45 protein-coding genes and 2 pseudogenes (2 of these 47 cut by a window edge) are annotated in these 57,671 nt (G+C 48.4%); 40 read left to right on the forward strand and 7 right to left on the reverse strand.

Annotated elements, in window-relative coordinates; all coding sequences use genetic code 11:
• Positions 1-449: the 5' end (the start) of an alpha-mannosidase gene (locus tag BMW94_RS24715; RefSeq protein ID WP_091001456.1), read on the reverse strand. 2,725 nt of this gene lie to the left of the window's left edge; the window shows 449 of its 3,174 coding nt (coding positions 1-449); its start codon is at positions 447-449; its stop codon lies off the left edge, out of view.
• 199 nt (positions 450-648) lie between these two features.
• Here BMW94_RS24715 and BMW94_RS24720 point away from each other — a divergent pair, with 199 nt between their 5' ends.
• Positions 649-1,572: an AraC family transcriptional regulator gene (locus tag BMW94_RS24720; protein ID WP_091001457.1), complete on the forward strand. Its 924-nt coding sequence runs from the start codon at positions 649-651 to the stop codon at positions 1,570-1,572.
• Between the two features lie 283 nt (positions 1,573-1,855).
• Here BMW94_RS24720 and pdxA read toward each other — a convergent pair.
• Together pdxA and BMW94_RS24730 are read right to left on the reverse strand one after the other, a co-directional pair.
• A pseudogene (pdxA, locus tag BMW94_RS24725) lies at positions 1,856-2,856 on the reverse strand (4-hydroxythreonine-4-phosphate dehydrogenase PdxA).
• Entirely contained in the window at positions 2,853-4,103 is a 1,251-nt protein-coding gene (locus BMW94_RS24730; RefSeq protein WP_091001458.1) for a four-carbon acid sugar kinase family protein, read from the reverse strand. Before BMW94_RS24730 ends, pdxA begins: the two are co-directional and overlap by 4 nt.
• 366 nt (positions 4,104-4,469) lie before the next feature.
• Here BMW94_RS24730 and BMW94_RS24735 point away from each other — a divergent pair, with 366 nt between their 5' ends.
• From BMW94_RS24735 to BMW94_RS24845, 24 genes are all read left to right on the forward strand, one after another.
• On the forward strand, positions 4,470-5,174 hold the full coding sequence (locus BMW94_RS24735) for a PspA/IM30 family protein (protein ID WP_091001459.1): 705 nt from the start codon (positions 4,470-4,472) through the stop codon (positions 5,172-5,174).
• Between the two features lie 36 nt (positions 5,175-5,210).
• The gene (locus BMW94_RS24740) at positions 5,211-6,242 is read left to right on the forward strand and encodes a TFIIB-type zinc ribbon-containing protein (protein WP_047841485.1); all 1,032 of its coding nucleotides are present in this window, start codon (positions 5,211-5,213) and stop codon (positions 6,240-6,242) included.
• Positions 6,239-7,039 (forward strand): TPM domain-containing protein, encoded by an 801-nt coding sequence (locus BMW94_RS24745; protein WP_091001460.1) that lies wholly within the window; start codon positions 6,239-6,241, stop codon positions 7,037-7,039. The genes BMW94_RS24740 and BMW94_RS24745 overlap by 4 nt, the downstream gene beginning before the upstream one ends.
• 46 nt (positions 7,040-7,085) lie before the next feature.
• Entirely contained in the window at positions 7,086-8,102 is a 1,017-nt protein-coding gene (locus tag BMW94_RS24750) for an SPFH domain-containing protein (RefSeq protein WP_091001461.1), read from the forward strand.
• A gap of 203 nt (positions 8,103-8,305) precedes the next feature.
• The gene (locus BMW94_RS24755) at positions 8,306-8,533 is read left to right on the forward strand and encodes a DUF896 domain-containing protein (protein ID WP_091001502.1); all 228 of its coding nucleotides are present in this window, start codon (positions 8,306-8,308) and stop codon (positions 8,531-8,533) included.
• 68 nt (positions 8,534-8,601) lie between these two features.
• The gene (locus tag BMW94_RS24760) at positions 8,602-9,564 is read left to right on the forward strand and encodes a ring-cleaving dioxygenase (protein WP_091001462.1); all 963 of its coding nucleotides are present in this window, start codon (positions 8,602-8,604) and stop codon (positions 9,562-9,564) included.
• Positions 9,565-9,623: 59 nt separating this feature from the next.
• A complete protein-coding gene (locus BMW94_RS24765; protein WP_091001463.1) occupies positions 9,624-10,712 on the forward strand; it encodes a low temperature requirement protein A in 1,089 nt (362 codons plus the stop codon).
• A 224-nt stretch (positions 10,713-10,936) separates the two neighbouring features.
• On the forward strand, positions 10,937-13,723 hold the full coding sequence (locus BMW94_RS24770) for a glycoside hydrolase family 3 C-terminal domain-containing protein (protein WP_091001464.1): 2,787 nt from the start codon (positions 10,937-10,939) through the stop codon (positions 13,721-13,723).
• A gap of 101 nt (positions 13,724-13,824) precedes the next feature.
• On the forward strand, positions 13,825-14,013 hold the full coding sequence (locus BMW94_RS24775; protein WP_024629467.1) for a hypothetical protein: 189 nt from the start codon (positions 13,825-13,827) through the stop codon (positions 14,011-14,013).
• 186 nt (positions 14,014-14,199) lie between these two features.
• Positions 14,200-14,370 carry a hypothetical protein gene (locus BMW94_RS30675; protein WP_175480847.1) on the forward strand — a complete coding sequence of 57 codons (171 nt, stop codon included), beginning with the start codon at positions 14,200-14,202 and terminating at the stop codon, positions 14,368-14,370.
• A gap of 170 nt (positions 14,371-14,540) precedes the next feature.
• Positions 14,541-15,929, forward strand: coding sequence for an alpha-L-fucosidase (locus tag BMW94_RS24780; protein ID WP_091001503.1), 1,389 nt, complete (start codon positions 14,541-14,543; stop codon positions 15,927-15,929).
• Between the two features lie 142 nt (positions 15,930-16,071).
• A complete protein-coding gene (locus BMW94_RS24785; RefSeq protein WP_091001465.1) occupies positions 16,072-16,938 on the forward strand; it encodes a sugar phosphate isomerase/epimerase family protein in 867 nt (288 codons plus the stop codon).
• Between the two features lie 260 nt (positions 16,939-17,198).
• The gene (locus BMW94_RS24790) at positions 17,199-18,257 is read left to right on the forward strand and encodes a Gfo/Idh/MocA family protein (RefSeq protein WP_063566462.1); all 1,059 of its coding nucleotides are present in this window, start codon (positions 17,199-17,201) and stop codon (positions 18,255-18,257) included.
• 460 nt (positions 18,258-18,717) lie between these two features.
• Positions 18,718-20,130: an alpha-L-fucosidase gene (locus tag BMW94_RS24795; protein ID WP_091001466.1), complete on the forward strand. Its 1,413-nt coding sequence runs from the start codon at positions 18,718-18,720 to the stop codon at positions 20,128-20,130.
• 313 nt (positions 20,131-20,443) lie between these two features.
• Positions 20,444-21,424 (forward strand): ABC transporter permease, encoded by a 981-nt coding sequence (locus BMW94_RS24800; RefSeq protein ID WP_090811484.1) that lies wholly within the window; start codon positions 20,444-20,446, stop codon positions 21,422-21,424.
• 15 nt (positions 21,425-21,439) lie between these two features.
• Complete coding sequence (locus tag BMW94_RS24805; protein ID WP_231952803.1) at positions 21,440-22,348, forward strand: carbohydrate ABC transporter permease; 909 nt, start codon at positions 21,440-21,442, stop codon at positions 22,346-22,348.
• 128 nt (positions 22,349-22,476) lie between these two features.
• The gene (locus BMW94_RS24810) at positions 22,477-24,114 is read left to right on the forward strand and encodes a type 2 periplasmic-binding domain-containing protein (RefSeq protein ID WP_091001467.1); all 1,638 of its coding nucleotides are present in this window, start codon (positions 22,477-22,479) and stop codon (positions 24,112-24,114) included.
• A 198-nt stretch (positions 24,115-24,312) separates the two neighbouring features.
• Positions 24,313-26,535 (forward strand): helix-turn-helix domain-containing protein, encoded by a 2,223-nt coding sequence (locus tag BMW94_RS24815; protein ID WP_091001468.1) that lies wholly within the window; start codon positions 24,313-24,315, stop codon positions 26,533-26,535.
• 44 nt (positions 26,536-26,579) lie between these two features.
• A complete protein-coding gene (locus BMW94_RS24820) occupies positions 26,580-28,892 on the forward strand; it encodes a glycoside hydrolase family 3 N-terminal domain-containing protein (RefSeq protein ID WP_091001469.1) in 2,313 nt (770 codons plus the stop codon).
• Positions 28,889-31,990, forward strand: coding sequence for an alpha-mannosidase (locus tag BMW94_RS24825; protein ID WP_091001470.1), 3,102 nt, complete (start codon positions 28,889-28,891; stop codon positions 31,988-31,990). The genes BMW94_RS24820 and BMW94_RS24825 overlap by 4 nt, the downstream gene beginning before the upstream one ends.
• A gap of 139 nt (positions 31,991-32,129) precedes the next feature.
• The gene (locus BMW94_RS24830) at positions 32,130-33,005 is read left to right on the forward strand and encodes a sugar phosphate isomerase/epimerase family protein (RefSeq protein ID WP_091001471.1); all 876 of its coding nucleotides are present in this window, start codon (positions 32,130-32,132) and stop codon (positions 33,003-33,005) included.
• A 12-nt stretch (positions 33,006-33,017) separates the two neighbouring features.
• Complete coding sequence (locus BMW94_RS24835; RefSeq protein ID WP_091001472.1) at positions 33,018-33,890, forward strand: sugar phosphate isomerase/epimerase family protein; 873 nt, start codon at positions 33,018-33,020, stop codon at positions 33,888-33,890.
• A gap of 292 nt (positions 33,891-34,182) precedes the next feature.
• The gene (locus BMW94_RS24840; protein WP_053782996.1) at positions 34,183-34,410 is read left to right on the forward strand and encodes a hypothetical protein; all 228 of its coding nucleotides are present in this window, start codon (positions 34,183-34,185) and stop codon (positions 34,408-34,410) included.
• Positions 34,411-34,681: 271 nt separating this feature from the next.
• On the forward strand, positions 34,682-35,113 hold the full coding sequence (locus BMW94_RS24845) for a VOC family protein (RefSeq protein ID WP_064641272.1): 432 nt from the start codon (positions 34,682-34,684) through the stop codon (positions 35,111-35,113).
• A gap of 125 nt (positions 35,114-35,238) precedes the next feature.
• Here the strand turns inward: BMW94_RS24845 and BMW94_RS24850 are convergent, their stop codons facing one another.
• Positions 35,239-36,117 carry a hypothetical protein gene (locus BMW94_RS24850; protein WP_091001473.1) on the reverse strand — a complete coding sequence of 293 codons (879 nt, stop codon included), beginning with the start codon at positions 36,115-36,117 and terminating at the stop codon, positions 35,239-35,241.
• A gap of 372 nt (positions 36,118-36,489) precedes the next feature.
• On the opposite strand from BMW94_RS24850, the gene ytxJ reads away from it, so the two are divergent.
• The 10 genes and pseudogenes from ytxJ to BMW94_RS24900 all read left to right on the forward strand — a co-directional run bounded on the left by ytxJ (position 36,490) and on the right by BMW94_RS24900 (position 48,340).
• On the forward strand, positions 36,490-37,029 hold the full coding sequence (ytxJ, locus tag BMW94_RS24855) for a bacillithiol system redox-active protein YtxJ (protein ID WP_254790354.1): 540 nt from the start codon (positions 36,490-36,492) through the stop codon (positions 37,027-37,029).
• A gap of 44 nt (positions 37,030-37,073) precedes the next feature.
• Positions 37,074-37,310 (forward strand): annotated as a pseudogene (locus tag BMW94_RS24860) (hypothetical protein); the annotation flags it as partial.
• A 31-nt stretch (positions 37,311-37,341) separates the two neighbouring features.
• Positions 37,342-38,538: a spr1629 family repressor/antitoxin gene (locus BMW94_RS24865; RefSeq protein ID WP_091001474.1), complete on the forward strand. Its 1,197-nt coding sequence runs from the start codon at positions 37,342-37,344 to the stop codon at positions 38,536-38,538.
• Positions 38,539-38,969: 431 nt separating this feature from the next.
• Entirely contained in the window at positions 38,970-39,032 is a 63-nt protein-coding gene (locus BMW94_RS24870) for a potassium-transporting ATPase subunit F (RefSeq protein WP_231952816.1), read from the forward strand.
• A 63-nt stretch (positions 39,033-39,095) separates the two neighbouring features.
• The gene (gene kdpA, locus BMW94_RS24875; protein WP_091001475.1) at positions 39,096-40,775 is read left to right on the forward strand and encodes a potassium-transporting ATPase subunit KdpA; all 1,680 of its coding nucleotides are present in this window, start codon (positions 39,096-39,098) and stop codon (positions 40,773-40,775) included.
• Between the two features lie 67 nt (positions 40,776-40,842).
• The gene (gene kdpB / locus BMW94_RS24880) at positions 40,843-42,987 is read left to right on the forward strand and encodes a potassium-transporting ATPase subunit KdpB (RefSeq protein WP_254790355.1); all 2,145 of its coding nucleotides are present in this window, start codon (positions 40,843-40,845) and stop codon (positions 42,985-42,987) included.
• Between the two features lie 35 nt (positions 42,988-43,022).
• Complete coding sequence (kdpC, locus tag BMW94_RS24885; RefSeq protein ID WP_091001476.1) at positions 43,023-43,583, forward strand: potassium-transporting ATPase subunit KdpC; 561 nt, start codon at positions 43,023-43,025, stop codon at positions 43,581-43,583.
• Positions 43,584-43,711: 128 nt separating this feature from the next.
• The gene (locus BMW94_RS24890; protein WP_091001477.1) at positions 43,712-46,051 is read left to right on the forward strand and encodes a histidine kinase; all 2,340 of its coding nucleotides are present in this window, start codon (positions 43,712-43,714) and stop codon (positions 46,049-46,051) included.
• Positions 46,052-46,059: 8 nt separating this feature from the next.
• A complete protein-coding gene (locus BMW94_RS24895) occupies positions 46,060-47,640 on the forward strand; it encodes an ATP-binding protein (protein ID WP_091001478.1) in 1,581 nt (526 codons plus the stop codon).
• Position 47,641: 1 nt separating this feature from the next.
• A complete protein-coding gene (locus BMW94_RS24900) occupies positions 47,642-48,340 on the forward strand; it encodes a response regulator (protein WP_091001479.1) in 699 nt (232 codons plus the stop codon).
• An 89-nt stretch (positions 48,341-48,429) separates the two neighbouring features.
• On the opposite strand, the gene BMW94_RS24905 is transcribed toward BMW94_RS24900, so the two are convergent.
• Positions 48,430-49,731 (reverse strand): alpha-glucosidase/alpha-galactosidase, encoded by a 1,302-nt coding sequence (locus tag BMW94_RS24905; RefSeq protein ID WP_064641282.1) that lies wholly within the window; start codon positions 49,729-49,731, stop codon positions 48,430-48,432.
• A gap of 194 nt (positions 49,732-49,925) precedes the next feature.
• Here BMW94_RS24905 and BMW94_RS24910 point away from each other — a divergent pair, with 194 nt between their 5' ends.
• Entirely contained in the window at positions 49,926-50,765 is an 840-nt protein-coding gene (locus BMW94_RS24910) for an AraC family transcriptional regulator (protein WP_254790356.1), read from the forward strand.
• 330 nt (positions 50,766-51,095) lie between these two features.
• Here BMW94_RS24910 and udk read toward each other — a convergent pair whose 3' ends face one another.
• Positions 51,096-51,728: a uridine kinase gene (gene udk, locus BMW94_RS24915; RefSeq protein WP_063566443.1), complete on the reverse strand. Its 633-nt coding sequence runs from the start codon at positions 51,726-51,728 to the stop codon at positions 51,096-51,098.
• Between the two features lie 322 nt (positions 51,729-52,050).
• Between udk and BMW94_RS24920 the strand changes: the two genes are divergently transcribed.
• The 4 genes from BMW94_RS24920 (at position 52,051) to BMW94_RS24935 (ending at position 57,437) form a co-directional block, all read left to right on the forward strand.
• Entirely contained in the window at positions 52,051-52,875 is an 825-nt protein-coding gene (locus tag BMW94_RS24920) for a PRD domain-containing protein (RefSeq protein ID WP_091001480.1), read from the forward strand.
• 137 nt (positions 52,876-53,012) lie between these two features.
• Entirely contained in the window at positions 53,013-54,947 is a 1,935-nt protein-coding gene (locus BMW94_RS24925; RefSeq protein ID WP_091001481.1) for a beta-glucoside-specific PTS transporter subunit IIABC, read from the forward strand.
• A 75-nt stretch (positions 54,948-55,022) separates the two neighbouring features.
• Positions 55,023-56,480: a glycoside hydrolase family 1 protein gene (locus BMW94_RS24930; RefSeq protein ID WP_091001482.1), complete on the forward strand. Its 1,458-nt coding sequence runs from the start codon at positions 55,023-55,025 to the stop codon at positions 56,478-56,480.
• 6 nt (positions 56,481-56,486) lie between these two features.
• Positions 56,487-57,437 (forward strand): 2-keto-3-deoxygluconate permease, encoded by a 951-nt coding sequence (locus tag BMW94_RS24935; RefSeq protein WP_091001483.1) that lies wholly within the window; start codon positions 56,487-56,489, stop codon positions 57,435-57,437.
• 63 nt (positions 57,438-57,500) lie between these two features.
• On the opposite strand, the gene BMW94_RS24940 is transcribed toward BMW94_RS24935, so the two are convergent.
• Positions 57,501-57,671: the 3' end of a helix-turn-helix transcriptional regulator gene (locus tag BMW94_RS24940; RefSeq protein WP_091001484.1), read on the reverse strand. 762 nt of this gene lie beyond the right edge of the window; the window shows 171 of its 933 coding nt (coding positions 763-933); its start codon lies off the right edge, out of view; the stop codon is at positions 57,501-57,503.

Raw genomic sequence — 57,671 nt, forward strand, 5'->3', positions numbered from 1 at the left:
AAAACATCCGCGGCAGACGTACTGCAATACGCATATAATGCCAGCTCAAACTCTTCGCCCTTCACCGCGGATGAGGTCAAGTCGATTTCCGTATGGTTAACATCCAGACCGCAGATCAATTCCCCATTGAGGAATGCCAGAAATTGCGGATTATCGTAGTTCCAGATGTCATCAGCACCGGTGACGATGGCACAAACGACTTTTTTTCCTTCCATATGATCCGGAATTTGAATGCGGGTTTTGAAGCAGCTGTGTACATCTTTGCCACCCCAGCCATCACCCTTACGGAATAAGTTCCATGAGGAAGGGTCCTCATGCACCAGTTCCCAGGAGTGGTAACCACTTTCTTTATGATAAAGCTCAGAGATATATGTCTTTGAGGTCAGTCGTGCACGTTCCAAGTGTTTCACAATGGTATGGATTCGAGTATATAAGGAATTCATTTTCATGTTGGTTTCCCACCTTGGTTTGTAGTAAGTACAGGCTGTAATCGATGTTGGAGCGAGAACTCTGCAAGCGCTAACATATTAACTCTATCATAACAAAAGAGAAATGGGCGAAACTACGTATTGTATGCTGAAAATAACGTCTTTTTATTGCATTTCATGCTAAAATAAACTCATTAAAATCAGGATAGGGGGCATGTCCATGACACCATCGGTTTTGGCATACGAGCAGGGATATGCGATCCATGTGAACCAGCCTGGAGATTCACTCTTTTATCATCTGGATTATGACGAGCGTTCCCATGAACTGAATATGGAGTTTCAGCATTTCCATGATTTCTATGAAATCTGTATTCTTCTGGATCGAACAGCTGCGCACATCATTGAAGGCAGTTTATATGAGATCCAGCCGCTGGATATCGTTCTGCTGCAGCCTTCTTTGCTGCATAAGACGCAGTATCCGAAAGGGGCACCGCCGAAACGATTGATGATCACCTTTGCCATGCCACGTAATACACCTGGTCTTGAGAACGGTTACACAGAACTGTTCTCAATCTTTGATAAACCGATCCCGATATTCCGATTTACAGAAGAACGGCGCCAGGCGGTATTGAATCCTTTAAATGATATCTTTGCTCTATCACAAGATCCCTCTGCACTTCATTCAGTCGCGATCCATAGCAAGTTTGTTGAGTTTCTGTGTGTGATTCATCGATACTCGGCTGAGAATAGCTACGTTCGTGAAGAGACAGGCTCGTCTATGTCGCAGCGGATGTACGCCATTGCATCGTATATTCACAGTCATTATCAGAATGAACTGTCGCTCGAAGAGATCTCCAAACGGTTTTTCGTGAGTGCTCATCATCTATCCCGTCAGTTTAACAAAGTCACAGGTTTTACGTTTACCGAGTATATTCAGATGACCCGAATACGTAACGCTCAACAAATGCTCCTGAACTCTAACCAAAAAATCACCGAAGTTGCAGCACAGTGCGGCTTCGCCAGCTTCTCTCAATTCAATCGCATCTTCAATAAACTGAATGGCATGTCACCGAGTGCATATCGCCGTAGCAGACATTCACAGAGCGAGCGTGAACTGATATCCATGGGTAGTCCTGAGCGCTGATTGAAGACAGAGATAATCTGGGGATGTCAGTGGAGATGTGTTGCATAAATCGCGACAGCCAAGAATGTATAGAGGACAAATAAAAAATGCGTCCTTGTCTTGTTCATGGTATACAACAAAAATACCCCATAGAGAGACTTTTTTAAAGTGTCTACTCTATAGGGTACAGTTTAAAGTTACAAAGGGATTGCCTTTTTCCTTCTATATAAAGATACGTCCACCTGGAGATGGTCCTCCTGATCAGACTCACTCTCTCACTCATTTCCCCGTATGACGGCTACTCTTAAACTTGATCTTTCGGCGCCAGCTCGATAGCAGAGCGGATGGCAGCCAGCATGCTTTTATCATCAGCGATATTTTTGCCGGCGATATCGAAGGCTGTACCGTGGTCAACGGATGTACGGATGATACCACCTTTCAGACCAACGGTGATGTTTACACCTTCCTCAATGCCCATCACTTTGATCGGCGCATGGCCTTGGTCGTGGTAGCAGGCTACAACGATATCGAAGTCACCGCGACCAGCGCGGAAGAAGAGTGTGTCCGCCGGGAGTGGACCAACGACGTTAATGCCTTCCTGTTGCGCACGTTCGATACCGGGTTGAAGCTTCTCTTCTTCTTCCCCGTTGCCGAACAGTCCGTTCTCTCCGGCATGAGGATTGATTCCGCATACGGCAACGCGCGGATTCTCAAAGCCTGCTTTTTTCAACGTATCATGAGCAAGCTTCACAACCGTGTAGGTTCTTTCCGGATTAATACTCGCAATGGCATCGATCAGACCCATGTGTGTTGTCAGGTGAATAACGCGCAGATTCGGCGTGGTCAACATCATCGAGAAATCCTGTGTATCCGTCAGGTCCGCCAGAATCTCGGTGTGCCCCGGATACAGGTGCCCCCCTGATGCAGAGCTTCTTTGTTCAAAGGTGCGGTGCAGATGGAGTGAATCTGCTGTTTTTTGGCAAGATCAATGGCTTTGGCGAGAAACTGGAATGCTGCATCTCCAGCCACGGCAGATACTTTACCATATTCCAGATCCGCAGGAACGAGGTCCAGATCAATCACATCCACAGTACCGAATTCATACTTGGCTTCGGAAGGCTCTTGAATCGCATTAACGTTCAGACTTGAGCCGATGACAGGCAACACACGCTCCAGAATCTTCGCATCACCGATAACGAGTGGATTGCACTGATTGTACATCTTTTGATGACCCAGTGCTTTCATAATAATCTCCGGTCCAATACCTGCTGCATCACCCATCGTAATTCCAATTGTAGGTTTCATACGAGAATACCCCCTTTTAATTTTTGAATCGCATGGATAAAGACATCCGGTTTACCGAATCCGCCTGCTTTGGTAATCACATGCAGATCATCAATTCCTATAAACTTGGAGATCGGAACGCCGATTTCAAGCTCATCCAGCAGCTCGAAGCCGCTAATATTCCATTTCAGACAGATTTGTTTTGCCGTATCGCCGCCGGTCATGGATACCCCTTTGAAAAGTCCCTCTTCCAGCAATCTGGCACAGATCTCACCCATCGCGAGTACAATTTGGTTGCTGACGTCTGTGTGATTGAGACCACGAATTTCGCCCGTTGCCCGTGCCAGTTCAATATCCACCTGTTCAGCGGTGGAGTAGAGGACAACATCTTGTCCTTCCAGCGCTTTGTCTCGGACCTCGTTATAGACACGTTCCATCTCTTCCGCGCGGTCTGCGGCTGCGGATACCGCTTTGAAAGAATGGAAGGAGACTGAAGCTACGCGGGAATTGCGCATCAAGCGATGCAGTTGCTCGCGGGAGTTTTTGTTCACGCTGCCTACCACTGTTAGGATTGGACCGGAATTCTCCGGGATATCAAGTGAAGCAGCCCTGGATTCCAACTCGTAATGCGCAGGGAGGTAATTAGCAATGCCCGCCGAGCCTGCCCAAGTAAAGGTATAATCCAACTCACGAGTCATCTGCAGAATCAGTTCCAGATGTCTTTCTTCGGTGGAGTCCACCATTACGTACGGGATGTTATTTGTTTTCAACCGCTCTAGCTTGGTGCGAATATGATTCTGCCCGGCTTCCAGATCGGCGACGGTGATCTCGCCAACTTCGTACTTGGTCTGTTGTTTCAACAAGTCCGGAAGGTAGGAAATCGTTACAGGTGTCTTCGGATCATGGGCAATTTCAGTATCTGCCAGCGGAACGCCGTTCAGGTAATGAATTCCTTCCAATATCGTCCGGTTATTTTTTGGATAACCCGGGGCAATCATCATAAAGTCCGGCTTTACGACATCATATACAGCATCAATCTCGGTGCCGATATTGCCGCGCATGGTGGAGTCCATTTTTTTGAAAATCGTCTCAAATCCGTTGTTCGTCAGCAATTCAGCTGCCCGATATACACGGTCATACGCTTCCTGTGGGGATATGGAACGACTATCTGTATCAAAGACGACGGCATCGTAACGTGTAAGAGGGCCTTCATCTATATTAAAAAGAACACTGGTCTTGATGTGCCGATGTATTTTTTCATATCTAATGGAGAAGAGTTACCCGTTGAGAATTGGAAAAAGTACCTAATAACTTATATCGAGTCTGTGAAGATGGGACAATATCAGATTTTAGATGGCGGTCATTACATACATAATACGGATCCAGATCGGATTGCAGAGGAAAGTGTGCTGTTCATTAAAGGACTGTGAACTAGGAAGAAAGATACTGAGAATTAGGAGAGGATTTTTGGATTATAAGACGACACTATAAGTGCTCGTCTTTTCTTATATTACGTTTTTATAGTACGGATTTGGATCGTAGTAACTCCACTTGCAATCGTGAAATGTGAAACGTATGTGGGCGTATTCATGTATTATAGTATACATATGAACTTTTCGGAGGAGGAACAAGTAATGGGAATCTTATCGAGGTTTAGAGACGTGATGAAGGCCAATGTGAACCACATGTTGTCTCGGGCGGAAGACCCGGAGAAAAGTGTGAATGAATATATGCGCAGCCTGAGCAGTGATCTGGGTCAGGTGAAGGCTGAAACGGCAGCGGTGCTGTCGGATGAGAGCCGGGCGAAGCGAGCATTGGATGAGTGCAGCGCCGAGGTCAACAAGTTACAGCGGTATGCGGAAAAATCGGCGGAGTCGGGAGACGAAGATAAGGCACGCGGTTTTCTGGAGAAGAAAGTGAAGCTAGCTGACAAATTGAACGAATTACAGGTTGCCTATGAACGTGCTTCTGCCAAAGCGAAGATGATGAAGCATATGAATGATAAACTCGTTGCAGATCTGGGGAAATTGGAGGCGCGGCATGCAGAACTGAAAGGTCGCATCGCAGATGCAAAGGCGCAGCAACAGGCCAACGAACGGAATGCATCTGCGGGCAGAGCTGATGCTACATTGAAGGCCATGGAAGACAAAGCGAACCAGGCGCTGAACGAAGCAGAGGCTTTGGCAGAACTTCGTGCTGGGGGACAGGAAGATGATTTGGACGAATTAATTGCCCAGTTGGAGAGGGACATGAACGCAGATGCGGGTAATAATGAGAGTGCGTCGCCAAGTGCGGATGAAGAACTCGCAGCGATTCAGGAGAAGCTGAATAATAAATAATACGTTACACCATTTCGTTAACATTGAGGTGAGCAGATGCCGGTTATTGAATATAAATGTCCAAACTGCGGCAGTGGTATGATCTTTGACAGTGTGTCAGGTGCATTATCCTGTCCCAGCTGCGGCCGCCAGGACAACATAGAGCAGATCCCCGATCCCTTGAAAAGACAAGTATTCACCGAAAACGAGGTCAAGGAATACCACTGTAACAGCTGCGGAGCTGACATTGTGACGGAGCCGGAGACCAGTGCGACGACCTGCAGTTTCTGCGGTGCAGCGGTTGTACTCAGTGATCGGCTGACGGGCAATCTGGCCCCCGCGATGGTGATTCCCTTTTCGATCAACAAGGATCAAGCCAAGCAGGCTTTCAAAAAGTGGTGCAAAAACGGCCTCTTAACGCCAAGTGGCTTCATGTCCGCCGATCGGATTCAGAGTATTACTGGCATGTACGTGCCGTTCTGGTTGTATGAGTTACATAACAAAATCGAAGTGCATGGTCGTGGCACCAAGGTCAGATCCTACACCCAGGGCGACTACCATTACACGGAAACACAGCATTTTGACATATATCGCCGGATTCGGCTGAATTACGTGAATCTGCCCATTGATGCATCGGAGAAAATGAAGGATGAACTGATGGATAAGCTTGAGCCTTTTCCATATAATCAACTGAAATTGTTCAAGACCCCGTATCTGGCGGGGTACATTGCGGAAAAATACAGTTATACGGACGAGGAACTTTTTCCACGGGCCAAGGATAAAACGAGATCTTATATTGATTCTTATATTGCTTCAACCGTATCCGGTTATAGCAGCGTGAGCTACACGGACAAACAGATTGATACTACGCTCAAAAACGCGGACTATGTGCTACTCCCGGTGTGGATGGTCAACTATGACTACAATCGGGCACAGTATACCTTTGCCATGAATGGTCAGACAGGTAAAGTGGTCGGTAAACCACCGATCAGCAAAGCTAAAGTGGCAGGATGGTTCGCAGGGGTATCAGCGGTCTCGTTGTTGTCACTGAAGCTGGTTTCCTGGATGATGGGAGGTGGATTCTTATGAGAAAAAGAACCCCTCTAGCCGTGATGGCTACGCTCATTTTACTTATGATCACGCTTATCGCTCCGTTGATTCCCATGTCATCGGCATCCGCAGCGGAGAGCAAAAATCTCATCTACGATGAGGCCAACCTGCTGAGTGAGCAGGAGATAAGTGAACTGAATCTACTTGCGAATCAGTATGGCGCGGAACGGCAGACGGACTTTGTAATTTTGACAACAAATAATGTTGAGAATCAGGATGTTATGCTCTTAACGGAAGATTTTTATGATGAGCAGGGGTTAGGGTACGATAAGAAATTTGGTAATGCTGTCATATTGACGATGGATATGAATAATCGCGAAGTGTATCTGGCTGGATTTTATAAGGCAAAAGAATATCTGAGCGATCAGCGGCTTGATGCTATCCGTACCCGAATTACCTCTGAATTGTCCAGTGGGGATTATAAACTCGCATTTGAGAAATATATTGAGCTCTCTTACAAATATATGGGGTATGAACCCGGTGTGAATCCGAACAATATTTTGTTTAACGGCTGGTTTCAGTTGGGAGTGTCTGTGGTTCTTGGCGGTATTGTTGTTGGTATTATGACCTATCGTTCCGGAGGACGTGTCACAGTCAATCGTGCGACTTATGAGGATTCAAGCAATTCCAGTGTAATTGATCGTCAGGATCGATATATCCGCACAACCGTAACCAAGCGCAAAATTGAGAAGAACAATAACAACGGTGGAGGCGGCGGCGGTGGAGGAACCTCCCGAGGCGGTCACTCACACAGTGGAAGTAGAGGGTCGTTTTAGTAACGGAGTTTGCGAATTATGTTAAATAGAAGGGATGGGAACGAGTATGGGATTTTTCAAAAACCAATTTTCAAATGTAGTGGAATGGGAAGAGTTCAGAGATGATATGATTTTCTGGAAGTGGAGTAACCGTGAGATCAAGAAGGGAAGTAAATTGATTATCCGTTCGGGACAGGATGCGATCTTCCTGAATAACGGCAAGGTGGAAGGGATTTTTGAGGATGAAGGGTCGTTTAATATCGATTCCGAGATCATTCCGTTTCTGTCTACCTTAAAAGGCTTCAAATTCGGATTCAACAGCGGCATGCGGGTCGAAGTGCTGTTTGTGAATACCAAGGAGTTTACGGTTCGGTGGGGCACGCAAAATCCGGTATTGATTCCGACTCCTCAACTTCCAGGCGGGATGCCGATTCGTGCGAATGGTACGTTTAATTTTAAAGTGAGTGACTATGTGACATTGATCGATAAAATCGCGGGTATCAAGCAGAGTTATCTGGTCGAGGATGTCAAAATCCGGATTACGTCTGTGCTGGATCAGTTGCTAATGAAATGGATCAGCCGTGAGGGTAAGGACATGTTCAACCTGCAGGCGAATGCCTCGGATATTGCCAAAGGTATTCAGGAAGATCTGGATATGCAAATGATGGACATCGGGATCGGGATCACAGGCTTCCAGGTGATGAGCTTCAACTATCCGCAGGAGATCCAGGATATGATTACGAAGACGGCTTCACATGAAATGATCGGCAATTTGCAAAAATATCAGCAGGTCAGCATGACGGATGGCATCTCATCCGGTAAAGTTAAGGGTGGCGGCGCTGCTTCGGATATGGCGGGCATGATGATGGGCATGAACATGGCGAATGAAATGATGAAGAACATGAATCAGAACCAGAATAACCAGAATCAGAATTCGGATCAAAAGCCTGCGGGTAATCCGAACAGCGATGCAGGTGCATCTTCTTCGTCTGGAGACCATAAAAAGCCGAACTTCTGTCCAAACTGTGGCGCCAAGAATGAAGGGGCAAATTTTTGTCCAAACTGTGGTCAGAAGTTGGGTTAACCTATATCTAAATATTAGAAGGGCTTACTCTAAGGTCAAACGTTGGAGTAGGCTCTTTTTTTCATTCAATTTTAAATGGGAGAAAACGGTTGACAACGGATCACAAATCATTTATCTTTAAATTAAGATATTTAATTTGAATATAAATTACACCAAGAAAAGCAAATATCTTAATTTCGATTTACGAGGAGAGATCCAAGATGATGATTCCAACATTGACCAGAATAAATGAACTTTCAAGAAAAGCCAAAGCCGCAGGGTTGACGGAGATGGAGAAAGCGGAACAAATTCGTCTGCGCCAGGAATACCTGCTAACCTTTCGCGGTTCGATCAATGATATTCTGTTGAATGTAACCATCTATGATCCGAACGGCGACGACGTCACTCCAGATCGATTGAAACAGGAACAGGCCCAACAAAATAATAACTGACTCAGTTCGGTTTAATATCTTAATATTAAGATAATATAAATGATCTATAAACCTAGGAGGAAATGATGATGACTATTCAAACGGCAGGTATTCACCATATTACAGCTTTTGCGGGAGATCCGCAGGCCAATGTCGACTTTTATGCTGGGGTTCTGGGACTTCGTCTTGTGAAAAAAACGATCAACTTCGATGCACCTGATGTGTACCATCTGTATTTTGGAGATGAGAATGGAAGTCCGGGCACGATTATTACATTCTTCCCATCAGCCGGATCACCGCGAGGCAAAATTGGCGGCGGTCAGGTCGGCATCACCTCATATGTGATTCCACCTGGGACTATTGGCTTCTGGCAGGATCGGCTGGAGCAGTATAACATTGAGGTAAGCAAAACAAGTCGCTTTAACGAAGAGCTGCTGCAATTCGAGGACAGTGAGGGCTTGCGTCTGGAGTTGGTTGAACGTGAAGAGGGTGCAGCCAGCACCTGGGTGCATGAAGGCATTCCCGCGGACAAAGCCATCAAAGGATTTGGTGGTGCCGTGCTGTTCAGCGTCAATCCGCAGAGAACGATGGATGCGCTGGACAAAATACTCGGATTCACCAAAGTAGATGAAGATGAGGAGTATGTACGATTCCGGTCCATCGGAGATATCGGTAATGTCGTGGATGTTCCTGTCACCCGGATGGCTTTGGGGGCAGGCGGAGCAGGGACGGTCCACCATATCGCGTGGCGTGCCAAAGATTTTGCAGAGCACGAGCAGTGGAGAGAAGCTGTACAACAGTACGGCTATCAGCCAACCCCAGTTCGGGACCGTCAATATTTTAACGCAATCTATTTCAGAGAAGCGGGCGGAATCCTGTTCGAAATTGCTACCGATCCTCCTGGATTCGCGAAAGATGAGCCAGCGGAGTCGCTCGGACAGAAACTCATGCTGCCAGAGTGGTTTGAGCCATATCGCGCCCAAATTGAAGGCAATTTGCAGCCGATCCAGGTCAGAACGTTAGAGCCTTCGCATTCTATGGGGGCACGTTAAACAAGAGGCAAGAATAAGTAATCTTTTTGATATGAGTTCAACTAAAGGAGCATTGAAGGATGATGGAAAAAAAGGTTACCTGGCTGGAGCTGTTTTATGATTTGCTCTTTGTAGCGGCAGTCTCCAAAGCGGGGCATGTCCTGCTGCATGCCGAACACGGCGTGATCTCGTTTGAATATCTGATGAAATTTGTTTTGATTTTCATTCCTGTCTGGTGGGCATGGGTCGGTCAGACCCTATTTATTAACCGTTATGGTCAGGATATCTTCATCCATCGAGTCTTTCTTATCCTTCAACTCCTGTCCGTTCTGGTGATGACGGCGAGCCTCTCGGTTGATTTTGATCAATACTATCTTCCCTTCTTTGCAGGTTATATCGGTTCCAGGACACTTACAGCCATTCAATATTTGATGATTCATAATTCCAAAAGCGAACATCAACAAAAAGCCGCTCGTTATCTGGGTGTATGCTTCATCATCGGCATATTGATCTCAACAGGTTCCCTGTTCTTTGATTCGTGGCTGCGCTATGCCATTTTGTACGTGGGAATTGCCGTGGATATCATTCTCCCGCTCATCGGACGCAAAAATCTGGTGAAGGTGCCGATACACACGCATCATTTATTGGAACGTTTCGCTCTGTTTACGCTTATCCTGCTTGGTGAGTCGGTTGTCAGTATCATTGCTGTGCTGCAAATGGATCACTGGGATGTACGATCTGTTCTGTTCGCGGCGTTTACATCCATATTCGTGATTGCGATGTGGTGGCAGTATTTTGATAATGTTGAGAAAAAGGTAAGCAAAGAGATCCAGACAGCCGGGCAAGCGATCATATACGGCCATCTGTTCATCTATATATCCATGAGCATGATTGCCGCTTCCATTCAACTGTTATACCTGGATGAACTCCATTATGGTTTCATGTTGGCCTTTGTATTTGGTTCAGTTCTGCTGTATTTTCTGTCCACCTCGCTGGTGTTCCACCGATACAGGCATGCTCATCTGCGGTTACGTCCGCGTCACTTGGTGTTTATGCTGGGGATCATGGCCGCGTTTATCGTTGTGGATCTGATCTATCGGGTGCCTAATTATGCAATCGTGGGAGAGAACATGGTGTTCTTCCTTGTCTACGCCAAATTAACGACCTAATGCATAGGTCACACAAGAATAAAAAGTCACGGACGAATGACGTTCGTGGCTTTTGAAGTTGGATAATTGTAAATATCATGTCGACTATATGAAAAAACGTTTAACCTGATTTATTTTCTACTATAGAATCTGTTAATATGAGACTAGATACAAGTGAATCTACCAGAATAACGAATATACATAGTGATTCGTGGGTATGGAGATGACAATCAGGAGGGAAATCATTGAGCACACATCAAATCGGAGTTCCATTGGAAGGGTTTGCAGAGTTTAGCCGCACGGTTGCTGCTGAAGGCGCAGTGCTTTTGAAGAACGAAGGACAGGCTCTTCCGATTCGAAAAGACGAAAACATTTCATTATTTGGACGGATTCAAGTCAACTATTATCGCAGTGGTACAGGCTCTGGCGGCAGCGTTCATGTGGCGTACACAACCAATTTGCTGGATGGTCTGCGCAGCAAAAAGGGACTTACGGTCAATGAAGAATTAGCAGCTGTCTATGAAAAATGGATTGAGGAAAACCCGTTTGATGACGGTGGAAAAGTATGGGCGGCAGAGCCTTGGAATCAGAAAGAAATGCCTTTAACGGATGAAGTGGTATCCCAAGCCAGAAGTAAATCCAGCAAAGCAATCGTGGTGATTGGACGTACAGCAGGCGAAGATCAGGATAATGTGGATGCACCAGGCAGCTACCGGTTGACGGAAGATGAGAAAGCGATGCTGAAGCAGGTCACGAACCATTTTGAACAAACAATCGTCGTGTTGAATGTATCGAACATCATGGACATGAGCTGGTTGAATGATGAAAGTTACGTTCATCCGATCCAAAGTGTCATTTACTCGTGGCATGGCGGTATGGAGGGGGGTAATGCGATCGCCGATGTACTGGCCGGAGACGTTACACCAAGTGGTAAATTGACCGATACGATTGCGTATTCCATTGAAGATTATCCTTCGACAAGCAATTACGGGAATGAGTTCAAGAACCTTTATCAAGAAGATATCTACGTTGGCTACCGTTTTTTCGAAACGTTTCGACCTGAAAAAGTACAATTTGAATTTGGATACGGCTTGTCCTATACCACATTCACAACCAAGGCAGAGGACGCAAAATGGATCTCCCAAGACGGAGAAAATATCATTAAGGTGAATGTAACCGTAACCAATACAGGCACAACCTATGCCGGTAAAGAAGTAGTGCAGATCTATTATGAAGCCCCACAAGGTCAATTAGGGAAACCTGCAAAAGCCCTGGTGGCATTCGGCAAAACGAATCTGCTTCAGCCGGGTGAGTCTCAGCGCCTGACCGTGAGCTTCCCTGTCGATTCCATGGCTTCCTATGATGATGCTGGCGTAACAGGACATGCATCGGCATATGTACTTGAGCCAGGAACATATCGTTTGTACGTGGGAACCAGTGTCAAAAATGTGGAGCATGTCAGCATTGATGGCCAAGATGGCTACGTCGTAGAAACGATTCAACTCGTGGAACAGCTCCAGGAGGCAATGGCACCGACTGAAAGCTTCACGAGAATGAAGCCGGGAGCGCGCAAAGATGATGGTTCTTACGAGCTGATCTTTGCAGATGTACCGACACGCCAAGTATCCATGGCTGAACGAATTGAACAAAGCTTGCCGCAAACGCTGGAGCAAACCGGCAATCAAGGTTACAAGCTGAGAGATGTGAAGGATGGCAAAGTCAGCCTGGAAGCATTTATCGCTCAATTGAGTGATCAGGATCTGGCAGCGATCGTAAGAGGCGAAGGCATGAGCAGCCCACTCGTTACATCGGGTACAGCTTCCGCATTTGGCGGCGTGAGTGACAGTCTGTTCAATTACGGAATCCCTGTTGCATGTACTGCAGATGGCCCATCCGGTATTCGTATGGATAGCGGGGAGAAGGCTACACAAGTTTCTATTGGAACTTTGCTGGCGGCAACATGGAATGCAGAACTCGTCGAAGAGCTGTATGTGATGGAAGGCCAGGAATTGCTTAGAAACCAGGTGGATGCACTGCTCGGGCCTGGATTGAATATTCGCCGGAGTCCGATGAACGGACGTAACTTTGAGTATTTCTCGGAAGATCCGCTGATTTCCGGTGTATTTGCTGCTGCATGTACAAAAGGAATCATGAAGGGTGGCTCTAATGCTACGCTGAAGCATTTCGCCTGCAACAATCAGGAGAAACATCGCAGTAAAGTGGATGCTGTTGTATCTGAACGTGCCTTGCGTGAAATCTATCTGAAAGGGTTCGAGATTGCCGTGAAAGAAGGCGGTGCGAACTCGATCATGACTTCCTACAATCCGATTAATGGACATTGGGCAGCTTCGAACTATGATCTGAACACGACCATTCTTCGTGGAGAGTGGGGCTTCCAAGGTATCGTGATGACCGACTGGTGGGCTATTATGAACGATGGCGTTGAAGGTGGACCAGCAGATCGGAAAAACACCAACTGGATGGTTCGCGCTCAAAACGACCTGTACATGGTTGTACCTAACTATGGTGCAGAAATCAACGGCTGGGATGACAACACGATCGAATCTCTGGAAAATGGGACGTTGACACGTGGCGAGCTTCAGCGCTCGGCCATGAACATTTGTGAGTTCATCATGAATGCACCTGTCTTCTCCAGAAAACATGAGATTGTCGAAAATGTCGCTTCATTCCAAGCGAATGCTTCACTTTCCTCAGAGCATGCACAAGTGCTGGCTAATAATGCACAGGTTAAACCTGTTGTGGGCGAACCTGTCTACATGAAAGTGGATGATGCAGGCCAATATCGGATTATTGTACAGATCATGTCTCCTGAGCCGGAACTGGCTCAAAGTGCATGTAATGTGATTCTCAATGATCAATTGATGACAACCATTCAAACCAATGGTACTGAAGGTAAGTGGATCAGACAGAAACTTGTCAAAGTGGAGCTGGAAGCAGGCTTGTACGAATTGAAGCTGGACTTCACCAAACCGGGTCTGCAGATCGACTGGATCGAATTCAAACAAGTGTAACGCAGGATCGTCTGATCTGTTGTAACTGAACATGACGACTGTTATGATTGTGTTATGAGATCCGGAATTTCTGAACAATCTGGTCAGGAGTGTTGCGAAGGATGAGAAGGTATAATTTTTGGAGCCCCATTCTGCTAATTGCGGTTGCGCTGATTGTCAGAGGCCTGGTTACCAATCTGGGCGTTCTGTTCGGCATGTCGCATGATGCAGCAAGTAATATCGCAATTGTTGCCATGTTGATTGCTGCACTGATCATGTTTAATCGAATGACAAAGGCAAAGCGAAAATGAACTTATAATATTCGATATTAATCAAGAGAGAGGCACCCTTAGGGGTGTCTTTTTTGTGTATTGACGTTTCATTCATAACGTCTTAGACTGTTTATGAATAAAACAATAACATTTTTATGATAACGAAAATAACAAATGTGATTACTCCAATGGCTAACCCATCATTTTCCGAAAGGAGACCCATTCATGAAGATTATGGCGGCATGGTTTGCAGGCAAGCATGAAAAGGCAATGGATGTGGTGAGCAGGATGTGGGGACAGCAGGAGGGTTCGTGGATCGTTCCGCCGAGATTGGTAGAGTCTTCGTGGAACAGGGATCGAATGGCATTCAGGAAGCTGACTTTCAACGACAGATGAACATAATGAAGGACCGCTGGAGATGCTGTGCTCTGTCGGTCCTTTATGGCATTTGACGGAAAGCGGACAGAGAACCGGCATGAGAGGAGAGGAATCCAGTAAATACAACCGATTGGGTGAAGGCAGCAGCACAGGTCGTGCCATCACAACGTCAGCTGAAATGGCAGGAGATGGGGTTCTATGCATTTATTCATTTTACCATGAATACGTTTACAGATCAGGAGTGGGGAACGGGAAATGAAGATCCCGATATCTTTAACCCTTCTCATCTGAGTGCCCGGCAATGGGTTCAGGCGTGCAAATCTGCCGGTATGACCGGATTAATTCTCACATGCAAGCATCACGACGGGTTTTGTTTATGGCCAAGCCAGTACACGAAACATACGGTAGCCGCCAGCCCTTGGCGAAATGGTGCGGGTGATCTGGTGAAAGAAGTTGCCGATGCCTGCCGTGAAGGCGGGTTGAAGTTCGGTATCTATCTGTCTCCTTGGGACCGTCATGAAGCATCCTACGGAGATTCAGAGCGATACAATACGTTTTTCAAAAATCAGTTACGTGAGCTGTTAACCCAATATGGTGAAATTTTCTGCGTGTGGTTCGACGGAGCTTGCGGAGAGGGGCCGAATGGGAAAAGGCAGGTCTACGATTGGGATTCCTATTATGCGCTGATCCGGGAGCTGCAGCCAGAGGCTGTAATCTCGGTATGTGGACCGGATGTTCGCTGGTGCGGCAACGAGGCAGGTCATACCCGGACTTCAGAATGGAGCGTCGTACCTGCTTATTTACAGGATAACGAGAAGATCCAGGAGCAATCCCAGCAGGTGGATGATGGCGAGTTTGCCAGCAGAATTAATACGCAGGATGCAGATTTGGGGAGTCGGGAGGTGATCCGGCAGCATGAGGGCAAGCTCATCTGGTATCCCGCGGAAGTGAATACGTCCATTCGTCCGGGGTGGTTCTATCATGCAAGCGAGGACGATCAAGTCAAGTCGCTGGAGGAACTGCTTGGCATCTATGACGGAGCGGTTGGAGGCAATGCTAATTTTCTACTGAACCTTCCACCAGATCGACGCGGTCTTATTCACGAACAGGATGTTGAGCGGCTGCAGCAGCTCGGGAACTTTTTGCGCAGTACATATCGGCAAAGTCTGGCTGTTGGAGCGAGGATTCAGGCATCGGACACCATGGATGAAGAACATGCCGCTACCCAGGTATTGTGTGAGGAATCGAGTATGTTCTGGTGCCCATCTGAAGGAACTGAACTGGCTTGGTTGGAGGTGGAGCTGCCGGAGGAAAAGCGGTTCGACCGAGTCGTTCTCATGGAGCATATCCGTTCAGGTCAACGAATTGAACGTTTTACGCTGGAGGCAAAGGGAGAGAGTGGTGCTTGGCAGGAGCTGTATCGCGGCACGATTGTTGGTCACAAACGAATCTGTAGTTTCGAACCTTTTACCGCCAGAACCATTCGTCTGACCATTCATGAATCCAGATGGTATCCAACGTTATCCTGGCTGGGGGTATATCTGAGCAAACAAGAGGTGCATGAAGCTGGCGATTGAGCAGTAACATTTGTAGATAAGCCGATTTTGGAATCAACCCATGGAAAATAGAGTAGCAAACGATTATTGGTAATTGTATGATCTTATGGAAAAAGGTATATGTAAGGTAGAGCCACACACCAGCAGGAGAGGATGAGAGGATATGAAAGTAGGACTCAGCACATACAGTCTGCAACAGGCACTGGATGCCAAAGAATTGACTGTACCCGACGCCATCCGTTACATCGCCGAGCAGGGCGGAGAACATGTGGAGATTGTTCCGATCGGGTACAGCCTGATCGACCAGCCAGAATTAATTGACCAGATTCGCGAGGCTGCCCAAGACGTGGGAATTGATATCTCCAATTACGCAATAGGTGCCAACTTCGTTACAGGAGAAGGCCCGGATGCACTTGAAAATGAGATTGCTGCTGTCATGAAGCATGTAGATGTCGCTGCCGCACTTGGCGTTACGAGAATGCGCCATGATGTTGCATTTCGTCCTGCACAGGAAGGCGCTGTTGCCCAGTTTGAAGCGGACCTGCCTGTTCTGGTGAAGGCCTGTCAGCGAATTGCCGATTACGCTGCGAGTCACGGCATTACCACAAGTGTGGAGAATCATGGTTACTATGTGCAGTCCAGTGAGCGAGTCCGACGGTTGGTGCATGAGACGGCACGAGAAAACTTCAAGACAACGCTGGATATCGGTAATTTCCTTTGTGTAGATGAAGACCCGGTTAGCGCTGTGAAAAACAATATTCCTTATGCATCCATGGTGCACGCCAAAGATTTCTATCGGAGACCTTCCTACCGTAATCCCGGAGAGGGCTGGTTCCAGACGGCACATGGCAATTACCTGCGCGGAGCGATTGTGGGTCACGGAGATATCGACATGCCTGAAGTATTCCGTGTGTTGAAGCAATCCGGTTATGACGGATATATCTCTGTCGAATTCGAAGGTATGGAAAATTGCAAAACAGCATCCCGAATCGCGATGGATAACGTCCGCCGCTTCTGGGAGGAAGCATAAGCAGCGACTGTACTACTATATAAGTGGAATCAATTTTTATATGTAAGGCTGAAGTAACAGAGGTGAAGTTTGGAACTGTAGGATCGGTAGCGTCCGCCTTTGTCTGCGGATTTCAACTGCTGAGAGCAGTTGATACAAGAAATCTGTAGACAACAGCGGCCGAAAGTCCAAACATTCACCGTAGTTACGTTAAGCCGATTCTCATATGTTTTGATTCAACTGATATGACCATCATTCAACAGATTATGGAGGGAAAATCCATGTCCAAACTTAAAATTGCCGTGATCGGTGCAGGATCCATTTCCGATTTTCATTTACAAGCGTATGACAGTAATCCCGAAGTTGAAATATACGCCATATGCGACCTGAATGAGGCACGAGCCCAGGAAGCGGCGAAAAAATATAACGCTACCCATGTATTCACCGATTATAAGGAACTCCTGGCACTACCTGAAATCCATTCGGTCAGCATCTGTACCTGGAATGATACACATGCCGAGATCAGCATTGCAGCTCTGGATGCGGGGAAAAACGTACTTTGCGAGAAGCCGCTCTGTCAGACGGTAGAAGATGCGTTAGAGGTAGAGAAGGCTGTTCACCGCAGTGGAAAGCTGCTTCAAGTTGGCTTTGTACGCCGCTATAGCGACAATGCGCAGATCCTGAAGAAGTTCATTGATGAAGGCGAGCTGGGAGAGATCTATTATGCCAAGGCATCCTGTCTGCGGCGTTTGGGCAATCCGGGCGGATGGTTTGCAGATGTGGAGCGTTCTGGCGGCGGCCCATTGATCGATATTGGCGTGCATATTATTGATATCTCCTGGTATCTGATGGGCAAACCGAAGGTGAAAACCGTATCCGCGAATGTCTCCAATCGATTGGGTAACCGTGCCAATATCCGTAATCTGTCGTTCTACCAGGCAGCGGACTATGATGCGAACAAAAACACCGTAGAGGATATGGCGAATGCGTTGATTCGTTTCGAGAACGGGGCCAGCCTGCTGGTGGATGTAAGCTTCACACTGCACGCAAAGCAGGATGAAACCTCGGTCAGACTCTACGGCGATAAAGGTGGAGCCGAACTGGAACCGGAAATTTCACTGATCGGTGAGAAATTCGATACCATTTTGAACATGACGCCGCAGGTGGATTTCAAATCCCTTGATTTCGCAGGTTCTTTCCGTAATGAAGTCAATCATTTTATCGACAGTACCCAAGGGCGCAAAGAGACGTTAAGCCCCGTTGAGGATGGCGTTGAAATCATGAAAATCCTCTGTGCCATCTACGAGTCCGCACGAGAAGGACGAGAGATTTCACTGTAGATAGGGTGTTGCGATCCGAAAATGGAAACGCCGCTCAAAGTAGTGAGGTCTAACAAGTCTATACTTGTTGAACCAAACATTTCGCCGAAATGGAGTTAGAACCAATCTGAAGAATGCCTGCAATCGAAGTAATAGGCTTATAGGTCTTTATAATTTGAAACTAAACGTTTAAGCCAAAAACGGAGAGTGCAGAACCAATCTGAAGAATGCACTGCAATCGAAGTGACTGGACTTAATATGTCTTTTTTAGTTGAACGAAACATTTACACGATAACGGAGAGGGCGAAACAAATCTGAAGAAGCGAAGCGCTCGCCTTTATCCCCGGATTACCACCATTATAAAGTGAAATTAAAGAAAATCCGGGGATAACAGCGATCGGAAGATTGTTTTGACCGCGCAGTGACCTGTGTAACGCTACCTTTTCAACGTGTGACATTTGATCCGAAGGAGATGAACGGGATGAGCGAAACCAAAGATACGGTGCTGGAACAGGAAGAGCAGGTGGTCGAAGCCGGGGTGCATAACTTTAGCAAAGAAGAGGAATGGGTGAAGCCTGAAGATCCGTTGCTGAATGAACGCCTGGAGTGGTTCAAGGATCAGAAGCTGGGGTTGATGATGCATTGGGGTCCCTATTCCCAGCTTGGCCTTGTGGAGTCATGGGCGTTAAGTGACGAGGATGGCGATTGGTCGCGCAATGATATCGACTGGACTGACGACATGGAGCATTTCAAGCAGGAATACTTTGATCTCAACAAAACCTTCAATCCGATTCGCTTTCAACCTGAGGAGTGGGCACAGATGGCCGCTGATAACGGGTTCAAATATTTCCTGTTCACCACCAAACATCATGATGGTTTCTGCATGTGGGATACACATACCACCGATTATCGCATCACGGGCAAGGATACTCCTTTTCATACCCATAAGTATGCGGACATTTGCCGGGCGCTTTTTGACGCTTTTCGTGCCAAGGGGCTCGGGATCTCGGCTTACTTCTCCAAAGCGGACTGGCATACGCCATATTACTGGGCACCTGGCATGGAGCGGGGAAGCCATATGTGGCGTGGACCATCCTATGATCCGAAAGCGTATCCATGGCTGTGGGAGAAATTCGTGGAGTTCACGCATGAGCAAATTATGGAACTGCTGACCAACTACGGACGAATTGAATGTCTGTGGCTGGATGCAGGCTGGGTACGTGAAGGCCGACACGGTCAGGATATCCGATTGGGCGAAGTGGTGGAGCGAGCACGTCAAACAACTCAGCCGTGGCTCCTCGCAGCAGATCGCACAGTAGGTGGACCGTATGAGAATATCGTAACTCCGGAACAGACCATCCCTGAGCATCCAATGAATATTCCTTGGGAGAGCTGCATCACGGTGGGCAATTCCTTTGCGTTTGGATATGATGATCAGTATAAGTCAGCAAGACAGTTAGCGCATATTCTGCTTGAGGTCGTATCCAAGGGCGGTAATTTGGCACTGAATGTGGGACCACAACCGGACGGGCGCCTTCCAAAAGGGGCAGTGCGAAGCATTCAAGCCCTCGGAGAATGGATCGGCACTCACGGGGAGGGCATCTATGGCACACGGATTTGCGGACCTTACTTCACAGGAGAGTGGGCCTTTACACGTAAGGAAGATCTCAACGTATCGTATGCTTTCCGTCTGTACAGAAGCGAGAACGAGGCAGTACAATCACAGGTGATCATTCCATACATGGAAAAGGTGGAGCGAATTGAACTCGTCGGCACAGATGATGTGCTGTCATTCCAACGGACGGAAGATGGACTTGCTGTAGAGTTGCCACAAGCGGCAGTTACAGAAGTAGCACCTATCACGCTGACGTTCAGATTGTTCACAAACCAATAAATCTACACTTCAAATCCCGGGGGACTTTTACAGTCCTTCGGGATTTTTTGAGTTGGTGATTTTTGCGATATACCTATGCTAAAGGACGATTTCCCCTTGTCCGGCAAGGGTTTTGGGAATAAGGAGAGGTGGGAGAAAATTGCAAATTGATAAAAGAACACCGCTCAAGGTACTATCGATTTAAGAAAGCGTTACCTGACATTAATCTTTACACGGATGACGCTAATACAGAAAAATGAGTCAAAGAAAAGGATGTTTAAGGGATGTAAATGTAATGTATTATTACACTTAAGGTGTAGAAGGAGTGACGCGAATGAGTCGAGCTACGGAAAGCATACCTGCACTGGTGGAGCTCCAGCAAGGAAGGAATTACGCAGAACCTAAGCGACAGCATCCATTTATCAGAAGCCTCAAAAAGCATTGGGAGCTCTATCTACTGGTGCTTCCTCCCGTATTGTATCTATTGATCTTCAAGTACATTCCAATGGTCGGTGTACAGATTGCCTTCAAAGACTTCAGTGTCGTCAAAGGAATCTGGGGCAGCCCATGGGTTGGACTGAAACACTTTGAGGCCTTTTTTGAATCCCCGAACTTCTGGCTGCTGATCAAAAATACGATTGGGATCAGTTTCTACTCGTTACTCGCCGGATTTCCCATTCCGATCCTGCTGGCGCTTGCGCTGAATGAGATCCGAACAGGTTACTTTAAAAAGACCGTCCAGATGGTCACGTACGCTCCGCATTTTATCTCCACAGTCGTCATGGTATCCATTATCATTCTGATGCTGTCACCGCATGTGGGTGTTGTAGACAAGCTATTTACCTTCCTGGGTTTCCCGATGACCAACTTTATGGGCATTCCCGAATACTTCAAATCCATCTATGTGTGGTCGGGTGTCTGGCAAGGCATGGGCTATTCATCGATCATTTATATCGCGGCTCTCGCTGGCGTTGATCCATCTCTCTATGAGGCAGCGAAGATGGACGGCGCTTCAAGGCTCCGGAAAATTTGGCATATCGATCTTCCAACGCTCGTACCGGTCACCGTCATCATGTTGATTCTGAGTTTGGGCAGCATTATGGGCGTGGGCTTTGAAAAAATATATCTAATGCAGAATCCGCTCAACACGAGTGCTTCGGAAGTCATCTCCACGTATGTGTACAAGGTCGGTCTGATCGGGGCCAACTTCAGCTTCTCCTCGGCGGTAGGATTGTTCAACTCCGTTATCAACCTGATCCTGCTGGTTATCGTCAACGGCATTTCCCGCAAAGTATCCCAGAACAGCTTGTGGTAAAGGAGGAGCTCATCCATGTTCAACCTGATGAATCGTAACCGGATCAAGGACCCGCTCGGTGACCGTATCTTCATGACATTCAACTATATCTTTCTGTTCGCCATACTTCTAACAGTGTTTTACCCGCTCTTGTATATCATCAGTTCTTCGTTCAGCTCCTCGCGTGCCGTTACATCCGGTCAGGTGTGGCTGTTCCCGGTAGACTTTAACATCAAGGCCTATATCTCCATTTTCAAAAGCCAGCAGCTCATGCTTGGTTTCTACAACACGATCATCTATACCGTTGTAGGCACATTTATCAATGTGGCGCTAACGGTCATGCTCGCGTATCCGCTATCGCGCAAGTCGTTTTACGGACGGGGTGCCATCATTATTTTCATGATGATCACGATGTTCTTTGATGGCGGTCTGATTCCAACCTATCTCTTGATGAAAGACCTTCATCTGCTGGATACACGCTGGGCGATGTGGCTGCCAGGGGCGCTCGCAGTGTTCCAAGTTATCGTAGCGAGAACCTTCTTCCAATCTTCCATTCCGGAAGAGCTGGGGGAGGCGGCGGAAATGGACGGATGTCGGGACATCCGGTATTTGATCAGCGTAGTTCTTCCGTTATCAAAGCCGATTCTGGCGGTCATGACCCTGATGTATGCGGTGGGCCACTGGAATGCGTACTTTGATGCCCTGATCTATCTTCGTTCCGAGAAGCTGTTCCCACTCCAGTATGTGCTGCGCAATCTACTAATTCTAAACGCCGCAGACCCAGCAATGTTGGCCAATACGAGCCAGCAGCTAAGAGATCAGGGGTTCGAGCAGGTCCTAAAATACGCACTGATCGTAGTCGCCAGTATTCCTATTCTCATCATGTACCCGTTTGTGCAGAAGCATTTTGTTAAAGGGGTTATGGTTGGCTCGCTCAAAGGATGATGTTTGTCATCTGTGTCCGTTACGCCACTTGAAAGGAGGTGGGGGAACACTCCGGCTTCCGGGATAAGGTTTAACACGAGTACGTAATCAGAATGTTATGCCGTTTTCAACAAAAAGGAGGAGTCAGATTGAAAAAATCTTGGATTTCGATGTTGTTTCTGGTCTTTGCTTCGATGGCTTTGTTGTCCGCATGTGGTTCATCCGAGGATGCAGGTACAGGGAGCGACGGTAGCGGGGAGAGCGGTGGCCCGGTAACGATGACCTTCTTTGCCCCACAAGGTAAAGCGTCCATGGAAGAAAATGAGTTCACCAAATTTATCGAAGACAAGTTCGATGTTACCCTGAAATGGGATCTGGCCCCGACGGACGCTCTGCAAGACCGCAGACAGTTGTTACTGGCGAGTGGGGATTATCCCGAAGTGTTCCTCCATGGCAAGTTCACGACCTCAGACCTTCAAACGTACGGAAAACAGGGCGTGTTCCTCCCGCTGCAGGATCTGATCAAGCAGTACGGTCCGAACCTGTCCAAGATGATGGAGGAGAAGCCGTACTTCAAAGAAGCGGTAACTGCGCCGGATGGCAACATCTACGCTCTGCCGATTTTCAATGAATGTTACCACTGTACGTACGCTCAGAAATACTGGATTAACACCGAGTGGCTGGACAATTTGGGTCTCAAAATGCCTACCACGACAGAAGAACTCTACACGGTTCTGAAGGCGTTCAAGGAACAAGACCCGAATGGCAACGGCAAAGCCGATGAGATTCCACTCACCGGTGCACCCAACAAGTACGTATGGAATGGCAACATTGATGCCTATTTAATGAACAGCTTTATCTATAATGACAACGATAAATATTTGATTGTGAATGATGGAAAGGTTGATTTTGCAGCGAATAAGGAAGAGTGGAAAAAAGGGCTGGAGTACATGCACAAGTTGTATGCAGAAGGCCTGATTGATCCGGCTTCCTTCACACAGAACGATCAGGCAATCGGGCAGTTGGGTAACAAGGAAGGCGATGAAGTGGTCGGCTCCATTACGACAGCGCTGGTCAGCTACCTTGTGAACACGTATGACAAAGATATCACCCGCCACCAGCACTGGGACATCGTGCCTCCGCTGAAAGGGCCGGATGGCGTGCAGACGACAGGCGCTACGCAAAGCGTAGGTGAGTTCGAGTTCGCCATCACCAATAAAGCGACCGAAGCACAACAGATCGCTGCGATCAAAATTGTAGATTATATGTTCAGTGAAGAAGGCGCTTTATATGCAGAGTACGGGCCGACCGAAGGTAAAGGCTGGAAGAAGGCGGATGCCGATGAGAAAAACATCAATGGCGAGCCTGCCAAATACAGCTACTACAACCTGCCTGAGCGTGACCCAAATGTTGTAGTCAACGAGAGTTGGTCACAGATCGGAGCACATGACTTGTCCAATACGTTCCGCAATCTGTTTGCAGAAGGTCAGAACCCACTGGAAGCGGAGGGTTACGGTACACGTCTGGCGCAAGCAACCAATGTATATGAACCTTATGCGCCAAAAGAAGTCTATCCTGCGAACGTATTTATCCGTCCGGAAGATACAGAAACCGCTGCGCAGCTCACGACGGCCGTCAAGGATTACGTGATGACCAATATGGCTCAATTCATTATCGGCAGCAAAAGCATTGATAAGGAATGGGACGCGTATGTGAAAGGTTTTGATGGTCTGGGACTAAGCAATTACCTTGAGATTTACCAGCGTGCGATTGAGAAGAATCAATAAAGCTTGATGGATTCATGAATGAGGCTGTTCCGATGTCAACACAGGAATCGGGACGGTCTTCTCCTTTTGACAACCCCACTTCATCCGATAAAATTTACTGAATACTCATGGAAAATTAGCGACCAGATTGGCGCGGTTGTCATTCCAGCTTATGCAAAATGCTCATGCGTATAGAACAATGGTGGGGGGGCCTCGGAGATGAACAACAGTTGGTTTAGACGTTTGCTGCTATCGTATTTGCCTGTTTTTTTTATCGTGACCACAATCCTGTTTATTATCTTCTTTCAGGTATTCAATGAACAGAACCGGAGAGAAGCACTCAAGGCCAATGAATTTCTGGCGTCACAGGTAACGCAATATTTGGACAATTCACTGCGCTCCATCGACTTCAAGGTGCTGCGTGATATTTTGACCAATCCCAACCTGAAAAATTATTATTCGGTAACCGGAAGCGAGGATGTGTATGCCGGAATTCAAGCAGTCCAGGTTATTGATGAATTGAAAATAGAGTATCCGCTAATTGATTCCATATATCTGGTGAGATACAACGATGATACGGTATTCAGCAACGGCAAGGCCGTGCCGATTGAGGAATTCCCGGATGCCTCGTTTATCAAAGACAGTCGTGCTGCGGCAACGCAAAAGTGGGTGGGGGCGAGATCCTTTAAGGCATTTCCGACAGAGGAAGGAAAACAGGTCATTACACTCATTCGCGGTGTCGGAAACGGCACGGGTCTTGTGGTGGTTAACGTCGATCTGCCAACCTTGCAGAAATCCATTATGCAGATGTATGACCCTGAGTTCACCTTCGTGAATATCTTCAATCGCTCTGGCGGAAATCTGTGGGACGGAGGAATGCAGGATGGCATTACAGCAGTTTCTCCCAAAACAGACTCAGGGGAAGTGTTCTCCGAGTTTACATCCAGCTACAGTGGCTGGAAGGTACAGACGGGACTGAACAATGGTAAGATCGTCAAATTCGCCCTGAAATTTTATAATATCTGGTTTGTTTTTGCCGTTGCCGTTGTCCTGATTGGTGTGGTGTGGGTGATCTATGTGACACGAAGAAATTACAAGCCCATCCAGCAGATTGTCATGTTAATTGAAACGGTGGCATCGCAGAAACAGCCGGGTGCGGGTTATACGAAGGATAATGAGTTCCGTTTTATCCAGACCACGCTGGAGCGAATGATTGATCAAACCAAGCAATATCAGGAGGAGCATGAAGAGAACCTGATTTTGCAGAAGAAATATTTCTTTCAGGAGCTGCTGGAGGGTACGCGGGACTTTACGGGAAATGAACTGACAGCGGAGATGAGCAGGTTCAAGCTCCCGCAGTTAGAGGATCGATGGGCTGTGATTGTGGTGGAGATCGATCAGTATTCCCGGTTCATGGAGGAGTACCACAATCAGGATCAATCCCTCCTGAAATTCGTGTTATCCAGCATTCTGCAGGAGAGTGCAAGGCACGAGGGTACCGAAGTATGGGCAGAGTGGATATCGGATCAACGTCTGTATGCCATACTCTGGATTCCCGAAATGGAGAAAGGCGAGGAGACTGAGCAGAGACTGCTCTCCGGTTATCTTGACAGGGTTGGGCAGTATTTGAACTTCACCGTAACCATCGGTATTGGGAGAGTCGCAGTGGATGTCCGTGGGCTAAGAGCTTCGCTGAAGGAGGCGGTGCATGCCTTGGAATACAAGGCGGTGCTCGGCATGAATCGGATCATTCCATGCGGGGAGGTACCGAACTCAACCAATGATGTGTATGAATTCCTGAAGACGATCTCTTTGCTGGTGCAGGCGATGAGACTGTCGGATGATGAGTGGGAGAAGCATTTTGACCGCTTGTTCGAACAGATCCATGAATCTGTGCTCTCCCGCCAGGAGATTATGAATACGGTCCAATTGCTGTTCCAGCACTATAACCGGGAGTTCGCAGAACTTCCACGAGAGTATCAGGAGCGATGGGCATCTGTATTTACACCACTTCTTCCTAGGTTGGAAGGTTGGGAAACGTTGGATGATTTGCGCGCGCTGTGCTGGGAAGGCTTCTGTGAGCTGGCTGATGAGATGCAGACGCTTCATTGCTCTAGAAAACATAGATCTCATATTCTTGAAATTCGCAAGTATATTGAACAGAACTACAACAACCCCGAGCTGTCGCTGAATTATCTAAGTGATCTATTTGATATCAATCCGAAATATTTAAGCAAGCTATTTAAGGACGAGATTGGTGAGAAGTTCGTGGATCTTCTGATTAGTCATCGTATTGAGAAGGCGAAACAGCTCATGCTGGAGACGGATAAGGCCATTCAGGAGATCAGTGAGGAAGTTGGGTATACGAATTACAATTCCTTCAATCGGGCGTTCAAGAATGTGGTGGGTGTTGCGCCTAGCGACTACCGAAAAGCCATGTGAGCCCATGCACCAGACTAAGCCGAACTCATAAGGAGAATGTGCATATGGACTATAAAGATGCTTCGCTTCCCATCCAGGAGCGGACCCAAGATCTGCTCGGGCGGATGACCACGGAGGAGAAGATAGGGCAGCTGATCCAGCCGATGGGGTGGAAGACTTATGTGAAGGAAGCAGATGGTACGGTTCAGGTTACGGATGAGTTTAAAAAGGACATCGCAGAGGGCGGGATTGGGTCGTTGTATGGAGCACTTCGTGCTGACCCCTGGACGGAAGTGACGTTGGAGACTGGCCTGACGCCTAAGCAGGGAGCTGTTGCCACTAATGAAATTCAGCGGTATGCCATGGAGAACTCCCGGCTGGGCATTCCCATTTTGTTTGGGGAAGAGTGTTCTCACGGGCATATGGCCATTGGAGCAACCGTATTCCCGGTGCCGCTAGCAGTAGGAAGTGCTTGGAACACGGAGTTGTACCGCAAGATGTGTGAAGCGATTGCTGTGGAGACTCGGAGCCAGGGAGGAGCGGCAACGTATTCACCTGTGCTTGATGTCGTGCGGGACCCGAGATGGGGACGGACAGAGGAATGTTTTGCCGAAGATCCATACCTGATCGGTGAATTGGCGGTGGAAGCGATGAAAGGCTTGCAGGGTGACCGGCTCGATTCCAATCGGACGATTGTGGCGACACTCAAACATTTTGCGGCCTATGGCAGCTCGGAGGGTGGGCGCAATGCTGCTCCGGTGCATATGGGACTGCGCGAGCTGCACGAGGTCGATCTGCTGCCGTTCAAGAAAGCGGTGGAAGCCGGAGCATGTTCTGTCATGACAGCGTACAACGAAATTGATGGTGCGCCCTGTACGTCGAGTTCGTATCTGCTGAATGATCTCCTGCGCGAGCAATGGGACTTTGACGGATTTGTCATTACTGACTTTGGTGCGATTCAGATGCTCGTCAATGGACACAACACCGCGGAGAACGGGGAGCAGGCCGTCGCTCAGTCGCTTAAGGCAGGGGTGGATATGGAAATGTCCGGGTACATGTACCGCAAGCATCTCGGGCAGGCCTTGGAGCAAGGATTAATTGAAGAGAAGGATCTGGATACAGCGGTTAGGCGGGTGCTGGAGATGAAGTTCAGACTGGGCTTATTCGAACACCCCTTCGTTGATCCTGACTTTGCAGAGCAGATCATCGGATGTGAAGAACATATTCAGCTGGCGAGAAAAGTCGCGCAAGAGGGAATCATTTTACTCAAAAATGAAGAAAACACCCTTCCGCTTAGCAAAACAGGTACAAAACTGGCGGTCATAGGTCCGAATGCGAACCATGTCTACAACCAGCTTGGCGACTACACCTCGCCGCAGCCGAGAGGACAGATTATTACAGTGCTGGATGGGATTACGCGCAAGCTTGGTGCTGACACCGGAAAGGTGCTGTACGCACCTGGCTGCCGGATCAAAGGCGATTCCAGGGAGGGCTTTGCGCAAGCGCTCGCCTGTGCTGAAGAAGCAGATACCATCATTATGGTGATGGGAGGCTCAAGTAGCAGGGATTTTGGCGAAGGGACCATTGATCTGCGGACGGGGGCATCCGTTGTTACGGATGATCCATGGAACGATATGGAGTGCGGCGAGGGGATAGACCGATCGTCTCTGAACCTGATGGGTGTTCAACTGGAACTGGTGCAGGAAGTACATAAGCTGGGGAAACCGGTTATTGTCGTATATATTAACGGACGGCCGATTGCTGAACCCTGGATTGATGAGCATGCCCATGCCATTGTGGAAGCATGGTATCCAGGGCAGGAGGGAGGCAACGCTATTGCAGATATTCTGTTCGGTGATGTGAATCCATCTGGTCGCCTTACCGTCTCTATTCCCAAGCATGTAGGTCAGCTTCCGGTCAGCTACAATGCCAAACGCACCCGGGGTAAGCGATATCTGGAGATCGATCTGGTACCACAATATCCGTTCGGCTTTGGGCTGAGTTATACGGAATTTAAGTATGAGAATGTAAGAGTTGTGCCGGAAGTGATCGGACCAGACGATGAAGCCGAGGTGCAGGTAGAGGTCACCAATACGGGAGTAGTTGCGGGAAATGAGGTGGTGCAGCTGTATATTAAGGATGTGTCGGCTTCGGTCACGCGGGCCGAAATTTCACTGAAGGGATTCCGTAAAATTCATCTGGAGCCGGGACAGACACAGACGGTGACGTTCCCTGTGCAAAAAGAGCATCTGGAGCTGATTGACTCCCGTCTTCAGCCTGTGGTGGAGCCGGGTGAATTCAAGCTGATGGTTGGCAGCAGCTCCAGAGACTGGACTGCTTGTACTTTACACATCCAGAAGGTGGGGGTGGAGGTATGATTCGAATTCAGAGATTCATTCAGGATCTGGCTCAGCAGCAATGGAAGGATACCCTTGAGCTTCCAGAGTGGCAGATGCAGAAGGCCAAGTATATCCGGCCAGGGGAATATGAGTATGAACAGGAGAATGCGGCTGTTCATAGCTTGAATCCGCTCCATAGCAACCATGGAACGACTTATTTTCTGAGCAAAACCTTAGAGATTCCGGCCCATTGGGAGGAAGATGCGGTCGGGTTGATCTTCGAGACCAGAGGTGAAGGGCTGTTGAAGGTAAACGGCATGCCTTATCACGGACTGGACCGCAATCATGGGTATGTACCGTTGCCGAAGAGCCGTGTGGGAACTGCGCCTTTGCTGGAGATTGAACTATATGATCCCATACCGGAACCACATGACCCTTTGAATCGACAGGCGGTGATCCAGCCGCCAATTCAGGGCATCCGAGCTGCTTTGGTTCGTGTTAATTCGCCTTTACAGAGTCTAATGTATAGCATTACGGTACTTGCAGAATCACTCCGAGCATTGCCGGAGAAAGACTTAAAGCGCACCCGTCTTATTCGGAATGTTCATCAGGTGATGGATAAGATGTACAACGAGCCGCAGCGCTGGAGTGAAGCGGCGTGGGTACAGCATTGGGAAGAATGGCTCGCACAGTCGGTGCAGGAGGAAGACCCGGAAGAGTACCGGAATGGATTCATGCATCTGGTTGGGCAGTCCCATATCGATATTGCCTGGCTGTGGCCTGTGCGTGAGACCGTGCGGAAGTCCAGCCGAACCTTCTCCACGATGTGTACTTTGATGGATGAGTATCCGGAGTTCGTGTATTCGCAGAGTCAACCGCAGCTGTATGCATTTGTGAAAGAGCATTATCCTGAGCTGTACGAACGAATCAAAGCCCGAATTGCCGAAGGCCGCTGGGAACTGGTTGGTGGCATGTGGGTAGAGCCGGATCTGAACATTCCGAGTGGCGAGTCGCTTGTGCGTCAGATCCTGTACGGGCAGAACTTTTATCAGAAGGAGTTCGGTAAGCGTTCAAACATCGAGTGGCTTCCTGACACGTTTGGCTACTGTGCTTCGCTGCCACAACTGCTCAAGCTGGCTAACATTCCTTATTTTATGACCACCAAGCTCAATTGGAATGATACCAACGTTTTCCCGTATGATCTGTTCCATTGGGTCGGCATTGACGGCACCTCGGTGCTTGCGTATCTCAATCATGGAGTGAATGAACATACCCGGCCCAAGGATGTTGATGAGCACTGGCAATCCTACAAGCAGAAGGATGTACACCCCGAGCAAATGCTGCTGTATGGGCATGGCGATGGTGGAGGTGGGGTAACGAACGAAATGGTTGCGTTCGCAGAGCGATCCCATTTCATGGTTGGGCAGCCCATTAGCAATTTTAGTACAGCAGGCGCGTTTTTCGAAGAAATTTCGAACAACAATCCTAAGCTGCCCAAATGGCATGGCGACTTATATCTGGAACTGCACCGTGGAACCTATACAACCCATGCGCGCAACAAACGGAGCAATCGCAAAGCGGAGGTGTTGTATCGGGAAGCGGAAATCTGGGGGCAGTTTGCCGGAGTTGAAGCAGCTCAGTCGAAAAGTGATCTGGATGAAGGCTGGAAGCTGATTATGCTGAATCAATTCCATGATATTATCCCGGGCACGTCCATTCCCGAAGTATACGTAACATCTATGGAAGAGTATACGAAAGTATTCGCTCTGGGGACATCGGCTATGGATGGTACTCTTGGCCGTATTGAGGACCGCATTGCGACAGATGGCTTCGACGGTCTGTCCTATGTTGTATTTAATAGTCTGGGCTGGGAGCGGGGAGAAGTCGTTACGATTACAGGCGACGAGAAACTGAGCGGTATAGCAGCGTTTGACCATCAGGGTAATCGTCTGCCGAGTGACCTTGAGGCAAATGGAGACGAGCTGACCTTGTCAGTCTATGTCCCATACATTCCGGCCTTTGGGTATGCCACGATATGGCTACGCCAGGCACTGGATGCCAATCTTCATACTTTGAAGCAGGATGAATTTTTCCCTTCTGTCTGGGAAACGGACTTTTACAGGCTTGAATTTAACGATGTAGGAGAGATCACCAGATGGTATGACAAATCCATGCAACGGGAGTGGCTGAAGCCGGGCGATAAAGCGAATGAGTTGCAGTTTTTCCATGACAGGCCAACGTATTGGGATGCTTGGGATATGGATCCGCGGTTTGAATCGCAACGTGCAGGAGTGGCAGAGCTGATCTCCAGAGAAGTAGTACAGCGTGGAGTAACGAAGGATGTCCTGCGGTTTCACTGGAAGTTAAACGAGTCGGAGATTCACCAGGATATGATCCTGTATCGTCATCAGCGACGTGTAGATTTCAAGACAAAGGTAAACTGGGCGGAGAGCCATAAGCTGCTCAAAGCGGCTTTTCCCGTTGATCTGATATCAGCCAAGGCAGCGTATGAAATCCCGTTTGGTGCGCTGGAGCGGCCAACCCATAACAACACCAGCTGGGAGCAGGCCCAGTTTGAAGTGTGTGGTCACCGCTGGGCGGATATCTCCGAGGGTAACAGTGGTGTAAGCCTGCTGAACGATTGTAAATATGGATATGACATCAAGGATCAGACGATCCGTCTTTCCCTGCTTCGTGCTCCCAAATGGCCGGATGAACATGCTGACCAGGGTGAGCATGAATTCACTTATTCCCTGCTACCGCATCAGGGAGATTGGCGGGAAGCGGGTGTGGTGCGACGTGCGATGGAACTAAACCACCCGGTTCGGGTTGTTGCGAGTGAACGACACTCTGGCACATTGCCGGCAGAACATAGCTGGGTTCATTTCCACAGTGAACATGTCATTCTGGATACAATCAAGGCTTCCGAAGATGGGACGGGAACGGTACTTCGTTTCTATGAGTCATCTGGTGGAAGAGAAACGGTTCAGATTCAATGGGCTGACGCGTGTATACGTACGTCTGTAGTCAATCTGTTGGAGGATGAAATTAGGCCACTAGCTTGTCATGAAGGGAAGTTTGAGCTGACGTTCAAGCCATATGAAATTCAAACCGTGAAGCTGGTTTCAGCAGATTAGTCTCAGGAAACCGGATAAGAAATGATCCGAGAAAAAGGAGTGACCAGGTAAGGGTCGAAAATTTAATAGAGCATTCCGTCCGTCATGAAGGCTCACCAGGAATGGAAAATCAAATACCGATTTAACGGGAGGGTATGGCATGAAATTAACAAACAAGATTGGCGTGATCGTGGATAGCTTCGGTGTAGGTGTACGTGAAGGATTAAGCAAAGCGAAGGATGTAGGTGCAGAAGGCGTACAGATCTATGCAGTCCATGGAGAGATGGACCCCGAAAACCTCTCTCCGGCAGCCCGCAAGGAGTTAAGAAGTTATATCGATTCTCTCGGTCTTGAAATTTCTGCCCTGGTTGGCGATTTGGGCGGTCACGGGTTTCAGGTCAAGGAAGATAATCCGTGGAAAGTAGAGAAGTCCAAGCGCATCGTGGATCTTGCTCTGGATCTGGGGACGAATATCGTCACAACCCATATCGGTATTGTTCCGCATGATCCTTCCTCCGAAGTGTATGCCACACTGCATGCTGCGTGCGAGGAGCTGGGCCAATACGCCAAAAGCGCTGGAGCCTACTTCGCGATTGAGACGGGGCCGGAAACGGCAGCAGATCTGAAAGGGTTTCTGGATACCCTGTCGACCAACGGGGTTTCGGTGAATTTTGACCCGGCGAACATGGTGATGGTTACCGGAGATGACCCTGCACGAGGTGTTCATCTGCTCAAGGATTATATTGTGCATACCCATGTGAAAGATGGTGTGCGCCTGAAGGAAGTAGACCCGAGGGACGTATACGGTGCAGTAGGATATGCGCCTATGGATCATGAGAAAATTGCCGAAATGGTCTCTTCCGGAACGTTCTTCCGTGAGGTGCCGCTGGGCGAGGGCAGTGTGGATTTTGACGCATACTTTGCAGCCCTTCGGGATATTGGCTACAAAGGTTATCTGACGATTGAACGCGAGGTAGGCGACCAGCCGGAACAGGACATTCGCAAAGCGGTTAAATTTATCCAACAATACCGATAGGGAGCTGAGCAGATGAAAGTGGGCCTGAGTACGTATAGCTTGTTGAACGATCTGAATTCGGGTGAGATGACGGTTCTGGATATCATCGACTGGATTGCTGCAAATGGTGGCGAGCATATGGAGATGGTTCCGTATGGCTACACCGTGGAGGACAATCCTGATCTGGCCGACGCCATTCGGGAGGGAGCTGCTTCTGCGGGGATTGAGCTGTCCAACTATTCGATGCCTGCGAATTTCGTGCAGGAGACGGAAGAAGCTTTTGAAGAAGAGATAGCTCGGGTCAAAAGACATGTCGATGTTGTACACCGGATGGGTGTAAAGCATATGCGTCATGACGTAACGGCGTTTACTTTGCCTAAGGAGAAAATGACCATTGCCTGGTTTGAGGAGCATTTGCCGCTGATGGTGAAGGGAAGCCAGATCATCGCTGATTATGCTGCGCAGTTTGGCATTACAACAACCATTGAGAATCACGGCTTCAGTGTGCAGGCCAGTGACCGTGTGCAGCGTGTGCTTCATGCCGTAGATCGTCCCAACTTCAAAACGACACTCGATATCGGCAACTTCATGTGTGTGGATGAGAATCCGATTATCGGGGTCATGAAAAATCTGCCGTACGCTTCTCTGGTCCACTTCAAGGACTTCTATTTCCGCCCTTATGATGAGCATCCGGGTGAAGGGGAATGGTTCACAACCGCTTACGGCAACTTTCTACGCGGTGCCATTGTTGGTCAAGGGGATATTCCCATTCGCAAAATTGTGAGGCTGATTAAAGACTCCGGTTATGATGGTAACATTACGATTGAGTTTGAGGGCATGGAGGAATGCAAATCAGCTTCCAAAATCGCCATGAGCAACCTGCGCCGCTTCTGGGAAGAGGCTTAGGGCAATCATTTAGTTTTATATCGTGGGGCCACTTTAAGGAAGTGGCTCTTTATGCACTTCTTATGTTGAGGCATATACACGTGGAACGGGTAACGTTAAGCGACTGATTAAGTGGTCAGATGCCTCTCCATTCCCGGCATTAAGGCAGTTCGAGGTGTTGGTTCGCGAAGCCTAATTTACTAACATTAATTGGTTCTACATAAGGATTAAGTTACGATCATCACAAGTATGGTATAATGGATCTATTCAGCCTGGAAAATGACTGGCTATGGATAGGGGAGATCACTGATCTATGCAGGTATTTGAGGACTGGAACCAGAAAGTGAAAAAAACGTTTAATGCTACGAATCCCGAGGTTGTATTGACGGTATCTGAAGCAGGGAGTTTGCTCGGTCTGACCAAAGATCAGATGAAACTTTATGTAGACAAGAATAAACTAACTAAGGTCCCGATCATGAGAAGTGTTCACCGATACCTCTTGTTGAAAAGTGAAATAGATAGCATCGTAAAAACGCGCTAACCTCATAGGATCGACCACGCCATTTTACCGACAGGATTCGGGAGAGTGGTTTTTTTTTTGCGAAGGCACCGAGGATAAAATAAGGATTGCAGGACAATCCTACCAAAGAATGGACTTTTTTGACCTAGCACTGCTGGAAGTTGAATGAAGATTGGTTCTTAGAGAAGCTTGCGGGAATCCCTTCTTGTCAATGGACCACCTATTTCTATATACTCATGTCGCAAGTGGCAGGAATGATTTAATTACATGATATCAAGGAGATGAAACAGGTATGGCAATTAGCTTGAATGTGTATCTTGTAACGGATGGTAACGGACGTGAAGCAGTGGAATTTTATAAAAAGGCATTTGGAGCGGAAGTGCTGGCACTCCAGACATTTGGCGACGGTCCTTCCAACCCAGACCACCCCGTACCTCCCGAAGCGAAAGACCGCATCATGCATGCTTCCTTGCAGATTGGCAGTTCTGTATTGATGTTATCCGATACATTCCCTGGCATGCCTTATATTGTAGGTAATCATGTGAATGTCACGGTGAACACAGATACTGCCGATGAAGCCAAAGCAATCTTTAACCAGCTGCAAGACGGTGGCGAAGTGAAAATGCCGATCCAGGAAACATTCTGGAGTCCGGCCTACGGCATGGTTATCGATAAATTTGGCGTTCAGTTCCAGATTAGCTGTACAGCAGCCAACCATCAGTAAAATGTAAGTTAGTGTCTCTGACATAAAAGATAAAACTACAAAACCTCCGAGACATGAGTAACGTGTCTGGAGGTTTTTTTGTGACTCCTGCAAGGAGTGTGTATACTTGACTTGCTAATCTGAAATTAGACTTCTTTCTGAATCTTGGAAGGATTGTTGATTTTGTAGGGAACAGGGTTCTTGGTCAGCTTTTTCTTGATAATCTTGGCTTCAAAAGTAAGTACATCGCCAACCTCAAGCTCCTGCTTCTTGATCGTGGCACTGTGGCTGGACCAGGCTTCGCCAACGTCAACAACCTCGGGCTCGGTGATCGTAACGGCTTCATAGATAATGACTTCATCATCATTGTCGGAGAAGTGGTTCGGCACGGTTGTAAATTCCTTCACAACCGCAGACATTTTCACTTTACCCTCCGGCAGCTCAATCTTGACCGATTTGGCTTTACCTGCGGTTTTTGCCTTTGGTTTATCAGCGCTACCTGTTGCGTTAGCGGGTCCTACATACTCTTCTACCAGACCGTCAGGGTCGCCTTTTAAAGCAGAGGAGGAATCATCGTCATCCGTGTCCACATCCAGTTCGGAATCAAAGTCACTCATACCGGATGGAAACTTATCCAAATAGGAAGCAGCGACAGGATCTTGTGCAGCATCAGAGCTAGGGAGTTCTTCTAAGTTGCTTGTAGCGACTGGTTCATTAGATTTGTCCTTTGCCGTTCCCGCTGCAATCAAACTTTTCACATTATAGCTGGACGCCTGCATTTCTTTCAGATAAGACGGATGAATGCAGTGTTTCTGATCATTGTCCAATTGAATGACTGCTGCCATATGGTCGACAAAGCCAACGATGGTGCAAGGCATATTCAGCCCATTCCCTTTATAATAGAACGTTTTGACCTTCGTTGCTTTCTCCGAAAGCAGGCCCCATTCCTGGCACTTCTCAATCAACTCGTCCTCGTTCTCCAAAGCGGTATAATACTGCGGTTCGATCATAAAAGCATATGCCATAACAAATTTCCGCCTTTCCAATCAGTTCTTCATGTTCAGCGTTGCCAAATTACACTCAGTGTATCACAAAAATGGACCCTTCGATGAGGAATATAAAAGCGCCTGCGTAGGCGCCTATGGTATAATTTTCGGTAGACAACGGGCGGAAATTACCGTAATGAAGTCATAAACAAAAACCCACCGTTAAACAGATTGACTGCCTGCGGTGGGATTTGCTCTGCATCTGATATAGACGCGCGCCGTGAGAGGGTTTCACCTCTCCATGTTGTCTATTCTTATGTTACCATAGCCATTTTATACAGGCAAATGAGCGACTGTTCCTACATTAAAGTTAATATTATTTTATAAATATCTGTAAGGAGGATGATCTCCATGGATAAAAAAGCGAATCCTCAAACTCTATGGCTTGGGGTGGGTATTGTCATTGGAACGAGTATTGGTGTGGCAACGCACCAGATCGCTCTGGGGATAGCCTTTGGTGTGGCACTGGGCGTCGTGGTTGGATCTGTCGTTAGCAAACGTGCAGGCTCGGGGCTGGATGATATGCTGAGTGAACATGTCAAGGAATTGCGTAAGCAAGAGGAATGGGAAGAGGTGCTTGAGCAATCGCAGGATCATTCGGTGCTGCTGCTGAAACACAGTACAACTTGTTCAATCAGTGCGAGAGCATACAGGGAATTTATGGCGTTTGTGGGCTCGAACGCATCAGATCCCGCACAGAAGATGGAGTACCGAATCGTCAAAGTCATCGAAAGCCGCTCGCTTTCCCGCCGCATTGCGGAAGACACCGAGATTCACCATGAATCGCCTCAAGTCCTGCTGCTGGACGGCGGCCAAGTTATTCAACATACGTCACACGGGAAAATCACCCGGAAGAGACTGCTGCAATGGGCCCAGAATCCGTTTGGATAAAGGGCATTGAAATCACTTCCACTTTAAAAAATAACAAAAAAAATCATATCCTTACATGTGAATATTATGCTATTGATGAAGCATTTCAAATTTCTAGGATTCAACATTATCTGCCCAATCCGCATGATAATATAGCCTATTTTATAGAAGATTTATCCGATCGTATCTCAGGTGCAGAGTTGAATGATAGTGACCGCGAGGTCCTTGCACCAGACATGGAGGATATCGTCGACCCGGCAGCATACGATATTCAAATTTTGGAAGAAGAACAATGGGGATGATCCCCCGGTAGTTCAGTAAGGAGGGAGCAGCGTGTTCGTTGGTGAAAATCTGACCAATTTGCGGATCATGCACGGGTATTCTAGAAAACAGCTCTCCGAACTGTTAGGTGTGACAGAACAAGCAGTCTGGCAATATGAAAATGCATATACTTCTCCCAAAGTGCCAGTCGTGAACGAGTTGAAACGCATTTTCAGTGTGAAAAGCAAGTATTTTTATGCAAAGGATATGCTTGCGGAGCATAATAACTCTGCCAATATTAATGTCATGAACATTGCCTATCGTTCAAAGGTGTTGAATGTGATTTCCAAGACACAGACAGAAGCAAAACACGTAGAATATTTGGATACGTTCATCAATTATATTACCGATCAGATTAGCCTTCCTACGCTGAACATTATCAAGCTGCGGGAAGAGGCTATTGCATATATGAATCATTCAGACGCTGATCGTGCGACTCAGATTCATTATGTTGCACATCTTGCGCGGCAACGGCTTAATCTGGAGCCTTCTACGAATGAGAACCTGATGTTCTGGATTGAAAAAAGTGGTGTTTACGTTTTTGAGAAAGCGATTGGTGAGGAAATTGATGCGTACAGCCTTTGGACGCGGAACGATCGTCCGTTTATCATATTGGGCAACGTCAAACGCTCAGCGGTTCGCAGGAACTTTGATATTGCGCATGAACTTGGCCATTTGCTGCTTCATTACCGTCTTGAGTTCGCCAATCTGGATCGAAAAGAACACAAATTAATCGAGAATGAAGCCAATTTGTTTGCGGGTGCCTTTTTATTGCCTGAGGAAGAGTTCTCATCGGATATGAATGACATCTCTTATAAGACGAATCCAGATCAGTATCTCGATTTGAAAAAGAAATGGAAGACCTCACTGCAAGTATTGGGATACAGAGCTGCGCATTTAGGTATGATGGAGGCAAAGGATCATCGTAATTTCTATGCGGCGATGCACCGAAGAGGATATCTGGAAAAAGAACCTTTCGATCATACGATACCACTGCAAAAACCGATGCGAATCAAAACCATTATTGACCTGATCTCCAAGAAAGGTCTTGTGGATATTCGTTATATGATTGAGGAAGATTGGAAAGTGGAGACGTCCTTTTTTCATCATATGACAGGGATAAGCACTGATTTTTTTAATAAGTACATGATGAGCAAACGCGAAACTAACACTCAAAATGTTAGGGGAATGCCCACACGTAGCTCTTAAAATGGACTCCCCATTAGCCAGGGAACAGCGGCTTGGACACCAAGACTTCTTTTTAAATGATGACCTCCGTCAACGTTAAGCTTGTTGAATTTGGAGACACATCCTAATAGGTAATGGATTGTTCGATACAAAAATGCACATAGACCCGCTTCCTTCAGCTAATCGCTGAGTGGAACGGGTCTTTTTTACGCTTTTTTTACACCCTGGCGGGTATTTCTTTACCCCCTTTTTACAGCGTTTCGTATTACGATTTCATATGTAGAAGGTTGCAAGAACGGTAGAGAGAGGGAGGGGAGCACATGGTGAATGATGCCACGATCATTGGGCTGGTCGTGCTGTTGTTTGTGGTGTTCTGGGGCTTTGTAAAATTTTGTGAGAAGGCATGAATGCATAGGGCATGAAAGGGGAGAAGCCGTATGATCGTCATCGGCATGATTGTGCTCGCACTGGTAGTCTATCTTGGTTACGTGCTAGTGAGGCCGGAGAAGTTCTGATGGTCGCTTGGGGCACGAAACCAGAAGCACTCGGATCGTCGATTTTAGGGAGGAAATGCGGATATGAGTAGCGGTTTATTACAAGTGGCGGTGACGCTGCTGATCATCATACTATTGGTGAAGCCAGTAGGGAGTTATCTGGTGAAGGTGTTTGACGGCAAACGAACAGGACTGGATCGGATATTTGGCGGGTCGGAGCGATTGCTGTATCGATTGATGGGGGTGAAGGAGAACGAGTCGATGGGTTGGAAAAAATACCTCTCAGCCGTGCTCATTTCGAACTTCGTCATGCTGTTATTGATGTTTCTGGTGCTGCGGCTGCAAAAGTATCTGCCGCTCAACCCGGATGGCATCGGCAATATGCCTGCGGCACAGGCCTTTAATACAGCTGCATCGTTCATGACCAACACGAACTGGCAGTCTTACACGGGCGAGAACGCCCTGTCCTATCTGTCACAGATGCTGGCCGTGACGTTTCCAATGTTCACCTCAGCCGCGACCGGCTTCGCGGTCGCTATTGCCTTCATTCGCGGCCTGGTGGGCCGACGGGATGAACTGGGGAACTTCTACGTCGACGTGGTACGGTCGATTACGAGAATCTTTTTGCCGCTGAGCTTCATTGTGGCGTTGTTCCTCGTATTCCAGGGTGTGCCGCAGACACTGGCGGGAGCGGTGAACGCAACCACACTGGACGGGGCACAGCAGACGATTAGCCGCGGGCTGGTCGCTTCGCTGGAGTCGATCAAACACTTGGGTACCAATGGTGGAGGCTGGTTCGGAACCAATGCAGCGCATCCATTTGAGAACCCCACGGCATTGTCAAACCTGGTGCATATCGTCTGCATGATGCTGCTTCCTACTGCGCTGGTTTACGCCTTCGGCATCATGGTGAACAACCGGAAGCAGGGCTGGACGCTGTTTGCGGCCATGAGTTTACTTTTCCTCGTGATGCTGACCACGGTATTTGTTTCGGAATATCGCGGTGTGCCAGCGCTGGATGCAGTAGGAATCCAAGGCAATATGGAAGGCAAGGAAGTCAGGTTCGGGGTATCCGAATCGGCGCTTTTCACAGCGGTGACTACAGCAGCCACAACCGGGTCGGTGAACAATATGCATGAGTCGCTTACCCCGCTTGGTGGCATGGTTGCACTGGCCGAGATGATGCTCAACAACGTATTCGGCGGTAAAGGGGTAGGTTTGCTCAACGGATTGCTCTATGTGATTCTGGCCGTGTTTATCTGTGGGCTGATGGTTGGGCGGACCCCTGAATTTCTTGGCAAAAAAATTGAGGGTAAGGAAGTGAAGCTCGCGTCCATCGCGCTGCTTGTTCATCCTTTGATTATTCTGGCTCCGACCGCGCTCGCGCTGATGCGCCCTGAATCTGTCGCTTCAATTTCGAATTCAGGCATGCATGGTCTGACCGAGGTGTTATATGCCTTTGCATCCGGTGCTGCCAATAATGGATCGGCGTTTGCCGGACTGAATGCCAACACAGACTTTTACAACATCGCCATTGGTGTGGTAATGCTGCTTGGAAGATACATTTCCGTGATCGCGATGCTCGCCATTGCCGGATCACTGGCCACCAAACGGGTTGTTCCCGTAACAACGGGTACATTGCGTACACACACGCCTCTTTTTGCAGGTATTCTGGTGATGATGATTGTGGTCGTTGGGGCGTTGACGTTCTTCCCATCACTGGCGCTTGGACCGATTGCTGAACATTTGGCGATGATCCGATGATGAACGGTACAGTGATCGGATATGGGAATAGGAGCAAGGACGTAAAGTGCGGAGGTGGATTATCACAATGAATGTAGTAGAACGAAAGAAGGAGCAGACGGTGGAAGGATTAGACAGAGGCACGATCAGAACCCAGGGTAAAGGAACGAGAGGTACGGGCACGGATCCCGGTACGCCCAAAAGAAGCAAAACATTAAGTCGGGATATTCTGCTTCAGGCATCTCTGGATGCCTTCAAGAAGCTGAACCCGGTCGTCATGATCAAAAATCCGGTGATGTTTATCGTCGAAGTCGGCACACTCATCACATTGCTGTTATGTATCAATCCGGATCTGTTTGTTGCATCCGAGGCAGGGCGGGGGTACAACATCGCGGTGTTTCTCATCCTGTTGTTCACGTTGCTGTTTGCCAACTTTGCTGAAGCACTGGCAGAGGGACGGGGCAAAGCTCAGGCCGACACGCTGCGCAAGACGAAATCGGACACCACGGCGAAGCTGCTACAGAAAGACGGAACCATCAAGCAAGTGTCTTCGACCCAGTTGAAAAAAGGAGATATCGTCCGTGTAGAAGCAGGCGAACTGATTCCCACGGACGGTGAGATTATTGAAGGGCTGGCCTCTATCGACGAGTCCGCCATTACCGGGGAATCGGCACCCGTAATCAAGGAGGCGGGCGGTGACTTTTCCTCCGTTACAGGAGGCACTCGGGTTACTTCCGACTATATCGTGATGCGTGTGCAGACCGATCCCGGGGAGTCGTTCCTCGACCGAATGATCTCACTCGTTGAAGGCGCACAGCGCCAGAAAACGCCGAATGAAATTGCGCTGACCACACTGCTCGCCGTGTTGACCCTGATATTCCTGATTGTCATCATGACCATGGTGCCAATGGCGAACTATTTGGGCATCCGGCTCGATCTGGCTACGCTTATCGCATTGCTTGTCTGTCTGATTCCGACGACGATTGGCGGTCTGTTATCCGCCATCGGTATTGCGGGCATGGACCGTGTCACGCAGTTCAACGTACTCGCCATGTCGGGTAAAGCGGTGGAAGCGGCAGGCGATATTGATACGCTGATCTTGGACAAAACCGGAACAATTACGTACGGCAACCGCATGGCCTCGGAGTTTATTCCTGTTCAGGGCGTATCTGCACAGGAGATGACCCGGGCTGCGCTGCAAGCTTCCGTAGTCGATGAGACACCAGAGGGGCGCTCGGTTGTTGAATTGGCTGGCAAGCAGGGTGAGAACTGGGCGGAGACAGAATATGCAGATGCAGAACATGTGAACTTCACCGCAGAGACCCGAATGTCGGGCCTGAATCTAAGCGGTGGGAAGCAGATCCGCAAAGGTGCGGTGGATGCGATCAAACGCCATATTTCCTCCCGTGGAGGACGGATACCCGGCGATTTGGACGATATAGCGAACCGAATTGCTAAGGCTGGGGGTACACCGCTTGCTGTTGCGATTGATGACCAGATTTTTGGTGTGATCTATCTGAAAGATACAGTGAAACCAGGGCTGAAAGAGAAGTTTGCGGAGATGCGAGCCATGGGCATCAAGACGATCATGTGTACAGGGGATAATCCCCTGACGGCGGCGACCATTGCGCTGGAAGCGGGCGTGGATGATTTTATTGCCGAGGCCAAGCCGGAAGACAAGATTACCGCGATCAAAAAAGAGCAGCAGGAGGGCAAGCTTGTCGCCATGACTGGCGACGGGACCAACGATGCTCCTGCTCTGGCGCAGGCCGATGTCGGCCTGGCGATGAACTCGGGCACCATGGCGGCCAAGGAAGCGGCCAACATGATTGATCTGGATTCCGACCCGACCAAGCTGTTGTCGGTGGTCTCCATTGGCAAGCAGCTGCTCATTACCCGCGGCGCACTGACGACCTTTTCGATATCCAATGATATTGCCAAGTATTTCGCCATCATTCCGGCCATGTTTATTCTAGCCATGCCGCAGCTTCAGGCACTCAATATTATGAATCTCGCTTCACCGCAGTCCGCAATTCTGTCAGCGCTGATCTTCAACGCTATCATTATCCCACTGCTAATCCCAATTGCCATGCGGGGTGTGAAATATCGGGCTATGTCCGCGGAGCGGCTGCTTGGACGGAATGTTTTCATCTATGGCGTGGGCGGTGTAATCGTACCGTTTATCGGAATTAAGCTGATTGATCTGGTACTGTCGGGGCTTCATTTGGTGTAATGGTACAACTAATAACAAATCAGGATGTGATTCATATGAAACAGGTACTGCCCGCCATTCGGTTGTCTGTCGTGCTTATGCTGATTTGCGGTGTCATCTATCCGCTTGTTACAACCGGAGTGGCGCAGCTGCTCTTCTCAAATCAGGCGAACGGCAGTCTGATCACACAAGACGGGGAAACCATCGGTTCGTCGCTGCTCGCGCAGGAAGTGAAATCACCGGGGCTGTTCCAGCCCCGGGCATCGAACGCTAATTATGATGGAACTGCTTCGGCAGGTTCCAATCGCGCCGTGGCCTCGGAGGCGTATATTGTTGAAATGAAGGAAAAGGTGGCTCAGCTCAAGCAAGAGAATCCGGGCTTGCAGCAAATTCCTGCAGATCTCGTGACAGGTTCCGGTTCTGGTCTTGATCCGGATCTGTCACCGGAAGCAGCAAAAGCACAGATTCCCCGGATTAGCCAGGCAACGGGTCTTGGTGAGCAAGAGCTTGCCAAGATCGTCGAGGAACATACACAGGGGCGACAGCTGGGCATATTCGGTGAGCCGCGTGTGAATGTGACCGCTTTGAATCTGGCGTTAACGGCTGAGCTGAAATAACAAGCATCGTGTTGGGTAGATCCACGGGGAGTGCAGCTTCCCTTGGTTGTTCGTATCAGGCCTTCTTCCGAGCCTCGGAAGGGGCTTTCTCCATTTTAAGTAAAGGGTATGTGGGGGGAGTGAACAGGATGGAAGACAGCTTCAAGCGGAAGTCCCCGGAAGACATCTTGAAGATGATCACGAAGCTGCAGCAGGGCACCTTGAAAATATATATCGGTCCGGTCAGCGGTTCAGGCAAAACGTATCATATGCTTAGGGAAGGAAACACATTGCGCCACCAGGGGATCGATGTGGTCATCTGCGCTGTGTCGACCATGCAAAGACCGGAGACCGTGGAGCAGCTCGGCGAGTTGGAGCGGATTCCAAGCATTCACTGGTCTCGCTGGAAGGATGGTCTGGAGATGAAGGACCTGAATCTGGATGCCCTGCTGGCACGTAATCCGGAGGTTGTGCTCGTTGACGGGCTTGCTCATAGAAACCGAAAAGGAGCACGTCATGCAACCCGACTGGAAGACATTCAGTATTTGCTGCGACACAACATAAGTGTCATTACAACGGTGAATGTGTATGAGCTGGAGGGATATACGGAGCTTGCACGCCAGCTAACGGGAATTGCAGCAGAGCATACTGTGCCTGCCGATACCCTTGAACTGGCCGATGAAGTGAAGCTGATCGATGTAACCCCTGAAACCGTATTAAGCCGCCTTGCGGAGGGACATCTTCGGGGACATGAGGGTGAAGCGGTATTTCGGCATGGCAATTTGGGTATTTTGCGTGAACTGGCACTTCGACTTGTCGCAGAAGGGGTTAACGAATCACTGCGTGAGCACCGGGAAGAGATGGGAATTACGGTCACGACAGGCATCATGGAACGCATTTTGGTATCCACTCAATATCACTGGAACGGGTCTATCTATATTCGGCGGGGACAGCAGATTGCGAAGAGATTAAACGGAGATCTGCATGCCGTAACCTTACGTAATATGAAGCAGCCGCTATCCAAGGAAGCTGCTGTTTTTCGTCGCAACATGATCAAACTGGTGGAGAAATTCGGAGGGCAGTTTGAGGAATTGCCTGTGTTACACCGCCGTAACATTCCATCTACACTTGCACGCTACGCAGTCCAGCATCAGATTACCCGCATTGTTATGGGACACTCACGACACAGTCGCTGGCAGGAGCTGTGGCGGGGATCATTTGTTAACTCCTTACTGCGCAGGATGCGGGGTGTCGATCTGTTTCTGCTCGCCGATCGGGCACAGCATGAGGGCGAGCGGGTACTTCCGACCCGATTGCCAGATACAGAGACGCCAACATATCGCAGGTTGAGTGAGCAGGAGATGAAGGCACAGATTGGTCAGATTCGGCGTGGCAAGTTCAAGGTATACATCGGTGCTGCGCCAGGTGTGGGAAAAACCTATATGATGCTCCGGGAAGGCAATGATCTGCTCCGCAAAGGCATCGACGTACGGATTGGTCTGCTGGAGACACATAGTCGGGCGGAGACGGTGGAACAGATCGGCCAATTATCCATCATTCCACGAGAGCAGCGGGTATACCAGGGGGTACAGCTCGAGGAAATGGATACCGAAGCGATTCTTCGTCTATGTCCTGAGGTGGTATTGGTGGATGAACTTGCGCATACGAATGTACCGGGAAGCACACGGCAAAAGCGTTACGAAGATGTGCAGATTCTGTTGGATGCAGGCATCTCTGTCATCACCACCGTGAATGTGCAGCATCTGGAAAGTTTGAACGATGCGGTGGAACATATTACGGGAATCAGGGTCAGAGAGACTGTGCCGGATCGGATTTTGCAAATGGCAGATGAGGTCCAGCTTATCGATGTGGCCCCCCAGGCCTTGCGGCAACGCATGCGGGAGGGTAAAATCTATGCAGCAGCCAAGGTGGAACAAGCGCTTGGTCATTTTTTTCGCATTGGCAATCTGATTGCCTTACGGGAACTTGCTCTGCGGGAATTGGCTGATGATGTGGATGAACGCCTCGAATCACAGGAGCGCAAAAGTGCACTTCGCGGTCCCTGGCGCAGACAGGAGGCGGTCTTTGTCTGCGTAAGCAGTGATGAGCATGCGGAGCGGCTGATTCGCCGCGGATTTCGTACAGCCTACCGGTTAAAGGCGGTCTGGCATGTGCACCATGTTCATGTAGGTCAAGTCATGAATGACGAAGTGAAATGCCAGTTGGAGGAGCTGGAACAGCTGACCGTTCGACTGGGCGGCAAATTTCATATTCATCATAGCCAGAGGCTGAGAGATGTACCAAGTATTTTGGCGGGTAAAGCTTCTGAGGAAAAAGCAACACAGTTGGTGGTTGGTCAAGCGAGACGGGTCTGGTGGCTGAACGGCTATCGTGGAAAGGGAACGGTGGTCAGCAGGCTGGTGCGGTTATCCAGACATATGGACGTATTGATCGTTGCGGACTACGATTATGATCTGAGCGGGATGTGAGATGTGCTGTGTCTGAACGAAATAAAGGGGAAGACGTCCGGCTGAAGCTGAACCGTGTTCCCAAATATATATGGGTAACCCTTGGAATCACTTTGTTAACCCTTCTGCTTCATGTGATAGGGATTAGCGATGATCTGGTTAACGTGGGGTTAATTTATCTTTTTCCAGTATTGGTCAGCGCTGTGTACTGGGGAATGGGGCCGGCCATATATGCAGCAAGTCTTAGCGTTGTTGCCTTTGACTTCTTTTTTGTTCCTCCTTATCTCAGTTTTACGGTTGAAGATTTGCGATATATATTTTCCTTTGTTGTGTATTTGGCAGTGGCGGTATTAACGGCGAGTCTGGCGGGGCGCCTGCGGCAGCAGCTGGAGGTGGTAAAACAACGCGAGATTACGACGAATTCGCTGTATGCTTTAAGTCGTCAGATGACGGCTGTTACAGATTTGCATACTCTACTCGGCAACATTGCGAGACAAGTGTCACTGACACTTGGAACTCCGGCGGCAATATATCTCCCGAATGCACAAGGCGAACTTCAGGTTACCTCCTCCTCGGAGGATTCGGATGTAATAGCCTGGGGTGAAGGAGAAGCTGAAGTCGCTATTGCCAAATGGGTGTATCAACATGGCGAAATCGCCGGACGCGGCTCCTCCAGCCTGCGGGAATCGTCTGGTCTGTATGTGCCGCTGCGTACAGAAGACCAGATCCATGGGGTGCTCGCTGTGAATCTGGAATCCAGCGATCTTCAGGGGCAGCTGGAAGAGCTGCGTTTGCTGGAAGCGTGTGGCGGGCTGGCAGCAAGCGCCATTGCCCGTGTCAAGCTGGCTGAAGAAGCGAGACTCGCGCAGGTGACGGCCGAATCGGAACGGATTCGCACCGCTTTGCTGGACTCGGTGTCCCATGAGCTGCGCACACCCCTTACGGCCATCATTGGTTCAGCGACAGGTTTGCTGGAGAATGACTCCCTTTTTACCCCGGAGGATCGTAAAGAACTGACAGGCAATATTCGGGATGGAGCGCTGCGCATGAACAGGCTGGTAACCAATTTGCTGGGCATGGTGAAGCTGGAGAGTGGCATGCTGCAGCTGCGCAGAAAATGGTGTGATGTGGGCGACATGATCGGCATTGTGTTAACTCAGGTTCAGCAATTCATCCAGCACCGTCGCATTCGAGTGGAATTGCCGGATCAGCCGCCATTTGTATCCGGGGATGAGGTTTTGCTGGAGCAGGTTCTGGTCAACGTCATCAGCAATGCCATCAAATATTCACCAGAGGACAGTGAAATCGTCATTACGGTGAAGGTGGATGAGCGGCATGGACAAATGACTATTGTGGTAGCTGATTCGGGTGTCGGGATTCCGGAAGCAGACCGCGAGCGGGTGTTTGAGAAATTTTATCGATCCGAATCTTCACGGCATGTGACAGGTACGGGACTTGGGCTTGCCATCTGTAGAGGAATCGTCGAAGTTCACGGAGGTACAATCACCGCAGAACCGAATCCGGGACGCGGGACGCGGGTATGCATCTGTTTGCCCACAGAGGAACCCGAAGCATCATTCCCGTATATGGGACAAGGAGAGGAAGAATGACATGACGGCACCGCAAGGCGCGCGCATATTAATTGTGGATGATGAACCGCAAATCCGTAAACTGCTGAAGGTTACGCTTCAGGCGCATCAATTTGAGATTCACGAATGCGCCGACGGCGAAGAAGCGGTCATTCAGGCGAGCATTGTACATCCTGATCTGATTGTGCTTGATCTGGGCTTGCCCGGTATGTCCGGAATGGATGTACTTCAGCGGATTCGGGAATGGTCGCAGGTACCAGTCATTGTACTGACTGCAAAGGATCGCGAAGAGGATAAAATTGCTGCACTCGACGGTGGGGCGGATGATTATGTCACCAAACCGTTTGGCATGGGAGAGCTCGTTGCCCGTATTCGGGTTGCCCTTCGCCATGTGGCCAAAACGACGGATGAGCCGATACTGCGTTTTGGACCACTCACCATTGATTTGGCCCAGAGACAGGTCGATTTGGACGGGGCACCCGTAAAGTTAACGCCGACTGAGTATGAAATGCTGAAAGTGCTCGCAACCCATGCAGGCAAAATTATTACCCAACGCCAGCTGCTGCAACAGGTGTGGGGAGGGCATCATCATGAGTCTGACAGCCATTACTTGCGGGTATATGTCGGACATCTGCGCAAAAAATTGCAGGAAGATCCCACGCGTCCCCGTTTTATTCAGACCGAGCCGGGAATCGGCTATCGGTTTCTGCTTCAGGATTAGGCTGGGAAACAAGATAAAAGCTCAAAAAAGCACCAGCCCCTCCCTGCTGAGAGGAGACTAGTGCTTTTGAATTGCAAACAATGAACTTCTTATGACGTGTACTTCGGCAGCCAGTCGCCATGAGCTTCGATCAGTTCATCACACATTGAGACGATATCATCGATGGACAGCTCGGCAGCTGTATGCGGGTCAAGCATCGCGGCATGATAGATGTGCTCTCTTTTGCCCGTAATCGCCGCTTCAATGGTCAACAGCTGGGTGTTAATATTCGTGCGGTTCAATGCCGCGAGTTGCGGAGGCAGGTCCCCGATATACGTCGGGCTGATGCCTGAACCATCCACAAGACAAGGCACCTCAACACAGGCTTCACGAGGCAGGTTGGTGATCAGTCCGTTATTCATAACATTACCGCCGATTTTGTAAGGGCGATCCGTCTCCATGGCTTCCATAATATGCGAAGCGTATTCGCGGCTGCGCGTATGTTCAATATTTTCGCTGGATAACAGCTTCTCACGCATTTCTTTCCAGCCTTCAATCTGGTTCACACAGCGGCGCGGATACTCATCCAGCGGAATGTTGAAGCGTTCGATCAGCTCCGGGTAGTTTCGTTTGATAAAATAAGGATGGTACTCGGCATTATGCTCGGAGGACTCGGTTACATAGTATCCAAAACGCTGCATCAGCTCATAACGCACCATGTCATCATGCTGCTCTTTCTGCTTTTCCTTCGCCAGACGTTTAATCTCCGGATACAGATCTTGACCATCGCGTGTCACTTCAAGCAGCCAGGCCATATGGTTGATACCCGCAACTTTTGCGACCACACCCGTCTGATCAATCCCCAGTGCATCAAACAGATGCGGCACACACACCTGTACACTGTGACACAGACCTACAGTTTTGATTCCGCCATGCACGTTCATGACATTCGTTAGTACCGCCATCGGGTTGGTGTAGTTCAGGAACCACGCATCAGGACACACTTCCTGCATATCCCGTGCAAAATCGAGCATCACCGGAATCGTCCGCAAATTACGGAAAATCCCGCCAATCCCGAGCGTATCGGCAATCGTCTGACGCAATCCATATTTCTTCGGAATCTCAAAATCCGTAATGGTACATGGATCATACCCGCCCACCTGAATGGCGTTAATCACATATTTGGCTCCGCGCAGTGCTTCCTTGCGGTCGGTATAAGCTTTGATGGCACATTGGCTTCCGAGCGAACGGGCCATACTGGTAAGTAAACGCTCTGAGTCGCTTAGGCGTTCAGCATCAATATCGAACAACGCCAGCTCAAAATCCTGAAGTGCTTCGGTCATCATAACGTCACCCAATACATTTTTGACAAAAACGGTGCTTCCCGCACCGAGGAACGTAATTTTGTTCATCTCAAGTTCAGCCTCCCTGAATAAATGGTGTACCTCCAATATAGGCGGATTGGGCTTATATAACTATGGCTCAACCTCTCTGAAACATGGCATAATCCCATTTTTGGATTCGCTTACAGCTAATAATTCATCTATTTACCTGTTATAATTTTAGTGAAGAGATTGCCTGTTGTGGTGAACGGAGGGAGTGTGGAATGTTGAAATTAATCGAAACGAACGTGGTTCCTATGGATTTGACGCAGATGGAATTGGTATTGTTATTTTTCGGTTGGCAGGCATGTGATCCGTCGCATTATTGGGGTCCGGGTGTTCGGGATGCCTATATTGTTCATTACATTCATGAAGGCCGGGGCACTGTGTTTATGGCGGATCAGCAATACGAGCTTACACAGGGTCAAGGCTTTGTGATTCTTCCGGATACGCTTATTCATTATGAAGCAGATGCGAAGCAGCCATGGACTTATTCATGGTTCGGGTTCAAAGGTGTTCATGCCAAGGCATTCATGCAGCGGGCACACATCAGTCCGGAACATCCTGTATTTGATGCCAGCGATCCAGACACATTCGCTCGTCTCTATGCGGAGATGGTTCAAGCATCAACACGTACCGGGGGAGATGTGTTCAACCAGAGCCTGCTGTACAGGCTGATCGCCGAGCTGATTGCATCTTCTCCCGCAGGAGAGCAGCTGCAGCGGCCTCTGTCCACCAAAGAGGAATACATCAGGCAGGCCGTTCAATTTATGGAGAACAGGTATAGTCAGAGAACTTTAATTCTAGATATTGCCCGAGCTGTAGGCTTGGATCGCACATATCTGTCAGGGCTTTTTAAGGAGAGGTACGGCAAGTCATTACAAGCTTTCTTTCTCGAATACCGGATGAATCGTGCAGCTGAACTGCTGCAGCATTCGGCCCTGTCGGTTAGTGAAGTGGCCCACTCTGTGGGGTATACAGATCCATTACTATTTTCCAAGATGTTTAAGCGAGTGACGGGTGTGTCTCCAAAAGGGTCGAGAAGCATGGAACAGGGAGAATAGTTTTCATTATGCTGGGAACATGGAAAAATGCAAAAAAAGGCCACAAATCCGAAGATTCATAGCCTTATGCTTTAAAGTGCAAAGTCAGGAATAGCGATATGATAAAAAAATCAGGCAATTGGCGTTCCGTTCGGTAAGGTCTGGTCTGGGGTTAACAATACTGTCTCCTTTCAGCTATGGAGTCCATTATAAAATAGAAATAACCAAAAAATCCAGATTGCGCTGATCGCAACCTGGATTTTAGTGGTGATATTGTATGAGCGATGCCCGTTTTTGTCTCACTCAGACGTGAGCAGGGCATAACGCCTAATGCAGCAACATCATGTTACATTATGCGCCATTCCACTTTTCACCGGTCAGATATTTCTCAGTCAGGATGGATAACATCTGAATGCCGACTTCATTATGTCCACCTTCGGGAATGATGATGTCTGCATACTTTTTGGAAGGCTCGATAAAAGCATCATGCATCGGTTTGACGGTTTCGAGATATTGTTTGTACACGGATTGAATCGTACGGCCGCGTTCTTCCATATCCCGCAGTACTCTGCGCAGAATACGTACGTCGGAATCCGTATCAACAAATACCTTGATATCCAGAAGGGCACGCAGATGTTCATCGATCAGGACATGCAGTCCTTCCACAATAACGATATGGTTCGGTGCCAGTTCAACCGTTTCATCAGCGGCACGGTTATCTATGGTGAAGTCATATACGGGAGCATATGCCGTTTGTCCTTGTTTTAACAGGGTAAGATGCTCAATTAACAGATCATTATCGAATGCAAACGGATGATCGTAATTGGTGAGTCGACGTTGCTCAGGGGTGAGCTGCGACTGGTCTTTGTAATAGTTGTCCTGGGATATGAAAGTCACTTTGCCCGATCCAAGACGGTCTATGACGGAGCGAGCTACCGTCGTTTTACCGGAGCCGGTTCCTCCGGCGATACCAATAATGAGCATGATTGTTCCATAAACCTCCCTAGAATGGCAGCATGGTTATGGATAAATAATGGATGAATCGGGATAGATTCAAGTCCTTACCCACATGTCTGTCTGTGAATGCACAATTTCTCTATTGTAGCACAGCAACTCACTTTTTTCACCTGGCTTGAACAGCCATCTATTCCCTGATAAAGGAGGATTGACATTCTGGTGAACAGGCCTATAATAATACATATATTCATAACACGGACTGTTACTGGGGAAACCAGGCATGACCGAATTCGATTATTTAACTGTAATCGCTTTCGGTCTTTTTTTATTTTGTCGGGGGGTGAGAACGATGAAGGTTATTAAGAAAGTGAATAATAATGTGGCCATTGCCATTAATGAACATAACGAAGAAGTATTCGTGGTGGGCAAAGGGGTAGGATTTCTAAAAACGCCATATGAGCTGACGGAGACGGATTTGGTGGAGAAAATCTTTGTGGCTCCCAAAAATATTCGCATGTATGACCTGTTAAATAGTATTCCCATTGAGGATATTTATCTCGCGGAGGAAGTCATCAAGCTCGGCAGTCAGATCCTGAATAAAACGTTTAACCCGAATCTGCTTCTCACCCTGTCTGATCATATCAGTTTTGCATTAACCCGAACCAGAGAAGGTATCAGTATCAAAAATCCACTGGAATGGGAAGTGCGGACACTGTACCCCGATGAGACTCGGGTGGGAGAGGCAGCACTGAAGCTGATCCATGAACAAACGGGGTTAACCTTGCCAGCAGCAGAAACGACACTAATGGCACTTCACTTTGTCAACGCACAGGTCGGTTCGGGGGAAATGACGGACACGACCAAGGTGACCACAGTAACGGGTGAGATCCTATCCGTGATCAAGTACGCGCTCAAGATTGATTTTCAGGAAGACTCCATTCATTTTATGAGGTTTGCGACACATATACGGTACTTCATTATGCGGCAAATGAGCGGCAAATCGCTCAAGGATGAGAACGAGTCCCTGTTCCTGATGGTGAAGGAGAAGTTTCCGAAGGAACTGGCGTGTGTGGAGAAGATCGCGGATTTCCTGAAAAATAACTATGGCTGGACCTGTTCCGATGATGAAAAATTATATCTGATTCTTCATATCCAACGACTTATATCCAACTAAACAATCGAATATTACACAATGGACTGTTACTGATTCGATCAGGCATGACCAAGCGTAGGGAATGACGATTCCCCGGCTTGGTCATTTTTTATATAAAAATCAAACCATTTTATCTTTCTGTATAAAGGAGAAGGGTCATGAACAACAAAGACTTGGCTAAAAACATACTTGAACTTGTTGGCGGCGAGCAAAATATCTCGGGTCTGACACATTGCGCAACCCGGTTGAGATTTGTATTAAAAGATGATGCCAAAGCAGATTTAAAAACGCTGGATCAGCTGGAGGGTGTACTCAAGGCACAGAATTCCGGGGGACAGGTCCAGGTCGTTATTGGTGCCAAGGTAGATGCAGTATACGGTGAAGTGAAGAGTCTGACTTCAGACCAATTTGGTGAAGTGGACGAATCCGCAGATCGCAGCGGACCGAAGAAGAAACGTAACCCGGTCAATGTAGTGCTGGAGACAATTGCAGGCATATTCACGCCCGTACTTCCAGCCCTCGTTGGCTGCGGGATGATCAAATGTGTGGCTACAGTAATCGCTGCATTGGGTTGGCTCGAAGGCTCGGGATTCTTGGTCATCGTCAACATGATTGGCGATCTGATCTTCTACTTCCTGCCTTTCTTCCTGGCCGTGAGCGCAGCTCACAAGTTCAAAACCAATCCATATCTCGCAGTCGCGCTTGCAGCCGGACTGATGCATCCAACCATTTTGAATGCAGCTGCCCAGATCGCCGATACAGGCGTCAATACTATTGATTTTCTTGGGATGCCGATCCTGCTGATGAAGTATTCATCCTCGGTCATTCCCATCATACTGGCCGTATGGATTATGAGCTATGTGTACAGATTTGTCGATCAGTTCATACCGAAGTTTCTACGGGTGCTGCTTACCCCGATGGTGGTTTTATTTATCATGATTCCGCTCGAACTCATCGTACTTGGACCTATCGGTTCCTATGTCGGTGACTGGCTTACCCAGGGAATTAATTATCTGTTCTCCACAGCAGGCGTTCTTGCCGGTCTGATTCTCGGATTTTTCAAACCGATCATGGTTATGTTCGGTATGCACTATGCACTCATGCCCATTCAGGTACAACAGGTGGCAAGCCTGGGTTCAACTGTGCTGCTGCCAGCTGCACTGGCGGCGAACCTGGCCCAAGCGGGAGCGGCATTCGGTGTATTTGTACTGACGAAGAGTAAAACGATGAAATCTGCCGCCGGATCAAGCGGCTTCACGGCATTGTTCGGAATCACTGAACCTGCTATCTACGGGGTTACGCTGCGATATAAGCGGCCATTCTTTGCGGGCTGTGCAGCAGCCGGACTGGTCGGAGGATTTTACAGTCTGGTTCACGCCAGTGCTACAGCAATTTCATTGCCCGGCATCCTCGCTTTGGGGACGTATACTGCTGACCGTTACATCTATGTCGTGATTGGCTCTGTTGCTGCAATCGTACTCGGCTTTGTATTCACCCTGATGGCGGGTATCAAGGAAGATGCGGATGGAGCAAAACCGAAGCATCAGGAAATAGTTACGGTAAACAGCATTCAGAATGCTGCTGCAACAGGAGTGACAGCAGCACAAGACTCACCGCAGGCATCGGCATCTTCCTCCGATATGCTAATTGTCAGTCCAATGACGGGGGAGATCAGACCGATCTCAGAGGTTGAGGATCAGGCATTCGCCCAGGAGCTGATGGGTAAAGGCATTGCCATTGTTCCGACAGAAGGCAAAGTGTACGCTCCTTTTGACGGGGTAGTTGAAGCGTTATATCGTACCAAACATGCCATTGGGCTCAAGGCAGCAAACGGTGTGGAAATTCTGATTCATATTGGCGTGGACACCGTCAGCCTGAAAGGGAAATATTTTAGCGCCCATATCGAACAAGGAGAGAGCATCAAGGCAGGGGATTTATTAGTAGAGTTTGATCCGGAAGGCATCACTTCAGCGGGATATAACACGATTACATCCATTGTCGTAACCAATATGCAGCAGTATGGAGACGTCTTGACCACAGCTAATAGTGGATCCGTTCGAGAAAGCGAAGCATTGATCAAGCTGATACCGTGATGCGCTAGTGCTACTGCTACTGCATTTCTGATCCAAACTAAATAAAGGTAGACCGAATAACAGGAGGAAACCCAAATGACAAATTCAACTTTTCCAAAAGATTTCTTATGGGGCGGGGCGCTTTCAGCCTGTCAGGCAGAAGGAGCTTACAATGTGGATGGCAAGAGCCTGACCATACCGGAAGTGATGAAGTTTAACGAGAAGAACGATCGCAAGGTGACCAAGCAGATCCGAATCAATCGGGAGATGATTGAGGAAGCGAAAAATGACCCCGATACCGTAAAATATCCGAAGCGCCGGGGCATCGACTTTTACCATACGTTTAGAGAGGACATTGCGTTATTCGCCGAGATGGGCTTCAAGGTATTCCGCTATTCCGTCTCATGGGCCAGAGTATTCCCGAACGGGGATGACGCTGCTCCGAACGAGAAGGCACTTCAGTTCTACGACCAAGTGATTGATGAGTGTCTGAAGCATGGCATGGAACCTCTGATTACGATCAGTCATTTTGATATGCCCATCGTGTTAATTGACAAGTTTGGTGGATGGTACAACCGCAAGCTGATTGATTTGTATGTGAATTACTGTGATGTGCTGTTTAATCGGTACAAAGGGAAAGTGAAGTATTGGATCACATTTAACGAGATCAACATGAGCGTAAAAGCAGGAGCGAAGACGCTGGGCATTATTGAATATGACAAGCCGAATTTTGAAGAGATGTTATTCCAGGGTCTGCACCACCAATTTGTGGCGGCATCCAGAGCGACCAAAATGGCCCACGAGATCGATCCGGAGAATAAAATCGGAAGTATGGTGGCCTATTTCACAACGTATCCATATACGTGCAAGCCGGAGGATGCGCTCCAAATGCAGCAGGATGATCAGATGAAAAACCAGTTCTTCCTGGATGTATTGAATCAAGGGGAATATCCGTACTATGGCAAGACTTATTTCAAAAATAAAGGCATTACCATCAACATCGAAGACGGTGATCTCGATAGCATTCGGGCGAACACGGCTGATTTCGTTGGTATGTCGTATTACAATTCCATGATCTCCAGCAGTGATACTGAACAGCTTGAATTAACAGCCGGAAATGTACACAGCGTCTACAAAAACCCGCATTTGCCTGCAAACGAATGGGGCTGGCAGATCGATCCAGTTGGGCTGCGGTATACGCTTAATCTGGTCTATGACCGCTATAAAAAGCCTGTATTTATTCTTGAGAACAGTTCGGGCTTCTACGACAAGTTGAATGAGGATGGAAGCGTCAACGATCCTTATCGAATCGACTTCCTGAGCAAACACATTGAACAGATGGGGCTGGCCATTGCTGATGGTGTGGAGGTGCTGGGATACACGATGTGGGGACCGATCGATATGATCAGTTCGGGTACTTCCGAGATGAGTAAACGTTACGGGTTCATCTATGTCGATCAGGACGACTATGGCAATGGTTCAATGAAAAGATATCGTAAAGATTCGTTCTTCTGGTATCAGAATGTGATCCAAACCAATGGAGAGCAGCTGTAAGCCAAGATGAATATTCTGGGGCGTGTCAAAAAAATTCCTGGCGGCTTGCTAATTGTCCCCATGCTGCTCGCTGCTGTCATCAACACCCTGTTTCCGGCCTTCTTTCAGATCGGTGATCCAACAACGGCACTGTTCACCTCAAAAGGCACGATGGTGCTCATTGGCATGATCCTGCTGGTGTCCGGAACACAATTGAACCTGTCTCAGCTCCTGACGACATTGAAGAGAGCAGGTGTGCTCTGCATTTCCCGCATAATCATCAGCTGTATATTCGGCTGGGCGTTTGTACACTTTTTTGGCATAGGTGGAATTGGTGGTGTCTCTGCGGTAGCATTCATAGCCGTTCTGACCAGCTGCAATCCGGGCCTATATCTGGCATTGATGAATTCCTATGGCGATGATGTAGATCGAGCTGCATTTGGCATTTTGAATCTGATTGCTGTTCCCGTCATTCCGGTCATGATATTGAATTCGGCAAGTGGTGTTGGCATGGATTATCTCAGTGTTCTTGCTACACTGGTGCCTTTTCTGATTGGTATTCTGTTGGGTAATCTGGACAGCAATATTCAGAAGATGTTCGCTCCGGGAACATTGATTCTGCTGCCTTTTCTTGGTACAAGCTTCGGGTCTAATATCAATTTGCGCATTGCATTTCAGTCGAGCTTATCCGGTTTGCTGGTGACTGTGCTGTTTCTGATCATCTGTATGCTTCCTCTCATCGGAATTGATCGTGCGCTGCTCAAACGTCCGGGTTATGCAGCGGCAGCGACATGTTCGGTTGCTGGTCTGTCGATGGTAGTACCCTCAATGGCCGCCGGATTTAACCCGGTATATGAACCTTATGTGGAGACGGCGATTGCCCAGATTGCTTTTGCGGTTATTCTGACTTCCATTCTGATTCCGTATATCGTGAGGAGGTTGGCTAAACCGGGGGCTGTAAGGGAGCCTGGAAAATAAAACAAAACGACCAGCACGTTTGTCATTCTCAATGGACAGCGTGCTGGTTTTGTTATAGTGCATCTATTCTCCTTGATGATCATATTGTCCAAGAATGCGACGAACGTAATCTTGAAATTCCTTCCGCACTTCAATGGGTTCAATCACTTCACATTTATCTCCCAATGCAAGTAATTTGTCGTATCCGAATGTATTTTTAATAATGGGATATGTCGCTAGACAGGTTTCTTCTCC

This window comes from Paenibacillus sp. OK003 (assembly GCF_900109515.1).
Taxonomy (GTDB): Bacteria; Bacillota; Bacilli; order Paenibacillales; family Paenibacillaceae; genus Paenibacillus; species Paenibacillus marchantiae.

Coding starts and splice junctions, on each gene's coding strand:
- BMW94_RS24720 (WP_091001457.1), top strand. CDS start 649: ATGACACCATCGGTTTTGGCATACGAGCAGGGATATGCGATCCATGTG.
- BMW94_RS24735 (WP_091001459.1), top strand. CDS start 4,470: ATGGGAATCTTATCGAGGTTTAGAGACGTGATGAAGGCCAATGTGAAC.
- BMW94_RS24740 (WP_047841485.1), top strand. CDS start 5,211: ATGCCGGTTATTGAATATAAATGTCCAAACTGCGGCAGTGGTATGATC.
- BMW94_RS24745 (WP_091001460.1), top strand. CDS start 6,239: ATGAGAAAAAGAACCCCTCTAGCCGTGATGGCTACGCTCATTTTACTT.
- BMW94_RS24750 (WP_091001461.1), top strand. CDS start 7,086: ATGGGATTTTTCAAAAACCAATTTTCAAATGTAGTGGAATGGGAAGAG.
- BMW94_RS24755 (WP_091001502.1), top strand. CDS start 8,306: ATGATTCCAACATTGACCAGAATAAATGAACTTTCAAGAAAAGCCAAA.
- BMW94_RS24760 (WP_091001462.1), top strand. CDS start 8,602: ATGACTATTCAAACGGCAGGTATTCACCATATTACAGCTTTTGCGGGA.
- BMW94_RS24765 (WP_091001463.1), top strand. CDS start 9,624: ATGATGGAAAAAAAGGTTACCTGGCTGGAGCTGTTTTATGATTTGCTC.
- BMW94_RS24775 (WP_024629467.1), top strand. CDS start 13,825: ATGAGAAGGTATAATTTTTGGAGCCCCATTCTGCTAATTGCGGTTGCG.
- BMW94_RS30675 (WP_175480847.1), top strand. CDS start 14,200: ATGAAGATTATGGCGGCATGGTTTGCAGGCAAGCATGAAAAGGCAATG.
- BMW94_RS24780 (WP_091001503.1), top strand. CDS start 14,541: ATGGGGTTCTATGCATTTATTCATTTTACCATGAATACGTTTACAGAT.
- BMW94_RS24785 (WP_091001465.1), top strand. CDS start 16,072: ATGAAAGTAGGACTCAGCACATACAGTCTGCAACAGGCACTGGATGCC.
- BMW94_RS24790 (WP_063566462.1), top strand. CDS start 17,199: ATGTCCAAACTTAAAATTGCCGTGATCGGTGCAGGATCCATTTCCGAT.
- BMW94_RS24795 (WP_091001466.1), top strand. CDS start 18,718: ATGAGCGAAACCAAAGATACGGTGCTGGAACAGGAAGAGCAGGTGGTC.
- BMW94_RS24800 (WP_090811484.1), top strand. CDS start 20,444: ATGAGTCGAGCTACGGAAAGCATACCTGCACTGGTGGAGCTCCAGCAA.
- BMW94_RS24805 (WP_231952803.1), top strand. CDS start 21,440: ATGTTCAACCTGATGAATCGTAACCGGATCAAGGACCCGCTCGGTGAC.
- BMW94_RS24815 (WP_091001468.1), top strand. CDS start 24,313: ATGAACAACAGTTGGTTTAGACGTTTGCTGCTATCGTATTTGCCTGTT.
- BMW94_RS24820 (WP_091001469.1), top strand. CDS start 26,580: ATGGACTATAAAGATGCTTCGCTTCCCATCCAGGAGCGGACCCAAGAT.
- BMW94_RS24825 (WP_091001470.1), top strand. CDS start 28,889: ATGATTCGAATTCAGAGATTCATTCAGGATCTGGCTCAGCAGCAATGG.
- BMW94_RS24830 (WP_091001471.1), top strand. CDS start 32,130: ATGAAATTAACAAACAAGATTGGCGTGATCGTGGATAGCTTCGGTGTA.
- BMW94_RS24835 (WP_091001472.1), top strand. CDS start 33,018: ATGAAAGTGGGCCTGAGTACGTATAGCTTGTTGAACGATCTGAATTCG.
- BMW94_RS24840 (WP_053782996.1), top strand. CDS start 34,183: ATGCAGGTATTTGAGGACTGGAACCAGAAAGTGAAAAAAACGTTTAAT.
- BMW94_RS24845 (WP_064641272.1), top strand. CDS start 34,682: ATGGCAATTAGCTTGAATGTGTATCTTGTAACGGATGGTAACGGACGT.
- BMW94_RS24850 (WP_091001473.1), bottom strand. CDS start 36,117: ATGGCATATGCTTTTATGATCGAACCGCAGTATTATACCGCTTTGGAG.
- ytxJ (WP_254790354.1), top strand. CDS start 36,490: ATGGATAAAAAAGCGAATCCTCAAACTCTATGGCTTGGGGTGGGTATT.
- kdpA (WP_091001475.1), top strand. CDS start 39,096: ATGAGTAGCGGTTTATTACAAGTGGCGGTGACGCTGCTGATCATCATA.
- kdpB (WP_254790355.1), top strand. CDS start 40,843: ATGAATGTAGTAGAACGAAAGAAGGAGCAGACGGTGGAAGGATTAGAC.
- kdpC (WP_091001476.1), top strand. CDS start 43,023: ATGAAACAGGTACTGCCCGCCATTCGGTTGTCTGTCGTGCTTATGCTG.
- BMW94_RS24890 (WP_091001477.1), top strand. CDS start 43,712: ATGGAAGACAGCTTCAAGCGGAAGTCCCCGGAAGACATCTTGAAGATG.
- BMW94_RS24900 (WP_091001479.1), top strand. CDS start 47,642: ATGACGGCACCGCAAGGCGCGCGCATATTAATTGTGGATGATGAACCG.
- BMW94_RS24905 (WP_064641282.1), bottom strand. CDS start 49,731: ATGAACAAAATTACGTTCCTCGGTGCGGGAAGCACCGTTTTTGTCAAA.
- BMW94_RS24910 (WP_254790356.1), top strand. CDS start 49,926: ATGTTGAAATTAATCGAAACGAACGTGGTTCCTATGGATTTGACGCAG.
- udk (WP_063566443.1), bottom strand. CDS start 51,728: ATGCTCATTATTGGTATCGCCGGAGGAACCGGCTCCGGTAAAACGACG.
- BMW94_RS24920 (WP_091001480.1), top strand. CDS start 52,051: ATGAAGGTTATTAAGAAAGTGAATAATAATGTGGCCATTGCCATTAAT.
- BMW94_RS24925 (WP_091001481.1), top strand. CDS start 53,013: ATGAACAACAAAGACTTGGCTAAAAACATACTTGAACTTGTTGGCGGC.
- BMW94_RS24930 (WP_091001482.1), top strand. CDS start 55,023: ATGACAAATTCAACTTTTCCAAAAGATTTCTTATGGGGCGGGGCGCTT.
- BMW94_RS24935 (WP_091001483.1), top strand. CDS start 56,487: ATGAATATTCTGGGGCGTGTCAAAAAAATTCCTGGCGGCTTGCTAATT.